This is a genomic window from Magnetococcales bacterium (assembly GCA_015232395.1).
Classification (GTDB): domain Bacteria; phylum Pseudomonadota; class Magnetococcia; order Magnetococcales; family JADFZT01; genus JADFZT01.
Genome location: JADFZT010000011.1, coordinates 1 through 57,671 on the forward strand (window position 1 = coordinate 1; position 57,671 = coordinate 57,671).

The 57,671-nt window shown below is 57.0% G+C and carries 46 protein-coding genes (1 of these 46 running past the window's edge); 21 read left to right on the plus strand and 25 right to left on the minus strand.

From position 1 onward, the window contains the following. Positions 1 to 454: 454 nt before the first annotated feature. On the minus strand, positions 455 to 1,834 hold the full coding sequence (locus HQL52_05040) for a cbb3-type cytochrome c oxidase subunit I (protein MBF0368807.1): 1,380 nt from the start codon (positions 1,832 to 1,834) through the stop codon (positions 455 to 457). A gap of 220 nt (positions 1,835 to 2,054) precedes the next feature. Between HQL52_05040 and HQL52_05045 the strand changes: the two genes are divergently transcribed. The 7 genes from HQL52_05045 (at position 2,055) to HQL52_05075 (ending at position 12,746) form a co-directional block, all read left to right on the plus strand. Next, positions 2,055 to 3,095 carry a COX15/CtaA family protein gene (locus tag HQL52_05045; GenBank protein MBF0368808.1) on the plus strand — a complete coding sequence of 347 codons (1,041 nt, stop codon included), beginning with the start codon at positions 2,055 to 2,057 and terminating at the stop codon, positions 3,093 to 3,095. Positions 3,096 to 3,591: 496 nt separating this feature from the next. Then, a complete protein-coding gene (locus tag HQL52_05050) occupies positions 3,592 to 5,730 on the plus strand; it encodes a thioredoxin domain-containing protein (protein MBF0368809.1) in 2,139 nt (712 codons plus the stop codon). A 129-nt stretch (positions 5,731 to 5,859) separates the two neighbouring features. Further along, positions 5,860 to 6,378, plus strand: coding sequence for a PH domain-containing protein (locus tag HQL52_05055; GenBank protein ID MBF0368810.1), 519 nt, complete (start codon positions 5,860 to 5,862; stop codon positions 6,376 to 6,378). Between the two features lie 186 nt (positions 6,379 to 6,564). Then, positions 6,565 to 8,454 carry a VWA domain-containing protein gene (locus HQL52_05060; protein MBF0368811.1) on the plus strand — a complete coding sequence of 630 codons (1,890 nt, stop codon included), beginning with the start codon at positions 6,565 to 6,567 and terminating at the stop codon, positions 8,452 to 8,454. Then, a complete protein-coding gene (locus HQL52_05065) occupies positions 8,448 to 10,346 on the plus strand; it encodes a protein BatD (GenBank protein MBF0368812.1) in 1,899 nt (632 codons plus the stop codon). The genes HQL52_05060 and HQL52_05065 overlap by 7 nt, the downstream gene beginning before the upstream one ends. Next, the gene (gene mutY, locus HQL52_05070) at positions 10,343 to 11,479 is read left to right on the plus strand and encodes an A/G-specific adenine glycosylase (protein MBF0368813.1); all 1,137 of its coding nucleotides are present in this window, start codon (positions 10,343 to 10,345) and stop codon (positions 11,477 to 11,479) included. The genes HQL52_05065 and mutY overlap by 4 nt, the downstream gene beginning before the upstream one ends. Before the next feature lie 346 nt (positions 11,480 to 11,825). Then, a complete protein-coding gene (locus tag HQL52_05075; protein ID MBF0368814.1) occupies positions 11,826 to 12,746 on the plus strand; it encodes a patatin-like phospholipase family protein in 921 nt (306 codons plus the stop codon). 220 nt (positions 12,747 to 12,966) lie between these two features. On the opposite strand, the gene thpR is transcribed toward HQL52_05075, so the two are convergent. After that, positions 12,967 to 13,593, minus strand: a complete 627-nt coding sequence (thpR, locus tag HQL52_05080) for an RNA 2',3'-cyclic phosphodiesterase (protein MBF0368815.1) — start codon at positions 13,591 to 13,593, stop codon at positions 12,967 to 12,969. A 191-nt stretch (positions 13,594 to 13,784) separates the two neighbouring features. On the opposite strand from thpR, the gene HQL52_05085 reads away from it, so the two are divergent. The 6 genes from HQL52_05085 (at position 13,785) to HQL52_05110 (ending at position 19,529) form a co-directional block, all read left to right on the plus strand. Next, positions 13,785 to 14,315, plus strand: a complete 531-nt coding sequence (locus HQL52_05085; GenBank protein MBF0368816.1) for a hypothetical protein — start codon at positions 13,785 to 13,787, stop codon at positions 14,313 to 14,315. Between the two features lie 80 nt (positions 14,316 to 14,395). Then, positions 14,396 to 15,319: a peptidylprolyl isomerase gene (locus HQL52_05090; GenBank protein MBF0368817.1), complete on the plus strand. Its 924-nt coding sequence runs from the start codon at positions 14,396 to 14,398 to the stop codon at positions 15,317 to 15,319. A gap of 82 nt (positions 15,320 to 15,401) precedes the next feature. Next, positions 15,402 to 16,145: a SapC family protein gene (locus HQL52_05095; protein ID MBF0368818.1), complete on the plus strand. Its 744-nt coding sequence runs from the start codon at positions 15,402 to 15,404 to the stop codon at positions 16,143 to 16,145. A 91-nt stretch (positions 16,146 to 16,236) separates the two neighbouring features. Beyond that, positions 16,237 to 16,956: a UDP-N-acetylglucosamine 2-epimerase gene (locus HQL52_05100; GenBank protein ID MBF0368819.1), complete on the plus strand. Its 720-nt coding sequence runs from the start codon at positions 16,237 to 16,239 to the stop codon at positions 16,954 to 16,956. Positions 16,957 to 17,068: 112 nt separating this feature from the next. Continuing rightward, positions 17,069 to 18,193, plus strand: coding sequence for an N-acetylneuraminate synthase (gene neuB, locus HQL52_05105; GenBank protein ID MBF0368820.1), 1,125 nt, complete (start codon positions 17,069 to 17,071; stop codon positions 18,191 to 18,193). Positions 18,194 to 18,338: 145 nt separating this feature from the next. After that, positions 18,339 to 19,529 (plus strand): N-acetyl sugar amidotransferase, encoded by a 1,191-nt coding sequence (locus HQL52_05110; GenBank protein MBF0368821.1) that lies wholly within the window; start codon positions 18,339 to 18,341, stop codon positions 19,527 to 19,529. 141 nt (positions 19,530 to 19,670) lie between these two features. Here the strand turns inward: HQL52_05110 and HQL52_05115 are convergent, their stop codons facing one another. The 18 genes from HQL52_05115 to HQL52_05200 form a co-directional block, all read right to left on the minus strand. Next, positions 19,671 to 19,946, minus strand: a complete 276-nt coding sequence (locus HQL52_05115) for a hypothetical protein (GenBank protein MBF0368822.1) — start codon at positions 19,944 to 19,946, stop codon at positions 19,671 to 19,673. Continuing rightward, a complete protein-coding gene (locus tag HQL52_05120; GenBank protein ID MBF0368823.1) occupies positions 19,943 to 21,406 on the minus strand; it encodes a hypothetical protein in 1,464 nt (487 codons plus the stop codon). Before HQL52_05120 ends, HQL52_05115 begins: the two co-directional genes overlap by 4 nt. Before the next feature lie 131 nt (positions 21,407 to 21,537). Then, a complete protein-coding gene (locus HQL52_05125) occupies positions 21,538 to 22,116 on the minus strand; it encodes a hypothetical protein (GenBank protein MBF0368824.1) in 579 nt (192 codons plus the stop codon). A gap of 89 nt (positions 22,117 to 22,205) precedes the next feature. Next, positions 22,206 to 22,868: a class I SAM-dependent methyltransferase gene (locus HQL52_05130; protein ID MBF0368825.1), complete on the minus strand. Its 663-nt coding sequence runs from the start codon at positions 22,866 to 22,868 to the stop codon at positions 22,206 to 22,208. A 465-nt stretch (positions 22,869 to 23,333) separates the two neighbouring features. Then, on the minus strand, positions 23,334 to 24,233 hold the full coding sequence (locus HQL52_05135; protein MBF0368826.1) for a sugar nucleotide-binding protein: 900 nt from the start codon (positions 24,231 to 24,233) through the stop codon (positions 23,334 to 23,336). A 272-nt stretch (positions 24,234 to 24,505) separates the two neighbouring features. Then, positions 24,506 to 25,267, minus strand: a complete 762-nt coding sequence (locus HQL52_05140; GenBank protein MBF0368827.1) for a class I SAM-dependent methyltransferase — start codon at positions 25,265 to 25,267, stop codon at positions 24,506 to 24,508. A gap of 4 nt (positions 25,268 to 25,271) precedes the next feature. Next, the gene (locus HQL52_05145) at positions 25,272 to 26,279 is read right to left on the minus strand and encodes a radical SAM protein (GenBank protein MBF0368828.1); all 1,008 of its coding nucleotides are present in this window, start codon (positions 26,277 to 26,279) and stop codon (positions 25,272 to 25,274) included. 55 nt (positions 26,280 to 26,334) lie between these two features. Further along, entirely contained in the window at positions 26,335 to 27,453 is a 1,119-nt protein-coding gene (locus HQL52_05150; protein MBF0368829.1) for a class I SAM-dependent methyltransferase, read from the minus strand. Then, a complete protein-coding gene (locus tag HQL52_05155) occupies positions 27,450 to 28,724 on the minus strand; it encodes a class I SAM-dependent methyltransferase (protein ID MBF0368830.1) in 1,275 nt (424 codons plus the stop codon). Before HQL52_05155 ends, HQL52_05150 begins: the two co-directional genes overlap by 4 nt. Further along, complete coding sequence (locus HQL52_05160) at positions 28,721 to 30,634, minus strand: cobalamin-dependent protein (GenBank protein MBF0368831.1); 1,914 nt, start codon at positions 30,632 to 30,634, stop codon at positions 28,721 to 28,723. Before HQL52_05160 ends, HQL52_05155 begins: the two co-directional genes overlap by 4 nt. 9 nt (positions 30,635 to 30,643) lie before the next feature. Further along, positions 30,644 to 32,620 (minus strand): tetratricopeptide repeat protein, encoded by a 1,977-nt coding sequence (locus tag HQL52_05165; protein MBF0368832.1) that lies wholly within the window; start codon positions 32,618 to 32,620, stop codon positions 30,644 to 30,646. Positions 32,621 to 32,689: 69 nt separating this feature from the next. Continuing rightward, a complete protein-coding gene (locus HQL52_05170; protein ID MBF0368833.1) occupies positions 32,690 to 33,571 on the minus strand; it encodes a hypothetical protein in 882 nt (293 codons plus the stop codon). Positions 33,572 to 33,891: 320 nt separating this feature from the next. Continuing rightward, a complete protein-coding gene (locus tag HQL52_05175; protein ID MBF0368834.1) occupies positions 33,892 to 34,956 on the minus strand; it encodes a radical SAM protein in 1,065 nt (354 codons plus the stop codon). Between the two features lie 5 nt (positions 34,957 to 34,961). Beyond that, positions 34,962 to 35,888, minus strand: a complete 927-nt coding sequence (locus HQL52_05180; protein ID MBF0368835.1) for a transketolase — start codon at positions 35,886 to 35,888, stop codon at positions 34,962 to 34,964. A 3-nt stretch (positions 35,889 to 35,891) separates the two neighbouring features. After that, a complete protein-coding gene (locus tag HQL52_05185; GenBank protein ID MBF0368836.1) occupies positions 35,892 to 36,737 on the minus strand; it encodes a transketolase in 846 nt (281 codons plus the stop codon). Beyond that, positions 36,730 to 37,752, minus strand: coding sequence for an aminoglycoside phosphotransferase family protein (locus tag HQL52_05190; protein MBF0368837.1), 1,023 nt, complete (start codon positions 37,750 to 37,752; stop codon positions 36,730 to 36,732). The genes HQL52_05185 and HQL52_05190 overlap by 8 nt, the downstream gene beginning before the upstream one ends. Positions 37,753 to 37,757: 5 nt before the next feature. After that, positions 37,758 to 38,156, minus strand: coding sequence for a type II toxin-antitoxin system HicB family antitoxin (locus HQL52_05195; GenBank protein ID MBF0368838.1), 399 nt, complete (start codon positions 38,154 to 38,156; stop codon positions 37,758 to 37,760). A gap of 9 nt (positions 38,157 to 38,165) precedes the next feature. Beyond that, complete coding sequence (locus HQL52_05200; protein MBF0368839.1) at positions 38,166 to 38,360, minus strand: type II toxin-antitoxin system HicA family toxin; 195 nt, start codon at positions 38,358 to 38,360, stop codon at positions 38,166 to 38,168. Between the two features lie 59 nt (positions 38,361 to 38,419). On the opposite strand from HQL52_05200, the gene HQL52_05205 reads away from it, so the two are divergent. Further along, positions 38,420 to 38,614, plus strand: a complete 195-nt coding sequence (locus HQL52_05205; protein MBF0368840.1) for a hypothetical protein — start codon at positions 38,420 to 38,422, stop codon at positions 38,612 to 38,614. A gap of 3 nt (positions 38,615 to 38,617) precedes the next feature. Here the strand turns inward: HQL52_05205 and HQL52_05210 are convergent, their stop codons facing one another. Next, the gene (locus tag HQL52_05210) at positions 38,618 to 41,077 is read right to left on the minus strand and encodes an EAL domain-containing protein (protein ID MBF0368841.1); all 2,460 of its coding nucleotides are present in this window, start codon (positions 41,075 to 41,077) and stop codon (positions 38,618 to 38,620) included. 271 nt (positions 41,078 to 41,348) lie between these two features. After that, positions 41,349 to 42,089 (minus strand): hypothetical protein, encoded by a 741-nt coding sequence (locus tag HQL52_05215; GenBank protein MBF0368842.1) that lies wholly within the window; start codon positions 42,087 to 42,089, stop codon positions 41,349 to 41,351. Positions 42,090 to 42,241: 152 nt separating this feature from the next. On the opposite strand from HQL52_05215, the gene HQL52_05220 reads away from it, so the two are divergent. Beyond that, a complete protein-coding gene (locus HQL52_05220; protein MBF0368843.1) occupies positions 42,242 to 42,568 on the plus strand; it encodes a PilZ domain-containing protein in 327 nt (108 codons plus the stop codon). 405 nt (positions 42,569 to 42,973) lie between these two features. On the opposite strand, the gene HQL52_05225 is transcribed toward HQL52_05220, so the two are convergent. Both HQL52_05225 and HQL52_05230 read right to left on the minus strand, forming a co-directional pair. Further along, positions 42,974 to 43,702, minus strand: a complete 729-nt coding sequence (locus HQL52_05225) for an FHA domain-containing protein (protein MBF0368844.1) — start codon at positions 43,700 to 43,702, stop codon at positions 42,974 to 42,976. A gap of 400 nt (positions 43,703 to 44,102) precedes the next feature. Next, the gene (locus tag HQL52_05230) at positions 44,103 to 45,242 is read right to left on the minus strand and encodes a Fic family protein (GenBank protein MBF0368845.1); all 1,140 of its coding nucleotides are present in this window, start codon (positions 45,240 to 45,242) and stop codon (positions 44,103 to 44,105) included. A gap of 893 nt (positions 45,243 to 46,135) precedes the next feature. On the opposite strand from HQL52_05230, the gene HQL52_05235 reads away from it, so the two are divergent. The 5 genes from HQL52_05235 to HQL52_05255 are packed head-to-tail and all read left to right on the plus strand — an operon-like array spanning position 46,136 to position 54,915. Next, on the plus strand, positions 46,136 to 47,191 hold the full coding sequence (locus HQL52_05235) for a hypothetical protein (protein ID MBF0368846.1): 1,056 nt from the start codon (positions 46,136 to 46,138) through the stop codon (positions 47,189 to 47,191). Then, positions 47,188 to 49,626 carry an acyl-CoA dehydrogenase gene (locus tag HQL52_05240; protein ID MBF0368847.1) on the plus strand — a complete coding sequence of 813 codons (2,439 nt, stop codon included), beginning with the start codon at positions 47,188 to 47,190 and terminating at the stop codon, positions 49,624 to 49,626. Before HQL52_05235 ends, HQL52_05240 begins: the two co-directional genes overlap by 4 nt. Then, positions 49,623 to 50,933 carry an acetyl-CoA C-acetyltransferase gene (locus HQL52_05245; GenBank protein MBF0368848.1) on the plus strand — a complete coding sequence of 437 codons (1,311 nt, stop codon included), beginning with the start codon at positions 49,623 to 49,625 and terminating at the stop codon, positions 50,931 to 50,933. Before HQL52_05240 ends, HQL52_05245 begins: the two co-directional genes overlap by 4 nt. 12 nt (positions 50,934 to 50,945) lie before the next feature. After that, positions 50,946 to 53,114 carry an enoyl-CoA hydratase/isomerase family protein gene (locus tag HQL52_05250; GenBank protein ID MBF0368849.1) on the plus strand — a complete coding sequence of 723 codons (2,169 nt, stop codon included), beginning with the start codon at positions 50,946 to 50,948 and terminating at the stop codon, positions 53,112 to 53,114. Next, positions 53,038 to 54,915 carry a long-chain fatty acid--CoA ligase gene (locus HQL52_05255; protein ID MBF0368850.1) on the plus strand — a complete coding sequence of 626 codons (1,878 nt, stop codon included), beginning with the start codon at positions 53,038 to 53,040 and terminating at the stop codon, positions 54,913 to 54,915. Before HQL52_05250 ends, HQL52_05255 begins: the two co-directional genes overlap by 77 nt. A gap of 15 nt (positions 54,916 to 54,930) precedes the next feature. On the opposite strand, the gene HQL52_05260 is transcribed toward HQL52_05255, so the two are convergent. Continuing rightward, complete coding sequence (locus HQL52_05260; protein MBF0368851.1) at positions 54,931 to 55,542, minus strand: PepSY domain-containing protein; 612 nt, start codon at positions 55,540 to 55,542, stop codon at positions 54,931 to 54,933. Between the two features lie 1,005 nt (positions 55,543 to 56,547). On the opposite strand from HQL52_05260, the gene HQL52_05265 reads away from it, so the two are divergent. Then, positions 56,548 to 57,671 carry the 5' portion of a hypothetical protein gene (locus HQL52_05265; GenBank protein MBF0368852.1) on the plus strand. It continues 469 nt past the right edge of the window, so 1,124 of the gene's 1,593 nt are visible here — the first part of the coding sequence; its start codon is at positions 56,548 to 56,550; the stop codon falls past the right edge of the window.

Below are 57,671 nucleotides of genomic sequence, written 5' to 3' on the forward strand. Positions count from 1 at the left end.
CTTCCGAAGCCCTGCAATTGCTGTTTGAAGGTCAGCGGCCCTCCTTCATGCAGTCTAACGAAGCTGAATAGTTACGCCAAACTTACAGTATGAAATTGATTTTGATCAGGTGAAGGTGGTTGATAGCGCACACTCAATCATCGGGATGTTACTTCTCCTGAGAGAACATAACGGTAGAAAAGAAGGGTCAATCAAGGCGATCAAATGTTCTGCGCAAGTTGCAAGAATCTTCCATATTCCAGAATTCCGTCACCTGTTTCCTTGTACTGAAAAGGGGTCGTCTTAAATTTTGGAGAGCGTTTAGCTGCATCAAGGCCAAAAGCGACCTATTGCACAGGCTCTTCGGATCCTGGAAGTTGGGGTCGCTTCGTCACTCCTGATGATATCCCACGATTTGCGTTATAGCCGGATCCAGCCCGAAAGAGGGGCCACAGGCCCCAACAATCGACGGGTATCAGCCAGCTTTGGCCACCTCCAACCGCCTGTTTAGCGCCCGAAACGCCAGGAACAAAAACAGCAATCCCCCCACCACTGCCAAAATGCCTCCCAAACCCATGATCCACATGGGGATTTTTTCCTGAAGGGTGACGAGGCCTTGGGCCGCTCCTGCGGTTTTCCTCTGCACCCCATGCCCGCCGGACCAGGCCAGGCCGAAGATGTGCAGAGAGGAACCCACCCCATAGAGGATGAGCTGGCGGGTGGCCCATTTTTCCCCGGGACGTTCAAATCCCAGGCGGGGGAGCAGGTGATAGGTCAAGCCCATGAACGCCAGGGTGATGGAGACGATGGAGCCGTGATAGTGGGCCGGAATGGTGACGTCGACCCCGGAGATCAAAAAGCCGATAAGCCCCCCCACCCCAAACAGAAAGATGGAGAGGAGCAGGGCTGCGCGTTCCGGTTTTTTCTGCTCCTCAGCTGATCCGGTTGTAAACGATGACCACAGGAGCGCCAGCCCCAAGGGGAGGGCGGCCATGCCACCGCCAAACTGCATCTGCCAGGTGAAGGCCTCCCGATGGTCTGGGGAGTCCACATCAAAAGAAGCATGGATGACCGGCCCCAGAAGGGCGGGGAGAGCACCGATAACCAGCAGTATCATGGCCACCCGTGGGGTCAGCCCACGCATCACCGCCCCCGAGGTCCACGCCAGCCACAGCCACGCCACCAGCATCAACTGGCCATGGGTAAACTGCAAAATGTGACCACTGCCCCAAAAGAGCAGCTCAAACCAATATTCATCCCGCTCCAAGCCCGTGGGCATGTTGGCGTGGGTCCACCAGAAGGAGCCCGCCGCCATGAGGGCGATGAGCAGCGCCGTCACCACCCCAAAGCGCAACGCCCCCTCGCCGCTACCGGAGCCGGGATAGGGGCGGCTGTTGACCAGGCCGTGCACCGCCATCACCAGAAAACCGCCACAAAAGAGCCCCAGCCCCAAAAAAAACGCGCCGTTATCCAACACCGGCACATAGTTGTTCATATAAGGGAGATCTTCTCCCAGAAAGGGGGACAAGGTGATGATGATCGCCCCGGCCCAGGCGATCTGAAGGGAGGTTTTACCCACCCTGGCCATCTTTTCCGAAAGCCCCAAAGCGGCAAAAACACCGGCAAAGGAGAGGAACCATACCAGCACCGACAGGTCCACATGGATCACCAGTGCCGTGCGGAAGGAGCCCACCCAGGGAATAAAATCGTGAATCACCGGGGTGCGCGCCAGCACGATTAAAATCACCACCAACCCCGCTCCCACCAGGGAAGCCAGCGCCAGCATCAGCCAGCCCGCCACCAGAGAGCGGCCGGAATCAGTAGGAAGAGTCAGAGAAAAATCGTTTTGGTTCATGGTATTCGCTTAAAAGGGGTGGGGCTTCCAGAATATGCTGTTTGGGCAACTGTCCGATCAGCAAAACAGCTCAAGGGGAAGAATAAACACGGTTTTTGGGGTAAAATGAAGGAAAAATCGGTGGGTGGATTGCGGGCTCGGGGTCATTCTCTTAAACTTCATAGCCATATCCGCAAGAACCCAACCATCTTTTTCAGGCAACCATCGAAACAGGGGAAATATGTTGAACCAGGAGAATCATAGACACATCGCCATCTGGCTTTTCATCAGCTGTGGGCTGGTCTTTGCCATGGTGGTTTTGGGGGGAGTCACCCGCTTGACCGGTTCCGGGCTCTCCATGGTCAACTGGGCGCCCATCATGGGTTGGCTCCCTCCCATGACTCATGAAGCGTGGATGGAAACCTTCGCCGCCTATCAGCTGAGCCCCGAATATCAAAAAATCAACACCGGGATGGATCTGGAAGGGTTCAAGGGAATCTTCTGGTTGGAGTTTCTCCATCGCCTGTTGGGCCGCACCATCGGCTTGGTCTTTTTGCTGCCGTTTCTTTTTTTCTGGCTCACCAAGCGCATCCCGGCAGGCTTGACCCCTCAACTCCTCATCATGTTCGTCCTGGGGGGGCTCCAGGGGGTGCTGGGTTGGTACATGGTCAAAAGCGGCTTGGTCCACGACCCCCACGTCAGCCAATATCGCCTCACAGCCCACCTGGGAGCCGCATTGGTGATCCATGCCTACATGTTTTGGGTCGCTTTGGGGCTCTGGTTTCAGGGGGATGCCGCCAGCGAAGGAGAAGACAACGCCGGTGGTGGAATGCGGGTGGTGGCGATCTTCATGGCCCTGCTCATCTTCATCACAGCTCTATCCGGAGGCTTTGTCGCAGGGCTGGATGCGGGATTGGTCTACAATACCTTTCCTTTGATGGATGGCGACTGGATGCCCGCCGACTATCACGCCCTGGAACCGATGATGCTCAATTTTTTTGAAAATCCCGCAGCCGTACAGTGGGATCATCGCGTGTTGGCCATGTTGACCGCACTGGGGGTGCTGGGGCTTTGGCTTATAGGATGGCTGTTGGAATTTGAGGGGCGGCTGCGTTTGGGGCTCAACCTCATGCTGGCAGTGGTGGGAATTCAGGTCATCCTGGGAATTACGACTCTGATCTTCTATGTCCCCATTCCCCTGGCTTCCGCCCACCAGGCCGGAGCCGTGGTGCTCTTTACCCTGGCCCTCTTCAATGCCCACCAGTGGCCAAAAGGGTTCTAAGCCCCCTGGAACGCCAGCTTGATTCTGTCAGGTGAAATCTAAGGTCAAGATCTAAAGGTCAAGATCAAAGGAAAGAGCAAGAGCAAAATCAAGAGCAAAATCAAAAGAAAGACCGTGGGGGCTCGCCCCCACACCCCCGGGGGGATGTAAATCAAAAGCAAAAAAGAAAATTCAAGATCAAAAGAAAGACCGTGGGGGCTCGCCCCCACACCCCCGGGGGGATGTAAATCAAAAGCAAAAAAGAAAATTCAAGATCAAAAGCAAAAAAGAAAATTCAAGATCAAAAGCAAAAAAGAAAATTCAAGATCAAAAGAAAGACCTTGGGGGGAAGGAATCCCCCCCAATCCCCCCCCGCTTTTTTTTAATAGTTAAAATCAAAACCACCAAAAATTATTGGAACTTAGCCCATCCAGAAAGATCTGAATTTTCAATGATCAAACACTTTTTAAAAATATTCCTCCTGGTCGGAATCCTCGGGATTCCAGGAAACCCCACTATGGCCAATCCCCCGAAAAACCCAACCAACCGCCTCATCCACGAAACCTCCCCATACCTCCTCCAACACGCCCACAACCCAGTAAACTGGTACCCCTGGGGAGAAGAAGCCCTCAAAAAAGCCAAAGAAGAAGGAAAACCAATCCTCGTCTCCATCGGCTACGCCGCCTGCCACTGGTGCCACGTCATGGAACGGGAAAGCTTTGAAGACACCCCCACCGCCAAACTCCTGAACCAACACTACATCGCCATCAAAGTGGACCGGGAAGAACGACCCGACCTGGACGGCCACTTCATGGATATCCTCACCACCATGACCGGCTCCGGAGGTTGGCCCCTCAACCTCATCCTGACGCCAGACCTCAAACCCATCTATGGCGGTACCTACTTCCCCCCGGAATCCCGCCACGGACTGCCCGCTTTCAAAGAAATGCTGGGAGCCATCCATAACGCCTGGATCAACGATCGAGACGACCTGGAAAAACGCATCAGCGGACTTAGCCAATATCTGGAAGAACGCATCGCCAAAACCATCGTGAGAGGAGCGTCAAAATCAGAAGTGGATTTCAGCCAAAAAGCAGCGGAATTCTGGACCGGGCGCTTTGATCCCGAATATGGCGGCTTCGGCGAAGCCACCAAATTTCCCCAACCCTCTATCCTCTCCTTCCTGCTGCGCCAAACCGCTGTCACAGGTGATGCCACTTTTGCTGAAATGTCCCTCATGACCCTGGACCGCATGGCTGCCAGCGGTATGCGGGATCAATTGGCAGGAAGCTTCCACCGCTACGCCGTGGACCGCCGCTGGATGGTGCCCCACTTTGAAATCATGCTCTATGACAACGCCCTGCTGGCCCGGCTCTATCTGGAAGCCTATCGACTCACCGGAGAAACCCGCTATGGCCAGGTGGCGCGGGATATCTTTGACGATTTTTTCCAGCGCTTTCGCTTCGACGACAACACCTTCGCCTCCTCTCTGGATGCCGACAGCGAAGGGGAGGAAGGACTCTATTACACCTGGACCGAAGCAGAAGTGAAAAAGCTTCTCAACAAAAAAGGGAGAGAGGTCGAAGCCGCAGCCAGAGCGGACGATTTTCTGGAACGCTTCGTGGATCCCTTTGAGGGGCTGGTGGATGATCGCAGTGTTTTGCGCTATCGCGGAGAGGATCCCGTTGGATTTCAGAACGCACGGGATCAGGTGGCAGATGATATCCAAATTTTACTCAAAGCCCGGGAAAGCCGCATTCCCCCAGCTCGGGACGATAAAATTCTCACCTCCTGGAACGCCTTGATGGTGAGTGCCCTGGCCCAGGGGGGAGCGGTTTTGGGTGAACCAAAATATCTGGAAGCCGCCCAAAAAGCCCTCGACAGCTTGATGTCCAGCTCCGTCAAAAACGGCCAGCTGCGCCACACGCGCCTGGGGAAAAAAGTCGGGGAGGGGGTTTTTCTGGATGACTATGCCTTCGTGATTCAGGCCCATCTGGATCTCTACGAAGCGGCCTTTGATCTGCAACACCTGGAGACCGCCCGCAAGCTGGCCCACGAAATGCTGGATCGTTTTCAACCCGCCACCGGCACTGCATTGCATCTCACCCCCCTGGACGTCCCTCGGGATATTCCGGTGCGGGTGGAGCTGGAGGATGGAGCCGTGCCCTCCGGCAATGCCGTGGCGCTGATCTCCCTCAAACGTCTGGCCCTGCTCACCCTGGATCCCCGTTTGGAAAAAGAAGGCCACACCATCGCCGAAGGCCTGGGACAATATCTGGAACGCAGTGCCCTGAGCGCCACCGAGCTGCTGGGGGCGTGGCATTTTGGTGAGGATCAAGCCCGGGAGGTGATCGTGACCGGTCCCCCGGCTGATCCTGCCACCCAAGCCCTGCTCCATGAAATTCGCAGCCGCTTTTTGCCAGGCGTGGTCGTGGCCCTGAATGATCCCGGGGTAGCGGTGGATCATGACAAGTGGCCCCTTTTCCCAGGGCGCGCCATGCTGGAGGATAAACCCACCGCTTATGTCTGCCGCAACCGGGTCTGCCGACTGCCGGTGACCGATCCCAAGGATCTGGCAGCGCTTCTCACGGGTGGGGGGGATGGGGCTGATCAACTATCGGATTTGTTGGCCCCCCCAGATTTGTTGGCCCCCTGATCCCCCTCCCGGCCCTTGCCCGAATCCCTGGGGAAATGCCATTCTGTCAGCCGGTTATTATCAAGCCCGCCGGTTTTAGTGTGATATGGGTGGGTGTGGTGGCAAAAGTCTGGCTTTGAGGAGTGCGCCATGGCAGACCCGATCATCGGTTTTTCGGTCAATGAGCCCCAGATCAACAGCTTCCTTCCCAAAATTTTGGCGGAGGGGGAAGAGGTGCTGGGAATTTTTCTCTGCCGCCTGCGGGAGCGGAGTGAGGCGTGGTTTGCCGATTATCTGGTGTTGAGCGAAACACGCTTTATGATCGTCCACTCCCAGGAAAAAGGTTTCTCCTTCAAAAGCCTCCCCTACGACCAGATCACCGGCGTGGAGCCCTTCGAAATCCGCGAGGCCCTCAATACCGGCGCTCTGGAGCTGACCCTCAACAAGAAAAAAACCTTCACGTTAACCCGGATCAAACGCTCCAACCTTGATTTTATCCTGAAAATCATCCAGGGCCGCGTAGCGGGTACCGAATATCTGCTACAGCAGGAAATCATCGAAAAATCGGGAGAGTCCGAGGGTGAGACGGATCGGCATCGGCAAAAATATCGGGTGAAGGATAAAAAGGGTGGCGGTTTTTTGGATCGTTTCAAAAAAAAGAGCCAGTAATCCCACTACCTGATCTTGATTCGATGGTTGGCTATGCTTATGTAATCCCCTGAACACGTCGAGCCTGTTGCAATAGGTCGCTTTCAGGCCTGTTGTGGTGATTGATTGGGACGGTGTTGGCTTGGTTGTGGCCTGCTGGTCCATGCTGCTTGAAATCTGTCTGTCCAACCTTCAAATCCGGTTTGAATGATCGAAACCTTCCATTTTATCCGGCCTGGGTGGCTGTGGGCTCTGATTCCCCTGACGCTGGTGGTTGTCTGGCTGTTTCGGCGTACCCGGGGGGGAGCTGAATGGCAGGCCTTTTGTGATGCCCATCTCCTGCCCCACCTGCTCCACGGTGAAGCGGGGGGGCGCTCCCAAGGGCCGTTGTGGCTGCTGGCCATGGGCTGGCTGGTGGGTGTTTTGGCCTTGGCCGGTCCCGCCTGGGAAAAAGTCCCCGAACCCATCTTTCGTCCCCAAAATCCCCTGATCATTCTTCTGGATCTTTCCACCTCCATGTTGGCTGGTGACATAAAGCCCTCCCGACTGGTGCGAGCCAAACAAAAAGTGCGGGATATTTTGGCTCGGGACCGGGGGGGGCAGACGGGGCTGGTGGTCTTTGCCGGGAATGCCTTTGTGGTCTCCCCACCCACCGATGATGCTGGGGCGATGATCGCGCTTTTGGATCCGCTCCATCCGGGGATTATGCCTGCCCAGGGGAGCCTGCCCCATACCGGTATGAGCAAAGCCCTGGAAATTCTCAAACGCTCCCAACTGGGGCGGGGCAGGGTGCTGGTCATTACCGACGGGGACGCCGCACCCTCCCAATCCCTGGAGGCGGTGGGACAGCTCACCGAAGGGGGACATCGGCTCTCGGTGCTGGGGGTGGGGAGCGCCGAGGGTGGGCCGATTCCGTTGGGGGATGGGCGGGGGTTTCTCAAGGATGGTCGCGGGCAGATGGTGATTGCTCCCCTGGAGGCCGAATCTTTGGCGGCATTGGCTCGATTGGGGGGTGGGGCATACAGCGCCCTGACACCGGATGAGGGAGATCTGGATCGCCTGCTCTCCGGGGGGGAGGTGGTCATGGGCTCCGATGTGGTGGGGATGGATCGCGCCCGGGAGCGGTGGCGGGATGAGGGAATTTGGTTGCTGCTTCTGCTTTTGCCCATGGGGGTGTTGGCGTTTCGTAGAGGTTGGGTCTTTATCGTGGTGGGTGGCGTTGGCCTCGCCCTGACACCTCCGGCGGGGGCCTTCACCTGGGCGGATCTCTGGCAGCGGCCCGATCAACAGGGGGCCGCAGCCCTTGAGGCGGGGGATCCTCAATCGGCAGCCAAGCTCTTTCGTTCTCCCCAGTGGCAGGGGGTGGCCCAATATCGGGGAGAAAATTATGGCCAGGCTGCGGAAACTTTTAGTCAGCTGGCAAGCCCCGACGGCTATTTCAACCAGGGTAACGCCCTGACCCGGGAGGGCCGGGTACCCGAGGCGATGGCCGCCTACGAATCCGCCTTGAAGGAAAATCCCGATCATGAGGATGCCCGCTTCAATCTGGAGCTGCTGAAAAAATATCTCGAAGAGCAGCAGCAACCATCCCAGCAGGGCGGTGAGGGGGAAAAGTCCGACAGCCAGGAGGAGGGTCAAAAGGGGGAGCAGGGGGAGCAGGGAGAGCAAGGGGAGCAGGGGGACTCTTCTGATCAGGAGGGCTCTGAGGGGGATTCCCAGTCAGGTGAGCCGTCGGGGGATGAGCAGGAGGCCAACTCTTCCGGTGGTTCAGAGGAGAAGGATCCCCGGGAGGATGATCCGCGACTGGATCAGGAGCAGGGAAAAACGCCGGAAGCTGAGGAAGAAAGCCCGGAGGAAAAGTCCAGCGCTGCTCAATCCCAAGGTGATCCCGGGGAAGAGGAGCAAGAGGCAAAACCCCAGCAGGCCCAAGCCGAAAAAATGGATCCGGAGGCCGCCGCCCGGGAGCAGGAGATGGAGCAGGCGATGGAGCAGCTGTTACAACGGGTGCCGGATGATCCGGGGGGGTTGTGGCGGAGAAAATTTCGCCGTCGCCATCTGCGCCAGGGGGGATCGGAATATGGAGGAGCACCATGGTAGGTGAGGGCAGGTTGGATCGGCGGGTGGGATCGGGATCAGCAGCAGGATCAGCAGCGGGGGTGTGGATGGGGATGATCAAGCCGTTGGGCTGGATCGGGCTGGTGGCGCTCCTGATCTGGATGCCTGCTCTCTCTTGGGCGGGGGAGATCACCAGCCGGGTGGATCGCACTCTCATTCAAGAGGGGGATCGCTTTACCTTGACCCTGCAAAGTGATGATTCGGATCAGTTGGCCGACCTCGATCAATCCCCCTTACAGCGGGATTTTGAGGTGTTGGGCAGCTCTACCGGCAGCTCCATCCAGATCATCAACGGCTCCATGACCTCCACCGCCTCCCTGACCATCACCCTCCAACCCAAGCGCACCGGCAAGTTCCTCATACCGGCGCTCATTGCCGGAAGTGAAATCACCGATCCCATCGCCATCGAGGTGACTCCCCTGGGAGCCAGTGTGGGGCGTGCCAAAGAGCTTTTCATGGAGATGGTGGTGGATGAGGCAGACCCTTATGTTCAGGGTCAGGTGATTTTGACGGTGCGCCTCTATGCCAGTGTGCAGATTTTGGATGGTTCGATCATTTTGCCCGAGGTGGAAAACTTGCTCGCGGAGTCCCTGGGGGATGATCGTCAGGTCAAGACCCAGGTGGATGGCCGCAGCTATCGATTGCTGGAACGCCGCTATGCCCTTTTCCCCCAGATGAGTGGGCCGCTGACTCTGGACGGGGCGATGTTTGAAGGGGCGGTGGCGGCCAAGGGGCGCTCTCGTTCGCGCTTTTCGGGGCTCTTTGGCGGTGATCCTTTTCAGAGCTTGACCCAGAGAAAACAGGCGGTGCGTCTGAAGAGCAATTCTCTGACGCTCAATGTGCGCCCCCGCCCCCCGGAAGCCCGGGGTCGATGGTGGCTGCCCGCCCGGCAGGTGACCCTTTCTGAAAGTTGGGAGCCGGAGTTGGGGGAGGTGCGGGTAGGGGAGCCTGTCACCCGGGGGATTGTTCTCAATGCCACCGGCCTTGTAGCGACCCAGCTTCCGGAACTGGACGCCCCCAAGCTTGACAACATCAAGATCTATCCCGACCGCTCGGCGGATCGCACTTGGCCGGTGGGGGATTGGATGGTGGGGGAGCGGATCTCCAAATGGGCGGTGGTGCCGGAAACGCCTGGCGAGGTGACCCTGCCAGAAGTGCGGGTGGCTTGGTGGAATACCGAGTTGGATCGACAGGAAGAGGCTGTCCTGCCCTCCCGCACCCTGACTGTTTTGCCGAGTCTGAATGGCGCTGGATCCAAGGCCCAATCCACCCCCTTGCCGAGAACCCATCTACCCCAGCCCTCTCCTGCCGGGGAGGGATTGGATTCGGCTGGGGCGCTGGGGGATGGCACTTCGGAAAATGGGCTGGATGGTTCCGGGTCTGTGGCTTCCCCAGAGGGGCCATCGGGCTGGATCGAGGGGATCTCCCGGGCGGGGTATTGGCCGTGGTTGGCGGGATTTTTTGGTTTCGCCTGGATGGTCACCCTCTATTTGTGGCGTCGGGATCAATCGGGTCAGGCTGGGGCTCAGGCAGACAAACAGTCGGGCCGGCGCATGGCTTTGCAGCGGGCCCGTTCAGCCATCAAGGCGGCGGCTCTCAAGGGGGATGCCCGGCAGGTTCGGGATGATCTGCTTCATTGGGGGCGGGTCGCCTGGCCGGATGATCCCCCCTTGAGCCTGGGGGAGCTGGCCCGGCGTCTTGGCGGGGAGGGGGGGGCGCTTTTCCAGAGCCTGGATCGCACCCTCTATGGCCGGGGAGAGGGGTGGGAGGGGCCGCATTTTTGGGCTGAAACGGCCCCCTTGCTAAAGAAAATCTCTGCCAAGCGTGACAAGGTTCAACCGGGACTGGCACCGCTCCATCCGGAGCATTCGTGACCAGTAGACCCCTTTCTCCAAAGCGTTTGGCCAAGGCTCTTTTAGCCTTCTACGACCGGGAGGGGCGCTCCCTTCCCTGGCGGGAGATGGGGGTGGGAAATCTCTATCCCATCTGGCTTTCCGAGGTGATGTTGCAGCAGACCGGGGTGGAGACGGTCATTCCCTATTTCCACCGTTTTTTGGACCGCTTTCCCGATCTGCAATCCCTGGCCCGAGCCGATACCGAGACGGTGCTCAGCCTCTGGCAGGGGTTGGGCTATTACCAGCGGGGGCGCAATCTTCACCGAGCCGCCCGCCTGGTGGTCGAGGAGATGGGGGGGCGGATTCCCCACACCCGGGAGGGGCTGCTCAAGCTGCCGGGGATCGGCCCCAACACTGCGGCTGCCATCCTGGCCATCGGCCTCAATCAACCGGAGGCCATACTCGACGGCAACGTCAAGCGGGTGGTGGCCCGCATGATTGCCTTGGATCAACCGGTCTCTTCCAAGGAGGGGCTGGCCAGGCTGTGGCAGGCGGCCAGAGCCTGGACCCCGGCCAACCGCCCGGGTGATTATGCCCAGGGGATCATGGATCTGGGGGCGACCCTCTGCACCCCCCGGGATCCCCACTGCCCCCGCTGCCCCTGGCAAGCCGACTGCCTGGGTTATCGCCAGGGAAACCCCCAGGCCTATCCTGTGGCCAACCCCAAGAAAAAAGCCCAACCGAAAAAAATCCAGGTCACTCTGTTGGTTCGGCGGGGGGATGGCTGTTTGCTGTTGGTGGAGCGTCCGGCCAAGGGGCTGCTGGGGGGGATGTGGGAGCCTCCGGGGGGGGAGATGGGAGAGCCGTTGTCGGGCCGGTCATCGGACCCGCGATCTGGCCAGTCATCGGTCTGGTTGCAGCAACAGGCCGAGGTTTTGGTTCAGGGGTTGGGCCTTCAAGTCGATAGGCTGGGGGCGTTGCCTTCGGTACGCCATGTTTTTACCCATTTTCAGCTCACGGTCTATCCTTTCCAGAGCCTCTATCTTGGCGGCACACCCCGTTTCCAGGGGGAGCGCAACCACTGCTGGGCCGACTCCGAAACCCTCACCTGCCTGCCCATCTCTACCCTGCATCGCAAGGTGTTGGCCCATTGGTCGGATGGATCCCCCTAAGTGTGATCTGATTTTTCCTCTCGACCCTGGCTATCGTTGTTGGGTCATCTTTTGTGATTCTCCGCTTGTTGGTGCTGGAGTGGAGGGATGGTAATTGATTCCGGGTTGCAAATTTGTCTCCTGTACTTTATTTATATTACAGAGATTATATATCATAAAGTTTAGTGTGGAATCACCCTGGGGCAGGCGTTGTCCCGTTGTCGATTTTGCCGGAAAAAGGTCACTTGTTCGGGCTCCTGTCAGACTATTGATTGGTTAACCGGCCAGGAGGGTTTGGGAAGAGGGATTGACCGGGATTGTTTTGCCAGGGGGCCTGCGTTTTTTTCAAAAAAAAGGGGAGAGGGATATGCGTATTTTGTCGTTGGATGGTGGGGGTATCCGGGGTGTTTTGGAAGCGCGCTTTTTGGAGCGGCTGGAAGCTGACCTGGGGGGGAAGAGCCTTTACGACTGCTTTGATCTGGTCGCGGGAACCAGTACCGGGGGGTTGATTGCCTTGCATCTTGCCGGCAACAAGGCTTCGGGAGCGAGCTGTGCCCAACTCTACAGCCCGGAAAATGCCCAGACCATCATGGATAAATCGCTGGCTGATCGCCTGCTGCCGTTCGAGACGGAACCCAAATATGATGGCGAGGGCAAAACCGAGGTGCTGGACCGGATTTTTGGAGAAAAGCGCCTTAACGATGTGGAAAAAAAGGTTTTGGTGACGGCTTACGATATTGTTGAGCGTAAGGCGGTTATCTTTAAAAGCTTCGGTGGATCCGATGCCGCCTACAATCCTGAACTGGCGGAGGTGGGGGATGCCACCAGTGCGGCTCCCACCTATTTTCCCACCATCAGAACGGAAAACAACCGTTGGTTGGTGGATGGCGGGGTGGCTGCCAACGATCCGGGAATGTGTGCCTTGGTGGCGGCGATGAATGAAGGGGTTGCTCTGACCGATATTAAAATGCTCTCCATCGGCACCGGCAATCCGACTCGGAAAAAGGAAGATCCCAATAAGCTGGGGAAGGAATCCCAGGGGTGGGGTGGTATCGGTTGGCTCAAAAATGGCCTGATTGATCATCTCTTTGCAGGGAACTCCTCCACCGCCAGCTATCAATGCAGACAGCTTTTGGGTGATGATCGTTATCTCCGTGTGAATGGTGATCTGATCGATGTGAGTGACGATCTGGACGAGGTGTCCAGAAAGAATATCAAGGCTCTTCGCAGGCTGGCTGACAAGTGGTATGAACAGTTTGGTGCGGCTGCCCGGGCACTTTGTGCTTAAGGTTTGATCTTGTTTATCTCCCCGCCCTCAGCTCTTGGGGGCGGGGATTTTTTTCCTTTCCCGACTATCTCCCCTCTCTCCAGCTGATTCTCACCCCACCCCCTTCCGGTTCCGGGTAAGACTCCCCGCGGTATTTCGTTTATATTCCATTCCAGATGGTTTCGGATGTGATGGATCCATCATTTGTCCGCCTCTGGTTCGGTGGATTTGGCGGGGTGGCTCATGGGGTTGGGGTGCCATTGAGTGGGGTAGCGTGGCGAATTTGATAGACGGCCCCTTGGGGGGTGAGGGTGGATTGGTAGAGTTCAATGCGGGTGATTGGCCAGGGGGATTGGGGGAGGGGGAGTGCCTGCCAGCTTTCTTTGGGAATTGGCGCCGGTTTGCGGATTTTCCCCAGGGTGAGGTGGGGGCGATAGCTTTTATGGCTGGCCATTTTTTCAGCAGGAAGTTTCAAGAGTCCATGATGGAGCCTTTCCAGGGCTTGCAGGTCATTCCCTCCCCACCCCAGCCAAAACACCCTGGGATGCCGGAAATCGGGGAAAACCCCCCAACCGGTGGGGCGCAAGGTGATGGGAGGGGTTTGATCGGCCACCTGGTTCATGCCTTCGATCACCTCTTGCAGATATGTTTTATCCAGATGACCCAAAAAATGCAGCGTCAGATGCCACCCCTTGGGATCCAGCCAGCGGCACATGGGCAGCTGTTTTTGCCATGTTTTACCCATGGCCTGAAGCTCCTGGCTTAAAGGCGTGGGGGGGGTGACCCCAATGAAGAGACGCAGCCGGTTGCTTGGATCATCACAGCGTGTTGGGGGGGAGGTGGGGGGATGACTGCTTTTGTTGGCCATGGATTCCCAAACAATTCGGTTGGAAGATGGGGTGTTGTGGTCACTCTATGGTAGAGTAGCGCCATGGTTGATGGGAGGGCAGGTTTGATCCCCCCCGGGGCTTGAGTGAGCTGGTGGTGGATGTTGACGTTCCCGGGAGTGGGCTTGACGATCCTTGGGAATGGGATTTTTGCGATGGGACGGACCCTTAAATGACACAATCGATTCGACAGATGCAGATCGCCTACGCCCCGGATGAAGACCGGCTGTTGCTGAAGGTGAACACTTCTGACCAAAGTGAATTTCGTTTTTGGCTGACCCGGCGTTTTTTGCGGGGCTTGTGGCCCGGTCTACAGCAGGCTCTCATCGCTGAAGAGGCGATCCGCAGCCATAACGACCCGGAAGCCAAGCGGGCGATTCTTGATTTTTTACACCGGGGAGCCATCGACAAGGGGGATTTTCAAACCCCCTACAAGGAAGAAGCCTTGCAGACCCCCCTGGGGGAAAAGCCGATCCTCGTCACCCGAACCCGCATTTCCGAAGGCAAGGATGGCACCAGGGTGGTGGCCTTTTTGCCCAAATCCGGCCCCGGGATTGATATCGGCATGGGTCGGGAACTGCTCCACTCCTTCTACAACCTGTTGATCAAGGTATTGCCGAAAACCGGTTGGGATCTGAAGCTCTCTCCTCCCCGGGAACTCCTGGAGGAGAGGCCTGCCAAATCGGAGCGGCGACTGCATTGATTCAACGACGCTGAACCCTTGGACTTTTATTGGATTTGGAGAGTGTGTTGATGGAAGCCTGGATGGGAAGGAGTGGCGCGATGATGATCCCCAGGATGCGAGCCTTGGCAGGCATTTTCCTGCTGGGGTGGTTGGTGACGATGCCGGCGGGCAAGGCTTGGGCTGGCTGGGATTTTTTGGGGGATAACGATCAGGTGGTGGTGGCCACCATGGGTCGGGTGGAACTCACCCTGGCTGAGCTGCAACGGGTTTTGGACCATGCCCCTGCCCAGGTTAAGGCGCAAGTCGTCGGTGATCCCGAACAGCTGCGGCAGGTGATTGAGGAGGAGTTGCTCAAAAAAGTGCTGTTGAGCCAAGCCAAAGAGGCGGATTGGCAGCGGCGGGACGAGGTGAAATATCTCATGGAGCGGGCGCAAAACCAGGTGCTCATGGATCACTATGTGGCCTCCCAAACCGAGCCAGCCCCGGGTTTTCCCGATGAGGCGCGGATCAAAAACAGCTACAAAAAAAATCTGGAGCGGTTTCGAGTCCCGGCCAAAGTGCACATTGCCCAAATTTATCTGGCGGTCAAACCGGGAGCGGATAAAAAAAACCGGCAAAAGGTCATCCAGGCGGCCCAAAAACTCCTCCGCCAAGCCCAGGCCCAGGGGGCTGACTTTGCCTCTCTGGCCAAAAGCCATTCCCAACACCAGCCGAGCGCCGGGGAGGGGGGGGATATGGGCTGGGTGGCATTTCCCAATCTCCTGCCTGAGATCAAACGTTCCCTGGATGGTATGAAACCGGGAGAGATCAAGGGGCCGGTGGCCAGCTCCCAGGGGGTGCATATTATCAAGCTGTTGGGGGTCCAAAAAGCCACCTATCACCCCTATAAAGAGGTGCGAAGTACCCTGGTCAAGCTGCTCAAACGCCAAAAGACCCGGGAAAACAAACGAAATTATTTAAAGAAAATGAAAAAAAACGATCCGGTAAGCGTTTTTCATGACCGCTTGGATGCTCTAAAATAAGCCCGATATCATCAACACTTTGCCCGAAGTGACTTCGGGTCCGGTGACTCAAACCATCTCCCGATAGAAAGGGTGCTTATAAATGAAGCAGCTGCTTTTTTACAAAAAACCCGTGGCCATCAACAAAAAAACCCACGCCAACACCCTCGTCAAGCCGCCGGGGAGCGATTTTTCCTTTGCGCAAAAAACCAGCTTTGTCGCCCTCGCAGGCCACGAGTTTGCCCACGCTGCCAAGGAGTATGCCATCGTTTTTGCCAAGGCCGGCGGGGGGCAGGGGCAGATCGCACCGGTGGTGCTTTTGGGGCTGCGCTCCAAGGAAAACCTGCTGGTGGATGAGGATGGCAGATGGCGGGGACGCTATATTCCCGGCTTTGTTCGACAATACCCCTTCCTCTTGGGCAGGGGGATCGACTCCACCACCAAAATGGCGGTGTGTGTCGATTCCGACTATAAGGGGTTTGATGCCCAGGAGGGGGAGCGGCTTTTCAACGATGATGGGGAGTATGCCGCCTATCTCAAGCAGTCGGTGGATCAGCTACAGACCGCCCAGGGCCAGTTTACCCGCACCGGCACCTTTGCCGAGAAGCTTAAATCACTGGATCTATTGGTGGAGATAACCGCCCGTTCGGGTTTTACCGGGGATAAGCCCTTTACCATGAAGGGGCTTTATATGGTGGATGAAAAACGCCTGGTGGCTCTCAAGGACAAACAGGCTTTGGAGCTTTTCCGCACAGGTGAAATGGGCTGGATCTACAGCCATCTGATCTCCATTTCCAACATGCGTCGTCTGGTGGATCTCCTGGCGGTGCGGGTGGCTTCTGCTTGATGGTTGCCGAAACGGGGGTTGATTTGGCTGCTCTGGGGGGAGCAACCCAGGGCTGGAAGCATCAGCGGTCAAGCTGAGATCGGGGAGGGAGATGGCAGCCAAAAAAGTGGCCACTGTGACGGCTACCCTGGAGGGTTTCCAGCGGGCCAAGGCGCTTTTTGCGGCTATTGAGGCCGCTTCGGAGCTGGAGCTGTTTTTGATCGCAGCCGGGGAGGTGGTGGCCTCAACCCCTCTGGTCGAAGGTTCCGGTTTACCCATCACCGCTACGGTTATCAACCGCCTGCCGGGGGAGGATGGGGTCAGCCGATCCAAATCCCTGGGGCTTGGGGTGATGGCTTTTGCCGATCTTTGGGCCTCCCTCACCCCGGATCTTCTGCTCCTGACCGGTCATGAACCCGAAATGGTGGCCGCAGCCCAGGCCGCCCTGCCTGCCCGGATTCCCATCGTTCATCTCCACCCGTCGGCACCTCCCCGGGGGCCGATCCGGTGGGCGGCCATGGATAGCCTCAGCAAAATGTCCCACTTGCACCTGATCCAAGGGGAGGGGGCTTGCCAACGCCTGACCCGGATGGGTGAAGCCCCGGAGCGGCTTTTTGATCTGGGCCAGTGGGGTGAGGGTTGGCCCCAAGGGGTGGTCCGCACCCTGATTGAGGCGGATGTTGCAGGCTTGATCCAAAAAACCTTCCACGATCTGAACACTTCTGCCGATTTTCTGAATGCTGAAACCCTCCAAGCGTTGCGTCAAGCCCGCAAAGGTGAAAATCTCACGACCTGGGATTCGGTCGATGGGTTGATCAAGAGCGCTGAATGAAAAGCAGCCGGGTTCATTCCATTTCTGAAGTTTTTTGCTGATTGTGCCGATAGGGAGGCATGGGGATGTGGATGCCCCGCTCCGTACTCCTTTTTGATCGGAATGTCAGCCCATGTCGGAACCGTCTCCCCCGGGGAAGGGGGTCTATCTCATCGCCGAAGCCGGGGTCAACCACAACGGCTGCCTCGATACCGCTCTGGCTCTGGTGGATGCCGCCCAACAAGCCGGGGCGGATGCTGTCAAATTTCAGACATTCAAAGCCGAAAATCTGGTCACCACCACCGCCCCCAAAGCCCGTTATCAAACAGAAACCACCGATCCCGGTGAATCCCAACTGGCGATGCTGAAGGCCCTGGAGCTGGACCATGGGGCGCACCTGAAGCTGGCTACTCACTGTTGGGAGTTGGGGATTGCATTTCTCTCCACCCCTTTTGATGTTTCAAGCCTGGGATTTTTGGTGGATGATCTGAAACTGGAGAGCCTGAAACTCTCCTCCGGGGCCATCACCCATGGGCCATTGTTGCTGGCAGCCGGGCAAAGCGGCAAAAAAATCATCCTCTCCACCGGTATGTCTACTCTGGAAGAGGTGGAAAAAGCCTTGGATCTGCTCGGGGTTGGGATGATTGACCAGGAAATGGCAGGAAAATTGCAAAAAGGTGCTCTTGACGACAGGTGGGGGGAATATTTGTCCGCTATCCGCCACTCCCCGGAAGCGGCAGCGGTGTTGCAGAGGCAGGTGACTCTCCTCCATTGCACCACCGCCTACCCCACCCCACCGGTCGAGGTAAACCTGAGAGCCATGGATACCCTGAGGACCCGTTTTGGGCTTGAAGTGGGCTTTTCCGATCACTCCCAGGGCATCGCCATTCCCATGGCCGCTGTGGCTCGGGGGGCGGTGATGGTGGAAAAACATTTTACCCTGGATTGCAGCCAGCCGGGTCCGGACCACCGGGCCTCTTTGGAGCCAGCGGCTTTCAAGGCCATGGCCCAGGGGATTCGGGAAATTGAGGCGGCTTTGGGAGATGGCGAAAAAATCCCCACCGCCACGGAGATGCAAAACCGTTCGGTGGTGCGTGCCAGTCTGGTGGCGCTTGAGGATATCGCCCAGGGGGAGACCCTGACCCGTCAAAATTTGGGGGTCAAACGCCCTGGAACCGGCCTCTCTCCCATGGAGTATTGGCACCATTTGGGCAAGGCCGCCAAGCAGGATTATCGCAAAAACCAGCCCTTGGCCTGAGTCGGGGATGGTTGTTGGAAATCCCCCCTGGACATTGAGACCCGGGGGGGATGCATGGAAAAAGCCTTTGGAATGATCTGGCGGAAGCCGGATCGGGATTGCCTAATAGATAGAGTCGAGGGGTCTTATGAGCGAGCGTATCAAGGTGGAAAAGCGGGATATCATCTCCCAATACAATCTCCCCCGGGAGGTTCGGTTTTGCAAAAAGTGCACGATCTCCAATCAGCGGCCCCGGATTACCTTCGATGAACACGGGGTGTGCAGCGCCTGTAATTTTGCGGCGTTTAAGCAGAGCCTGGATTGGAAAAAACGGGAGGAGGAGCTGGCCCGGTTGTGTGACCGTCATCGCCGAAGCGATGGCTCCCACGATGTGATTGTGCCGGTCTCCGGGGGCAAGGATGGCGGGTTTGTCGCCCATCAGCTGAAGTTTAAATATGGCATGAACCCCCTCACCGTGACCTGGGCTCCCCACCTGACCACTGAAATCGGTCGTCTCAACCTGGAAGCCTTTATCGATTCCGGGTTCGATAACATCTATGGCCGCCCCAATGGGGAGGTGCATCGCCTGATGACCAAGCTTTCGTTCCAATATTTGGGCGATCCCTTCCAGCCCTTCATCTATGGCCAGGCCAACCTGCCTTTGCAGGAGTCGATCACCCGGGGCATTCCCCTGATCATGTATGGTGAAAACGGCGAGGTGGAGTATGGCGGCGACATGAAAAATGCCTTCCGCCCCACCCGGGAGATCAGCGATCACGACAAGCACTATTTTTCCGGCATTCCCCCGGAAGCGTGGCAAAAGCACGGCATCAGCGCCAAGGATCTCCACTACTATCTGGCTCCCCCGATAGAGAAGATCAAGGCCAATCAGACCGAGATTCACTTTCTCGGCTACTATAAAAACTGGGATCCCCAGGAAAACTTTTACTACTGCACCGAAAACACCAACTTTACCCCCAATCCGGAACGTACCGAGGGGACCTATTCCAAATATGCCAGCCTGGACGACAAGCTGGATGGTTTCCACTACTATCTCGCCTTCATCAAGTTCGGCATTGGTCGTGCTGTCTCTGACACCGCTCACGAAATCCGTGACGGCAAGATCACCCGGGAAGAGGGGGTGGCCCTGGTGCGTAAATATGACGGAGAGTTCCCGGCCCGCTATTTTGAGACCTTCCTGGATTACTGCAACATCAGTGAGGAGGAGTTCCGGGCGGTGATCGATAGCTGGCGTTCGGACCATCTCTGGCAAAAACGGGGAGATAACTGGCGCCTACGCCATGCGGTGTGGCACGCCTCCGAGACCAGTCAGCGGTTTCAGGGGGTGGCGGCTTGATGGTTTGTGGTTGAGGCTGCTTGTTACACAGAAAGAATTCCAAAGAGCCCGTAGCGTTTTCAGCGTTGCGGGCTCTTTGTGTTTTACGGTGAGTGGGTCTGTTATTCAGGGAATGAATCGATTGGCGTCATGGATGAGTGGCTAGGAGTTGGATTTGGTGTGGCTTTTTCCCCATTGGGCGAGGAGTTCACCCAAAGCGGCCTGGCGATCCTGACCTTCCTTCAGGCTGTGCTGGAATTGATCCAACTTTGATTTCATTTCGTCCAGGGCCTGCTGATTTTTTCCTTGCAGGGTTTGGAGCTGCTCGGTATTGCGCTGATCCAAAAATCGCAGCTGACCCATGAGATCCCCCTGGATGCGTTTGGTTTCCCGGGTGATGCGCTTGATGATTTTTTTCTTGAGCTTCTTTTTTTTCATGGGGTCTCGATCCCTTTGGAAACCTGGGGATCCCGGCTTGGTTTGAGGGGTCTATGGGGGGGTGGACGCAGTAGAAAGGTGGGTGGTCCTCTGGTTTTCATGAGGTAGTCGATATTGATATGGCGCACCCCTGGCAGTAACTCTTTTTTTTCCACGGCGCGTTCCACCCAGGTAAGGGGGGCGTGGCCAGTGAGAATGAGATTATTTTCATCCAGCTGCATCCGAACGGTATCGGGGGGGCTCAAGAGTCCTGTGATGCGTTTGAGTTGAATGGCTTCATCCAGAGAGAGATATTCCCGCCACTGCCAATGGATCCTTTCGGGGGGTTGGGTGAGGCCTGCCAGAACCATCCGGGGAGGGCGGGCGAGGGGATCCCGCAATCCACTGACTTGGTAGCCGGTGGGGCTTTTGTGCCAATCGAGAATGGCATAGCCGGGCTCGGTGGAGATGCGATCCAGATTGGTCTGCCACAGGGCTTGGGCGCGCTTTTGTGTGAGATGCTGTTGATAGGAAAACCATCCGCCAATGGCTCCGACGATCAATATCAACAGGATAGCGAGCCAAGGCATTTTTCGCTTTTGGTTTTCCCTGCGATCCTTGCGTTTCAGACACCCTGCCAAGATCGACTGCACCGGGGTCAGGTGGGTGATGTTGCCGTCAAAGGTTTGCAGCGCCTGCCCATAGAGTATGTGAATCGACTTCATGGCGTCGGCCATGAGGGTGGTGAGGTCTTTGGGATAGCGCCCCCTTACTGCGAGGGCGAGGACGGCATGGGGGCCGCTTTGGATCAAGAGTGTCAGATCCCCCATTTTCATCGTTTTGAGCTGATCTCCCTCGGCCAGCTGAAAGGAGTCCCGGACAATCCCCTGAATGGTTGAGAGCATGCCGGAGAGCCCGTCCGGACCCTGGGTGACGGCGCTTTCTGATGCCACATGTCCCACCAGGAGGCTGGTTTCCTTGTGGATCAGGAAAACCTGCTCGACCTGATAGATCAGATTTTGGCGCAATATATATTGGGCGTAGGGTTGTCCGGCGCGCCAGGCTTTGAAGCGCTGGGTGATAAAGCGAAAGGAGAGGCTCTGCTCCAATAGATCGTTGAGGGTGTGGAGCATCTCCGTCATGGCTTGGACGATGGATTTGTGCAGCGCTTGACCGATGATGGGGGAGAAGATGTCGGCGATGAGTGTTGGTTTTTCCCGGACGGTGTGTTGGATGGAATCAGTGATGGTTTCTCCCAGGGCCTTGGGAATCGACTGATCCTTGCCACTGCGCAGGATGATCGCCTCGGAGATGATTTCCGCCACCTTGTGGGCGTGCTGACCGGGATCGTTCCAGCTGTCGGAGAGGTTTTTGATCTGCTTCCGATCCACTCCCATCAACAGCTCGCGCAGCCGATCCAGCTCTGCCGAGGGAGGCGTGCTGTCAGCTTGGGGTTGCTTGTTTGGGGGCGTGGTGCTCATGAAAGGTAGAGGCAATCCTTGGGCTGCTGGGTCGATTGGTCAAAGGCTGTTTGATATCGGGTGAGGCCAACTGTTTCAGGCCTTATGAGGCATCATGGGGAATCACAGGGGATCATCGGCTGCTGGTCCCCCTATTTTTCCCCCCCTTTCAGAATATCCGCACCTCGAACCATCATTTCCGCCATGGCTTCTCGTTCTGCCTGCTGGCGGGTTTGGGCGGTGGTGAGTTCTTTTAGCAGCGCCATCGCTGTTTGGTGTTGTTCGTCGCTGCGGTTGGCCTGGGTGTCGATGGCTTCTCGAATGCTTTTGGAGAGGGCTTTGAAGTTGGACTTCATATCCTGTTCCAGGGCGTCGAGTTTGGCTGTCATATCCTGGTGCAGGGTATCGACGACGGCCCCTATCTCTTGTTGCAGGGCGTTTTGATTGGATTTTAGTGCCTTTTGCAGGGTGTCGTTGTTGCTTTTTATCTCCTGCTGAAGGGTGTTGATTTGGTTGCGGGTTCGTTTTTGGATTTTGACGGCGCTTTGTTCGATCTGTTTGGTGAGATTGTTGTATTGGCGGTTGGTGGTTTCCTTTTGGGGGCCCACCAGAATATCCCGGATTTGATCCAGGCTGGGATCGGTTGGGGCTGGGGTTGGGTCTGGATCAGGGGTGGGGGTGGCGTCAGCGGGTTTGGCGGGGGTGATGTCGGTTTCCTGGGGGTTGCTCATGGGGAGTGGCTCCTGATGGTGTAAGGTTCGGCCTGATGATAGCAGATTCTTGTTTTTAGAAAAGAATCAACAGAAGGGGGAGCCGCTCTCTATTCAAAAAAGATGTAGTCGTAGTCGCCGGTGTAGCCACATTTTTCATACCACCAGAGCCACTCTTCGGGGGTGAGGAAGGCTTCACAGGTGAGTTGCCAGTAGAGCAGGTTGGCTTTTTCCGTTTCGTTGCGATAGGACTCGACGACGATGAGTTTTTTATCTCGTCCCACGCGTTCTATTTCCCGGATGGCTCGGTCGAGGTCGAAGCAGTGGAGGTTGTGGAGGGTGGTGATGGAAAAGACGAAGTCGAAGCTGTTGTCTTCAAAGGGGAGTTGGATGGCGTTGCCTTGATGCAGGAAGGGTTGCACTTCTTTTTTGGCGTGTTGGATGGCGTAGGGGGAGATATCGAGTCCGGATACTTCGATGCCGGGGATGGCTTGGGTGAATTCGTGGAGGAGGAAGGCTTTGCCGCAGCCTACGTCGAGGATTCGGTCTCCGGCTTTGAGTTTGTAGTGTTTGGCCATTTCCTGTGCGACTGGCAGCCATCGTCCGTCGTAGTGGTAGCCGCCGTAGCCGTAGTGGCGTTCGCCATCCCAGTATTCTTTGTCCCATTTTTTAGCGATGGTGGCGCAGTGGGCTTTGTCGTGATCCAGCACCCGTTGGCGGTAGTTTCGTTTGGTTCGGGTATGGAGTTTACCGATAAAGTCTACGCGTTCCATGTTGTTCTTCCTTTGACTTTAACTATTAAAAAAAAAGCGGGGGGGGATTGGGGGGGATTCTTCCTCCCCAAGGTCTTTCCTTTGATCTTGATTTTGTTTCTCATCCTTTGATCTTGATTTTGTTTCTTATCCTTTGATTTACAACCCCCCGGGGGTGTGGGGGCGAGCCCCCACGGTCTTTCTTTTGATTTTGATCTTGATTTTGTTTGTCATTTTTTGATCTTGTTATAGCAGTTCCATTTGGAAATGATGCATCGTGGTCTCTTCGATAAAAAACCTAAAAACAAAATCAAGACCTTGGGGCTGCGCCCCAAACCCGCTGGATATGGAAAATCAAAAGATTAAGTCAAAAGATTAAGTCAAAAGACAAACCGTGGGCTCTGCCCACACCCGGAAGGGAGATAATCCCCCTTCACCCCTAATAGTAAAATCAAAAGCAAAATCGACAGAGGATCTTTACACTCTTTATTCATCCCCCAGAAGCGAAACAAACCGTTTGCAGGCACTCTCCACATCCAGAGGCATCAATCTGGTTGCACGGATCCATTTGACCGGGTTCATGGAAATATTCAACGGACGCTCTTCCAAAAAATCAAAATCATTGATTCGACAGTAGGTCACCTTCGGTTCCGGAAAGACGATCCCCCCCTCTCGCAGATGTGCCAGCAGCCGCCGGAACATGCCTGCCCGACTGATAGCCATGGGTCCGCAAAGGTGAAAGAGGCCGGAAAGATCATCCGCCACCAAACGCATCAACCCCGTCGTCACATCTTCCATCAGGACAGGTGAAAACAGTTCATCTTCCGCCAGCCGCTGATGTTCTTCCCGGCGGAGAGCATCGAACCAGTTGGCCAGCAGCATGCCATCATGGGGCTCAGTACCATAAACTTTGGAAAGCCGGATGATGGCGTGATCCTCCCCTGTTTCCTGAAGAAACTTTTCCACCGCCACCTTTTGTCGGCCATAGGTGCTTAAAGGATTGGGAACGTCGGATTCGTTATAGTTGCTGCCACAACCATCAAACACCTGATCGGTGGAGGTGAAAAGGGGTTTGATACCGAGGCTGAGCAACCCTTCAATCAGCTTTTGAATGCCAACGACGTTGATCTCATGGGAGCGGATTTTATCCCGGGCGCAGGCATCCAGGCGGGTGAGGCCGTGGAGGATCAGAGCGTGGCTGAAGGGGCCGTGCTCCTGGATAAAAGGGGTGAGGGGAGTGGTGGCCGGGTCAAAGTGAACCATCCCGGGCTGCTCACGGGAATGCCAGGTAGCCACCGCCCGCTCAGGGCCAGCCTGGGCAAAAAGATGCCGACCGATGATGCCGGAGCCACCGATGATCAAAAAGCGGGAGGGTTGGTTCGACATGTTGCCAAATCCTTGAAGAGGTTTATAGCCGTTCCATTTAAAAATTGGAGATGCTTTTCTGACTCGTCATCCCCGCGAAGGCGGGGATCCAGAAAGTCCAGCGCGCATGTTTCCAAATTTGGCGATACTTTTAGCCCACACCAAGGATCTTGAAAGGTTAAAGTTTTCTTTGAGTGCGAACCTTGCCTCCCCTGGATTCCCGCTTTCGCGGGAATGACACCTCAAGGGAGGGGTGTCTCATTTTCAGTTGGAATTGCTGTACTCATTGCCCATCAGGGTTTGACCAGATATCCCGCCGGGGTGTTGGTCCAGGGGAGTGTTTTGATGATGACCTCGGGCTTGTCGGCAAAAAATTCATCCACCGCCCGGGTCTCTCCGGGCCAATCCTTGATGGCATATTCATCAAACAACAAAATGCCCCCCCGGGAGAGCCGGGGCCAGAACCCTTCCAGAGCGACCCGGGTGGGCTGATAGAGATCGCAGTCGAAGTGGATGAGGGAAAAGCGCACCCCAGGGTTTTCGTCGAGAAATTTGGGCACACTCTGCTCGATCTGGCCATCCACCAGTTTGACCCGTGGCTTCCAGGGGATAAAACGGTCGTCGTCGAAAATATCGATGGCTTCCCGCAGCTCCTGAAGATATTGAGCCGGAGAAAATCCGCCCACCACCTTGTTGGCATCCTTTTCGGTATCGCCATCCTCCGGGGAAAAATGGGTAAAGCCCTGCCAGTTGTCAAAGCCGTAGACTGTTTTGGTGCGATCACCAATGGCATAGGCCTCCAGCAGGTTGGCCCAGGTCATGAGCCCCAACCCCCGAAAAACCCCCAGCTCCGCAATATCCCCCGGCACCTCCAGGGTTTCCTTGAAGAGATCGGTATGGGCCAGAAATCGCTTCAACCATTGGCGGCGGCCCAGTACCGGAAAATGCTGGGCCGCTTCCATGGGCGTGATCTGGTGCTTGGCGCAATGATCCCGCAGTCGTGCTTCGATTTCAGCGTCGATACCGGTTTTTTTAAAACCATCAAACCTGGCCATGGCGTTAGGATTCCGTCGAAATAAGGTTGAACGTTTGATAGGCGTTGAGAGGCTTGGGCTTGCCTACGTGGGGGCTGACAAAGCGGTCGAAAAATTCGGGATCCTCGCCGATGATACAGCGGGGGTGGTCGCCACTGAACCAGGCGTTGGTCAACAGATCGGCCCGCATTTTTTGGAGACTTTTGTCCCGAACATTGCCCAGGGAATATTGCAAAAAATTGCAGGGGAGCACTTCGCCATCCGCCGTAATGCCGATAAAGCGGGTGCCTGCCGGGCAGTTGTCCTCCCCCCCGGTATAGAGATCCCGTTTGACCATCTCCTGGCCGTTGGGAAGCCTGGGGCTTTTTTCCCGGAGTTTTTGGATATATTGGGCATCCTCCGGGGTGATGAGGAGATCCTTGCGGCCATCCCAGTTGCCCACGGGTTCGGCGATCTGCACATCCAGACGAATGCGCTTATTCAGGGCAAAGTCGTAGACCCGCTGGAACCCCTCCTGGTAGAGCGATTGATGGGTAACGACGATGGAGACGCCGGTGAGGAGCCCTTCGGCCAAAACATGATCGATGGCTTTAAGCACCCGCTGGTAGGAGCCCGGTGCCCGGTCGGCGTCGTGTTCGGCTTCGATGCCGGAATCGAGGCTGAAGGTGATTTTGTCCACCTGCCGGGCTTTCAACCAGGCGATGGTTTCCTGATCCATGCGCCAGCCGTTGCTGATGACGTTGATGTAGGTCGCTTCCGGATGGCAATTTTCCAGAAAAAAGGCCAATCGCTCCTTGTCCTCAATGGGCTCCCCGCCTTGAAAGACATAGTGCATGCAGCCCATCTCGTAGGCTTCATCAAGCACTCGGGCAACGATGGGCAGCTCCAGAGGGGTTACCTTGGCAAAGGTTTCGGCATAGCACTTGGTGCAGCGCATGGTGCAGCGGGGGGTGGTGTCAAAGGCGATGGTGCGCAGATCCTCTGGGCGTGCGCTTTTTTCCCGAGCATGGAGCAGTGGTTTTTCGCTGTACATGGTTAAAAAAATCCCCAAACGGGTTTGGTTCTGACGGGGCTGTTCATGGGCGCTATCACCTCCGGATAAAACTGAGATATTGCTGTCCCCGGCCAAAAAAAGGGGCAAACCGCGTTAAGGTTGGAAAACGCTCTTCTCCGAGGGCCGCCTGGAACTCCCTGAGGGCGGCGGCGGTTTCGGTGGCAAAGGGATCAACCAACCCGGCAACCTCCCCCACCAGCCCCGCTATCCCCTCTCGATTTCCGGTATTCAACTCCCCATAGAGAGCCTCCCCCAGGGGAATAAGGGGTTGGTTGAGTTCAGGGCTTCTGGGAGGATGGAGAAAGCGATGATCCAGGAGATTGTGGAGGTTTTCGAGATAGCTCTGTCTGACGATCTCATTAAATCCCGGATCCGGATTGTGGATCGACTTATACCAGCGCCAGTCGGTAAAAAACCGGGGGGAGGCTCCCTGGACATCAAACTGGAGATCATCCCCATCCCGGCTTAAGGCGTCGATGGCGTCCGGTATGGGCAGGAGCTGGCCGGTGAGGGGTTGCAGAACGTTATCCAGAATCCAATCCCGGATGGGGCGGCTCATGGCGGGCAGAGTGGCCAGATGGGGCTCGAAAAAGGGGATCAGCTGCGCGACCTTTTGATCGATGGGGGCCTCTTTCGGCAGCCATAAATCAGCGGCAATGCGCCGCAAAATTTCGCTCAGAAAGGAGACGTTATCCATGCAGGTGATGACCAGGATACCGCCGGGTTTGACATGCCCCGCCACCCGGCGCAAAAACGCCTCGGGGTGGGTCTGCCCGGAGATCACCCCTTCGCAAAAGACCCCATCATAAAGCCCATCGCTTTGGTAGGATTCAATCAATCCCAGCTCGGTCTGCCAGTTGTCGGCTTTTGGAAAATAGTCCGAGAGGCGCTTGCGGGTCTCTTGCAGCCCGGTGGGATTACCATCCACCAGTCGATAGTGGCCCGGCGCCAGGCTCAGGGTAAAAAGGGCGTTGTGGCCGCTGCCCGGACCAAACTCCAGCAGCCGTTTGCCCTGGAGGAGCCCCGGGGGCAGCCCCAGGAGCCGATAGAGGGCGGCCCGGCGGCGGAAGTGGTTGTTTAAATCGGAAATCTCCTGGGCGACGGGAGAGATCCGGTTTTCCCGATAATAATCGAGAAAGGGTTGGGGGCTCATGGAGCCGGGTCCAGGGGGATAGGCAGATGGAAGGTAACCCCCGGACGTTGCAGGCGCTGGACGATGGGCTGGGCCAGGTGGGGAGAGAAGGCCATGAATACCGCGCTGCCCTCGGGAATCCGGTCCGGGGGAAGGATGGGGCGGCCCAGGTGGGTACGGCCCCATTGATGGGGATCCTCATCCACAAAAAAGGGCGCTTGGCTGCCCCCTTCCTGAAAGAGCCAGGTGGCGGCGATGGAGGTGCCGAAAATGGCGGGTGCCTGGTCGGCGGTTCCCAGTTTTTTCAGGGCACGGGCACTCTCCTGAAGCCAGGTGAGTCGTGCTTGGAGATCCTGCTTTATCCCGGCTAACTCGATGCTGGATGGGGTCGGGGGAGGGGGGGCGTTGTTGTCGCAGCCGGAATCGCCGACACGCGGGCTGTTACGGAGGCCATTACGGTGGCCGATGCCGGGCTTTTTGCCGCCACGCTTGGCCGTCCAGTTGGGCGTGCGCACCTCCGCCCGTTTTCGAGGGCGCGCCACCACCGAAAGCTCCTTGGAGACCCAATCCCGGGTGACATGAAAACATTGAAACCCGGCGCGGCGTAAAATCCACACCAGGGTGGCCGGGGTAAAATGGCTGCAATGATCCGCCACCAACAGATCAAAGGGGCTCTCCTGCCAGTAGGGCACCTGAATGAGCACCAGGCCATCAGCGGTGAGCTTGGTGGTGATGCGCTTTAAAAAGGTGACCGGGTCGGGCAGATGCTCGAAAAGGTGGACCAGGGTGATGAGGTCGAAGCGTCCCGGGAGCTGATAGGGCTCCGGGGTGACGAAGAGCTTGGCACCCGGTATCGCCTCAACGCTTTTTTGATGGCGTCCGCTCCATTCGGTGCCGTGGAGTTCCCAGTCCGGTTTGCGGCTGGAGAGGGTTTTGAGCAGGGCACCGTTGCCACAGCCGATATCGAGGAGTCGTCCCTTTTCCGGCAGACCGAACATGCCGCACAGCCCTTCCATGATGCGCTCCGAGCGGCTTTGGGAGCTGCCGGAGTCCTGAAAAATGGCCTGTTCGTGGCTGTCACTCTGGGCATAGATTTCATAGCCCTGGTAAATTTGGCGCACCTCTTTGTGCCACTTTTCATCGGGCCTTTTTTGCACGGTACCGCAGTTGGAGCAGAGATAGAGCCTTCCTCCCCGGCTCCAGGGGCGGCAGTCGGAGGTGACCTGATGAAAAGCGTGGGGATAGGCTGTGAGGGATTGTCCCTGGCACACATGGCAGATGGGAGGGCTCATGTCCGTTTGGCTCCGCTGTTGACCATATTGGAATAAAAATGCTTGAAGAGCAGCCCGCTGAGGCCAAAGCCGGTGGCTTCGGCTTTTTCGATAAATTCATCGTGGAGAACGTGATAACGGGGTAAAAAATCCCCATAGGCTCCGACAAAAAAATGCTGGGCCCGGCGGTGCAACTCCTCATCGGAACAGTCGGCTGAAATGCGATCAACAATCTCCCGAAAATAGCCGTCGTTGGCGCTGCCCAGCTCTTCCTTCAGAGTGGCATATTGCTCTTTCAGCTGGGCAAAATCATCTTTCAGGGCATGGAGGATATCGCTGTTCATGGGGTTGGTCATGCGGGCGATGAGGTTTTCCAGCTGAATCTGATAGGAATTTAATTTCAGCGTCATGGGAAAACGTCCGAAGAGGCCGTCCCAATGGCGGGCTACCCGCTCGGCGGTGGGATCCTTGAAGGTATATTTGGGCAGCTGCCAATAGTGCTCCGGCTCCCGCACCCGCCCCTCTTCCCGGAGCACATGATACATTTTTGAATCCCGAATCAGCATCAGCACGTTGGAAAGATTGTTGGGATTGTCGGTGAGCCCCAGGGAGCGGACAAAATCGATGTTTTGGCGGATGGTCTCCAGGGTGGAGTTGGGGCCAAACATGATGAAGCCGATCATGACGAAAAAGCCGTCGATCCCCTGAAGCCGTTTGACCGTGCGCAGATTTTGTTCCAGGTTGGCCCGCTTTTCAAAGAACGCCAGCTCCTGATCCGATCCCGACTCGGCACCGACGATGATGATGTCGATGCCCGCCTGCTTCCAGAGTTTCAATAACGCTTCATCCTCTTCTTCGAGCAGGGTGTCGCAGCGCATATAGATTTTGGCGGAGAGGGGGATCTGGCGCTGGATGATATCGGTGCAGATTTTTCGGGTGCGCTCCTTGCCCTTTTTGCCCGGATCCTCGAAGGAGGAGTCGGCAAAGTTGAAGATGCGGGCGTGATGGTTTTTGGAAAGATGTTCCAGCTCATCCACCACCTTGGTCGCAGAGCGGCCCCGCCAGAGTTTGCCCTTTTGCAGGCGGGTGTAAAAATTGACCGAGCAAAAGCTGCACCGGGCGATGCAGCCCCGGGAAGTGGAGATGCGCACACTCTCCATCAGCCCGCCATCCTTGGGATCCCGCTGGGCCTGACCCAAAAAATCCCGGGCGGGAAAAGGCAGGATATCGAGATCCGGAATCAAGGGCCGGGGAGGGTTGTGGACAATGGTGCCGTCGGGTTTCCGCCAGACCAGTCCCGCGATGGCGGCAAAATCGATGGCTTGGGGGGAGCGCTCCGGCACTATCGGGATCGCTGTCGAAGCAGAATCGGCTGAGGGATTTTTTTGTTGGTGCAGGGCCTGCATCAACAGGCGCACCGTCTCTTCCCCTTCCCCCACCACGATGCAGTCGAAGAGGGGTTCGCTTGCCAGGATCGATTCGGATTGGGCCGCGAGAAAAGGCCCCCCCAGCACGATCAACGCCTGGGGCCGCCGGGCTTTGATTCCCTCAGCCACCGCCCGCACACTGAGATAGTTGACCATGTTGAGCTGAAAGCCGTAGAGATCCGCTTCCACTTCGATGGCCGCTTCCAGCTCCTCCGGCTTGCCGTCGGGCTGGCACTGGTGGATCGTGACGGGAAAATTTTGCTCCCGCAGATAGGCGGCAATAGCCCCCACCCCCATGGGAATTTCCTGATCGAACTGGCTGTCACCCTGCATCACCACGTTGATCATCGCCAGTGTCGGCAGTGCCCCTCCCGATTGGGTTTGGGGGCTTTGGGAGGCAGCCGTACCATCCCCCACCAGAGAGAGCCTGCTGCCCTTGGATGGGGGGGGGTGCCCGGTGTGGGCTGCCGGATGGATTTTGGTTTTGAGGATGGGAGTCGCCATGGACTGGTTTTACCCGTCGTTTATTTTCGAAACCATCGCCAAAATCCGTTCGGCGAAAAGATCGAATGAGTGGTGTGGAGGGATATCCAGGGGGTTGCCTTCGGGAATGCGGGTGAGGCACTTTTTCAGCTCTTTCCGGGTGTTGAAAAAGAGACATTCATCGTCCCAGTTGGGGGGCTCGGTATAGGCTCTGGCATCGTAGACCACCGGAATCGCGCCACACGCCGCCACCTCCACCAGCCGCTGTGAGTTGACCAGACGGGGGTTGGCACACAGGGCGTAGCGGGCTTCGTTGTAGACTTTGGCCACCTCGGGTCCGTGGCTCAACTCCCCCTTGTAAAAGGGCAGGATTTCCGGGGTTTTTTGCCAGCTCCAGCCATACACCTCCACCTCATAACCCAACTCTGATCCCACCTGACACCACCAGACCACGGTGGTGGTGCGCAACACCTTGGAAAAGTGCCATAAACGGACGGCTTCAAAGGAAAGGTCGAACCGTTCAGCTTCGCTCTTTAAAAATTCATCCGTGACCTCACCATTCTCTTCCAGCTTGTCATGGATCGCCCGTTCGATTCCTATATAGGTATGGGGGGCCTCATAGCCGGAGCCGACAAAGACAATTTTTTTGCGCCCTTCAAGGGGCTGGGTGAGGCGAAAATGATCGAGATCCACACAAAAGCTTTGTCGGTGAATTTCCGGTGCCTGACAATCTTTCAGCATGTCGTCAAACTGGGGATAGGAGGAAAAAACGATATCCCGCTCCCGCCAGGGGAGAGGCTCCCGATTATAGATTTCCGGCATGGGATCCTGCCACCAGATCACGTTGAAGACATCCTCGTGGAGCATCTGGTTGTTCAGGTGATTGATGCTGACCGTGATGTGGGGATTGAATTCAATCTGTGCCTTCAGAGCCTGGACGGCATCCAGAGCCTCCATATCGTTTTTTTCCAGGACCACATGGGTCTGGCACCCCAGCTTTTCGAACGCCTTGGCCAGATTTTTGGAGCTGAACTGCATGACGGTGGTCAGGCGGGAAGCGCGGAAATAGATTCGTAAGGGTTCATCCGGTTTAAACTCAGGACGGTTGCAGATGGATTCGTTGGCCAACACCTGGACTTTGCGTTTGCGGGTGACCTCGATGCCATCCAACTGCCAGGCGATACGGATGGCCTGGCTGATGGCAGAGGCGTTTTCCAGATCAAAGGCGACCTCTTTGGGGATGCGTAGCCGGGTGTTCAAAAGAACAGGATACATGTCGTCGAAAGGGATGCTGACCAGGTTGGCCGGGTCATCCGCCAAGGCTTCCCCGGGGTGGTAACAGACTTGCAGTCCATCGACAGCCGTGGTGAGTTCTATCCGGTTTTGTTTCAGCGCCTCCCTGCGGGCCACCTGGGAATCAACGAAAAAAGTGTCTGACAGCGGTCGGGGATTTTCCGGCTGGCTGTTGTTGTAGTGATGGTAGAGCTGTTGATGCACCCCGGCAGAGGCTGGACACTCCAACCCGGCAAAACTGTTGGTAAGCCCCAAGTGCAGCACATCCCAGTTGAAACGGATTTTCAGCGCCTGCTGATAGGTGACCGCCGCCTGGGAATACTCCTTCTTGATCAGGTAGGCCATTCCCAGATTGCTCATCGCCTCGATATGTTCGGGATTGATCTTCAACACATCCTTGTAGCGCGCCATGGCGGCATCCACCTGCTCCCGAGCCAGAAGGGTGTTGCCCAGGCTGTTGAGATAGGTGGTATTTTGGGGTTCCTGAAGGATGGCGCGGCTGATGAGGTTCAGGGCCTTGGCATAATCTTCCTGCTTGTGGGCCACCAATCCCAGGAGATAGAGGAGCAGGGAGTTGTTGGGCTGTTGCTCCAGGAGCTGTAGATAGATCTCCTTGGCCTGATCATACGCCTCGGCCTTGTGGCACTGGGTGGCCCGGATGAGTTCCTCCTGGTAGTGGCGCTGGGCTGCGGACATGGACTCGTCTTCCTTCATGGGGCGCTTCTTGTCTGGATATGGGGCATGGCGGTGGATTGTCAGCTCTCAACCATCAGCTTTCAGACGTCAGGCTGCCTGTTGCAACTCATTCAAAATGGGATAGTCGAACCGTTCAGCCACCTCTGCCATTTTGGGCATGATTTTCAGGCAGAAGAGGAACATCATCTGATGGTTGTCCGGCCAGGTGAGAAAGGTGGAGCGGGGATCCTTGGGGGCTTTTTTCCGGCGGTGGGCATTGATCTTTCCCTGGGAAAAGACCGATTCCAGATAACCATCGTCACAGGGCAGAGCCCCTTGGGTCATGGTGCTGAAAAGCTGCCCAAAAGTGCCGGGATCCCGGGTAAAATCCTCCATGCGGAAGATATGATCCTTTTCGAGGGTGAGCATGTGAATATCGTTGGCCATGGTTTCCAGAGCCACCCACAAGAAGGTCATGTCGTCGATAAAGGCCTTGATATCGCCAGTGCCGTTCAACGGGGCGATAAATTTGGCCTCCATGAAGCGATCGACAATGGATTTATAGCGTTTGGCATAGTGAAAAAAGAACTCCACCAGCGCCATGCATTCAGTGCCGGAGGCGGTGTGGGCCGCCTTGTCCAGGTGGTGGGTGGTGAGTGAGGTGACCCGCATGATGGGATCCCGGGCAATCATGCCGAAGCGACCCTGACGGGCGTTGGCGGCCTGTTGCATGGAGAGGCCGTGATAGCCGTGAACCGCCCCGGCAAAATGGTCATCCCCCCCCAAAGAGGCCAGATCTTCGGCAAATTGTGCAGGGGTTCTTTCAGTGGAGCCGGGATTGGATTGGGGCTCATGCTCCTGGGATGCGGGAATCTGGGGCCAGAAGCGGCCGCCATGAAAGCAGGTGACGTTGGGGTGGAGATCCAGTGAGCGGGCCAGCCAAGCGGTGGCAGAGCCTCCCCAGGAGGAGAGATAAAATATTTTCGACATGTCTACCTTCTTTCGTTGCACATCCCGTTGGGTGTGATCCCAAGTCCACTATAGGGTCAAATTGGGGCGTATCCGGATCCGGAGGATCCAGGGGATCCAGAAATAGGATGCAATTTTCCTGCCGTTGTTTGGGAGGGCTTGGCACTGGCCTGGGAGAGGAGCGGGAGTGAGGTTGGGGGTGGGGGAAAGGGGGCGTGGTATCGCTGTTTTTCCGGAACTGGCTGGGGATATATCCCCGTGTGGGAAAATAGCCGGATCCCAGGGTCAGGCCCTGGAGCGGGCGTAACCGGGGGGGGATTTTTTTGCCTCTGTCCCCCAGATCAGACGAAGACGCCGTGGTCGGGATCAATCGCCAGATAGTCGAGGATGGCGAGATTTTTGGTGTGGGAAACACAGTGGTGGGGGCAGCTTTGGGAGGGGTCGAAGGTGAGGAGACGCTGGCGGTTTTCTTCGGAAAACCAATAATCCTTGAAAGAGCGCTCCCGGATGGAACCTAACAGCCCGCTGGTGGTATAGGCCTTGTCCTGACAGGTGTAGACATTTTGATCCGCCCCGATCACGGTGAGAAATTGTAAAAAGGGGCAGCGGGTATAGTGCTTGTCGAACCGTTCCTCCAGCTCGTGGACATGGTTGATGAGCTGGAAGCGATCATCGGTGAGGGCTTGGGCTCGCTGGATTTCAGCTTGAACAGCTGGAGCGATCTCCTGATGGTAGCGGTTGTTTTCGCCGCCACTGTTGGCCACCACCACGCCTGAGAGTTTGACATGGCTGGCCCCTGCTTCTTTGAATTGGGTACATGCTTCCAGCAGATGGGGATGATTTTCCCGGGTGACGATAAAGCTGACCCCCAACACGCAGTCGCTCTGCTGTTTGGCAAAGGCGGTCATGTTATCCAAGAGATCCGTGAAAGGTTTGCCCTGGATACCCCTCGCTTTGCGGTAGCTCTCATCATCCCAGCCATCCACTGAGATACGCACCCAGGTGGCGTGGCTTGCCAGGGCTTGGGCCACCCGGCCCTTGAGGTTGGAGCCGTTGGTGATGGCTGCGACCCCCACACCCCCCTCTGCCAGACGGGTGATGATTTCAGGCAGGGGTTTATAGAGCAGAGGCTCCCCGCCACCGGTAAAGGTGACCGCCTTGACCCCCATGGCCACCAGGTCGTCGGCAATCTCGTGCATTTTGTCCTCGGGGATGGCGTCCTCCTCCACCATCTTCTCACCCAGATTCAGGTGGCTCACCTTGTAGCAGCAATACCAGCAGTCGTGGTTGCAGCGGTTGGTGGGCTTGATGCGGATGTGCACGGGTGCGGCCACGGTACCTTTTTCGAGGGCCTGCAATCGATCCCCAAAGCGCAAAAATTTAAGAGAGCTGTAGAGCACGCTCATGGCATCTACTCCGGCATGGAGAGGCGGATCCGTTGGGCCATCGCTTCGGGGGTGAGATCCAGCGCCTGAAGTTGGGCATTTTGGGAGCCGTAGGTTTCGGTAAAGGCGTCGGGGAGGGCAAAGCGCAAAATCGGTGGATGGTTGGCGCGCATGCCGTGATTGATGGCATCGGTGACCGCCGAGCCCAATCCCCCGATGCGGGAGTGCTCCTCCAGGGTGACCACCATTTTGGCTTGGGCGGTGAGAAAGAGAACCGCCGTCTTATCCAGGGGCTTGACCGTGTGGAGATTCAACACCGAGCAGACAATCCCTTCCTCAGCCAAAATATCCGCCACCTGGAGCGCCCGATGCACCATCACTCCACACGCCATGAGAGCCACCTGGCCCCACTGACGCAGGAGGGTGCCCTGACCGATGACACATGGATCCTCGGGACGGGAGACGATGGGATCGTTGCCCTTAGCAAGCCGGATATAGATCGGTCCGGGCCAATCGAGGGTTTGTGTCATGAGCCGGGCCATCTCATGGGCATCTGCCGGGGCCAGCACCGTCATGTTGGGCAGTGCCCGCATCAGGGCCATATCCTCAATGGCGATGTGGGTCGGTCCCAGGGGGGCATAGACCAGGCCGCCGCCGTTACCGATCAGTCGCACCGGCAGGTTGTGCAGGCAGAGGTCGATGGCGACTTGCTCGTAGCAGCGGCGGGTGAGAAAGGTGGCGATGGTGTTGACGTAGGGAATAAACCCCTCCATGGCGAGTCCGGCAGCCATGCCGATGACATTCTGTTCGCTTACCCCCTCCATGAAAAACCGCTCCGGAAATTCGGCCTTGAAAGCATCCAGGGTACCCGCCCCCAGATCCGAGCCGATGAAGAGCACCCGGGGATCCTGCTTGGCCAGGGTGTGAACCGCATTGAGACAGGTTTTGCGCATGGATCAAGCTCCCTCCAGGCTATCGTAGAGGCTCTGGATGGCGGTAGCGTCGAGATAGGATTTATGGTGCCAGGTGGGGTTGTTTTCAGCGATGGCGAGCCCCTTGCCCTTGACCGTATGACAGATCAGCGCCGAGGGTTTGCCGGGGGTGAAGGGTAGCTCTGAAAGGGTTGATTTCAGCGCTTCCACATCGTGGCCATCCACCTCCCGGGTTTCAAAGCCGAAGGCCCGCCATTTGTCGGCCAGAGGCTCCAGATCCATCACCTCCCGGGTGGGGCCGTAGGATTGCAGTTTGTTATAGTCGATGAGGGCGGTGAGGTTTTCAAGCCGATGCTTGGCGGCACTCATCGCCCCCTCCCACACCGCCCCTTCGTTGATCTCCCCATCCCCCAACACCACCACCACCCGGTTGGATTTTTGTTTCAGACGCTGGGCGAGGGCGAGGCCGATACCGATGGCGAGGCCATGACCCAGCGCCCCGGTGGAGGCCTCCACCCCGGGAATTTTTCCCCGCTCCGGATGGCCCCCCAGGAAAGAGTCGATCTTGCAGAAGCGCTCCAGCTCCTGGATATCAAAATAACCGTGATCCGCCAGCAGGGCGTAGAGACCCAGGCAGCCGTGGCCTTTGCTGAGCACCAAAAAATCCCGCCCACTCCAGTCGGGTTCATCGGGCTTGTGGTGGAGGATATCGTCGTAGAGCACCCGGAGAATTTCGATCAAGGAGAGCGCTGAGCCGGGATGACCTCTGCCTCCCTTGTCCAAAGCGCTCACCACCAGCCGCCGCAGCTCTCGGGAGCGCGTGTCCAGTGGGGGTGTGGCGGTGGCGTTTACCGGCTGAGGATCAGTCATGGCTTGACTCCGTGAGCTGCTGGAAACGTTTTTTGACCCGGTGCAACTGTTGTTTGCTCGCCTGCTGTTGATGCTTCACCCCTTGGGCTTTGGCCCGTCTGGCCCAAACATCCGGGAGAAATTCATTGAGCATGATCAACATCCAGCAGAGTTCCAAGAGAGGGTGGAGGGCTTGCAGGCGGATGGCAAAATGATCGTCCGTTGCAAACATTTCCTGCATCTGGCGACGATAATGGTTCTGCAAGGCCGGGGCCAGTTCCATGCCGGGGTGGCTGGAAAAATCACAGGTCAATTTAACCGGATCGTCCCAGCCGAAATATTCAAAATCAAGAAAAACAATGCGGCCGTCCCTCTGGCGCAGGGCGTTGTGAAAGCCAAAGTCGGAAGGGCTCAGGAGGCGTTGGGAAGGAGTGATTTCCGAGCTGATGTCGAGCCCGGCCTGCTGATAGATCTGGCGTGCCCTCTGGGAAAATTGGTTGAGGGCGGGGGAAAAATCATTCTCCAGAAAATCGGTCAGTGAGGGGGGTGGATCAGGGAGGTCGGCCAGTCGATCATAACGCCGATGGAGCTGATCCAATAGATCCTGCCCGGACAAAACCGCATCAGATGCTGGGGGGAGGGGGGATGAATCAGGGGCAAGGGTGAGATCCCGCAGCGCCTGGATGAACACCAATGCCTGATCGATATCCCCAGCTGTCGGGTGGGGGATGGTTTGGCCGTCGATCCAGCTGAACAGGGCGCAGTGGTTGTGCCGATCCACCCCGATCAGCTTGGGGGTGGCGGTGAGGCCGGATCGATTCAAAAGAGCCAGCGCAGCGGTTTCCCTTCCCAACCGGTCTCGGGGATCAGAGGCTTGGGGGGGGTAAAATTTGAGCGCAAAGGTTTTTTCAGCCGTCTCGACCCGATAGAGGGGATTGTTGCCTCCTGCCTGCATTGGGGAGAGGGTCTGTATGGGGGCTTGGGCCAGCTCCTGGGCGATGGCGGTGAGGGGGAGCAGGGGAGCGGAGGGGGACAAGTGGTTCAGCCCGTTTCCTTGATCATGCGTCGGGCCGCTTCAGCCAAAAAGCCGGAGCGGCTCATCCCCAACCCCTTGGCCAAGCCATCCACCCTGGAGAGGAGCGCCTCTTCCAGGGTGATGTTGAGTCGTACCGAGCGTTTGGGCAGATCGGCCCGCACTAGAATTCGGGCAGCCTCCCTGACTTCTGGATCCGTGGGAATCTGGTCAAGGGGTGTGGGCTCTGGAATGGCCTCCCGGTCCCGCACCATGAGGGAAAGATGTCCGGACAAGGCCTCCTCGGCGTTGGCGGCAGCCTCCTGAATGCTCGCCCCAAAGCTGACACAACCGGGAAAGTCCGGGAAAATAATCCCAAAACCGGAAGATCCCTGTTCAATGATGGCTGGAAAATGTCGAGTGGACATCATCTCCTCCTATCGCAGTTTAAGGCCAGACTGCCGTTCAATGCTTTTCAGGGTGCCGATAGGCATCTCTTTGACAGGATGGGGAACGGTGACTTTCCCGGATTTTTCCGGATGAACAAAATGGTGATGGCTCCCTGTCACCCCTGCAAGTTGCCAGGATCCCTTCTTCAAAATTTGGATGATTTCCCGACTGCTCTTGCTCACCTGTTTCTCCCTGGTTGAGATTTCAGAATACCTGAGTCGGGGGAATTGGCAATGAAAATGTGTATTGGGTATGTATTAGTCCCGATGATTGTTGTCCCAGCGCCCCCTACCTGCTTCAGGAAAATGAAAATAAGCGCGCCCGCTTTGACGCCATGCTGGATGGGGTCAGGGAAGAGGGGGAAAGAGAAGGTGTTTATGGTATCGATCAGGTTTTATCCGAAATGGATGAGATCATCGGGGGGGCGTTGGGCTGAGATTTATTCCCCCTGCTCTTTTTTCAGCAGCTCGGAAAAAATATCGGATTTGACCGGGGGGCTGAAGATGTAGCCCTGGAAGGAGTCGCACCCCTGGGATTCCAGATAGGTCAGCTGCTCCGGCTCTTCCACCCCTTCGGCAACGACCTTGAGTTCCAGACTGCGGGCCAGGGAGATCACCGCCGAAACGATGGCTTTGTCGTCGGTATCCTGGACGATATCCCGGACAAAGGAGCGGTCGATCTTCAAGGCGTGGATGGGGAAGCGCTTGAGATAGCTCAGGGAGGAATAACCGGTGCCAAAGTCATCCACCGAAATCATTATCCCCATCTCCCGCACCCGGCTCATGGTATCGATGGCCTTTTCCACATCCTTCATCACCATGGATTCGGTGATTTCCAGCTCCAGGTTTTCCGGGGGCAGGCCCGTCTCCTGAAGGATGCGCTCCATGGTGGGGAGGAGCTTTTTATCCAAAAATTGAATGGCCGACAGGTTGACCGCCATGGTGAAGGGGTTGCCGGTTTGATCCATCAACGTCTTGGCATCCCGACAGGCGGTCTCCAAAATCCACTCCCCCAGGGGAATGATCAGACCGCTCTCTTCGGCGATGGGGATAAAATCCAGAGGGGAGACGATGCCGTGTTCGGGACGGATCCAGCGAATCAACGCCTCCGCTCCGATAATCTGCCCGCCACTGACCGCCACCTTGGGCTGATAGTTGAGCTGAAACTCCCCCTCTTCCAGCGCCGTGCGCATGCAGGATTCCAGGGTCAGACGGTGGAGATTGGCGGCATTCATCGCGGCTTCGAAAAAGCGATAGGCCTTGCGACCATCCGCCTTGGCTTGATACATGGCGGTATCAGCGTGTTTGGTCAGGGTGTCGTGATCCTGGCCGTCGGAAGGGGCCATGGCGATACCGATGGAGACGGTGATGCTGATGATGTGGCCGTCGATGGTGAAGGGGTGCTCAAACACTTCCAGCACCTTGCGCACCACATGGGCCACAGCCTGCTCATCTTTGACATCCATCAACACCAGGGTAAATTCATCCCCCCCCATGCGGGCAACGGTATCCACCTCCCGCACCGCGCCCCGCAGCCTGCGTGCACACTCCTGCAATAGTTTATCACCCGTCGCATGGCCCAGAGAGTCGTTGACTTTTTTAAAATGGTCGAGATCCAAAAACATCAGAGCGGTTTTGCGTCCCACCCGCCGGGAGGCTTTGAGTTCCCGCTCCAGGCGATCCTTGAACAGCAAGCGGTTGGGCAGGCCCGTCAGATAGTCCCGATAGGCCATACGGGTCAGGCGCGCTTCCATGCGTTTTTTTTCAGTGGTGTCGCTGAAAATACCGATACAGTGGAGAATGTTGCCGTCGGCGGTGCGGGCGGTGTTGATGGTGAGCCAGCTGGGGAAAAGTTCACCATCCTTGCGGCGATTCCACACTTCCCCCTGCCACTGGCCGGTCTTGAGGAGGGTATGCCAGATCTGGGCGTAAAAGTTGATGTCGTGGCGGCCTGATTTAAGATAGCCGGGATCCTTGCCCAGCACCTCTTCCCGGGAATATTGGGTGGTCTGACAATAGGCCTGGTTGACGTCGATGATCTTGTTGGCAGAATTGGTGATGAGGATCCCTTCGGTGGTGTTGTCAAACACCTTGGCGGTGAGCCGCAGGCGATCTTCGGTCCGCTTTTGATCGGTGAGATCTTCGTGGATACAGACGATCTCGCCGCTGTCCAGGCGATAGACGTCGTTTTCAAACCAGGTGGTCAGCACTTCCTCTTCATAGATGGAGACCGGAAAATGCTCCCGCTCACCACTAAAATGGACCCGTTTGAAGGCTTCTGCCAAGCCTGAGGTTTTCGCACTGGGGAAGAGTTCCGTGAGGGGCTTGCCGATGACCTTTTGCCGTCGGATATCGTTGATGCGCTCCGCTGCCCGGTTGAGATCGGTGAGGATGAACACTTCGCCGTTGTTGACCGGCTCAAAAACCGCAACCCCGGTGGGCATGGTGTTAAAGAGCGTTTTGAACCGCTCCTCACTTTTGACCAGCTCCGCCTCGGAGTGCTTACGGGCCCGGATGTGATCCCACTGCCGCAAGGCCCGCTCCGCCACCCGGTGCATCTCCATCAAGGCGTCACCGGACTTGACGACATATTCCAGCACCCCTGATTTGAGCAGATCCACTGCGGTCTGTTCATCCCCGTGGCTGGTCATGACGATGACGGGATAGGGGAGGGTGCTGGTATCCTCAGGCAGAAGCTCCGAGCCCTGGCCATCAGGCAGCGCCAGGTCGGTGATCAACAGGTTGGGCTCAATCAGTGACAGCTTTTCCCGGGCTTCGGCCAGGGTGGCAGCGACGGTCAACAGGCAGCCGTTTCCCCAGGCGTCAAAGGCATAGCGGATCAGGTCCACATGGGCCTTTTCGTCTTCTACCAGGAGTATTTGGACTGATTCAGGGTTCACGGCAACTCACATTACGGCCAAGTATGGTTTTTCGAAGGCGGTATCCCTTCGAGTCTTCAGGAATTTGTTGAATTGTTTTTAAATGGATAGAGGAAAGGTTTGGAAAAACACCCATAAGAATTGTTAATGATAATCAATTGTACGTCAGCAATCCAGGTGTCATGCCCATTTTCTCACCTAAACACGCCATTAAAAGGCTTGGGGCAGCAAAATTCAAGCCGGGAAATGAAGAAAATGAAAGGTAGAGAGTGAAAAATACCGGGTGCGGGGATTATTTGATCAGCCGTTGTTGAATGCGCTCGATAAAGGCGAAATGAATGTTGTCCATGCCGGTGCCGAAAGGGGCTTCGATCATATCCTGAATGGTGAGTAGAGCCAGTATCATGCCGGTGGCCAGCACGGAGGCGAGAACCCCCAGCCAGCCCATACCGGCAAACTCCGGGGAGAGAAAAAAAATGGCGGTGATCAGAGCGGTCTGGATGTAATAGCGTAAAATAACCGGGGTGTAGTGTTCTTTGATGGAGAGGAGTCTTTCAAAGGAGTATTGCATTCCCTGATACCAGTGGAGCAGCCGGGCGATCTCTGGTGGGGAGAGGCCATCCTGGCGGATCTTGAATATTTCCCCCAACAAAAAGGCAAAAAAATCGTCTATCTGGCGTAAATCTTCCCCATCCACCTTGCGTTCTTCGCGGATCAATACCGAACGGGCAATGGGAAAAAAGGTGCGGAAGGCATCCATCACCAAGGGCAGGCGCTCCTTGGGGTGCTGATGGGCGAAAACGCCGGAGAGACTGAGAATGTGGGATTTCAGGGCGGCGATTTCATCCAGGGCCTCAAAGCGGCGGCGGTTGGCGGTGCCGATGGTGATGGCAAAGGTAAAAAAAATCCCCGCAAAGGCCACTTGCGCCAAAACCCGCATCTGTAGGACATAGTCGATGTGGTGGCAATACCAGGTCAAAAGGCCTGAGCAGAGGGGGATGAGCAGGAGCTTCGGTTGTATCAGAGTCTGCATGGGGTTTCCCTGTTGCGATGGCCATGGGATGGGAATCAGCCTGTATGCTACGGCCACGCTGGATTCCGGGCAACCCGCGCCGTATGATGATCCGAGCTGTCAATGCTGGCATGAAAGTGGAACCGCTGAATCAGGAACCAAGGGGAAAAAGCATGGCGAATGTATCCGGATCTGCCAAAAAAGGGATCGAAAATCGGCTTTCACAGCGTCTGTCGGCTCTGGAGCCGGTGAAGGTTTTCCAGGGCGGCCAGGAGTTTGAGGCGCGGATTCAAAATGTCGGCCTCCAGGGGTTTGGCATCCTCTCTCCCAAATCGATGGCCCCGGGGGATAAGCTCCAGCTGGAGGTTTCCGGTGATGGTGGGGTCCAGCTCTATGAGTGCCAGGTGGTCTCCCGGAAGGAGCAGCAGGGGGAATTTTTGTTGGGGCTGCATATTCAGGATCAGGCGGAAGAGGAGCTGCTGCAATATTTGCGGTCTTAGGTGGGGGGCAATCCCGGTAGGATAATCGTGAGCCGTGGGAGCCGTATCAATCAAGATACGCATCGTATCATCCAAGTCACTTCCCCCCCCATCAACCACCATTGGGTTCATGCAACCAATCCGAAGGAGAGGGGCTTTGGTTTAACTCTATAGTGTGGAAGCCATCGAACGATGGGGTTTGCGTGGCTCGCTACATCCTGCGCATCTTTAACTGTAAAGCCATCGACCGATGCGGTTCGCGCAGCTCACCACATCCTACGCAATTCTCTGTAAAATCACATCGACCGATGCAGTTCGCGCAGCTCGCTACATTCTACGCAATCCTATACAGCTAGGTTCAAGATGACTCCCATGACCCGTCAATCCGGTCGTGGGCTTTGCACCATCCTGCCCAACCCGTAAATATCACTTCAAATTGAACTTGAAGCGGAAATTGCGGATTTCCAATAGATCTCCGTGGGAGAGCATTTCGATGCGGGTTAGTTTGGCGCCGTTTAAGCGGGGTTTGAACCAGCCCCCCATGGGTCTCACCCGAAAGCCATCCGCCTTTTGAGTGATGACGGCTGCGATACCCGGGGTAAAAAAGCCGCTCAGGCGAACATCAGCCCCACTGCTTTTGCCCAGGGTCATCGTTTCGCTCAGGTCAAAGCGGGTACGCCCCCCTGGCACGGAATCACCACTGGAGAGCAGAGAGAGGAAGGCTGCGGCCCCGGGAGTGCCGACATTGGCGGGCATGGGGGGCGGTTCCTTGCCGGCGGAGATGAACACGGTGCCGTCAAAATCAGCGGAACTGTCGGCGCTTTGTGCGGCGGCAGGGGATTGCTTTTGAGGGGCAGCCTGGCGACCACCAGCTACAAATTGGAGATGGTGTTTGCCGATGCCGATCACATCCCCATCCTTCAGGGGGGTGATGGCGTTGATACGATTGCCGTTGAGCCAGGTACCGTTGTTGCTGCCCAGATCCTCCACCAAAAAATGGTTTCCCTGCTGCACAATACGGCAATGCTTGCGGGAAACCCCCAGATTATCGATGTGGATGTCGTTGTCAGCACTGCGACCAACGGTGCTGGAAGGGTTTGGCAGACCAAACTCTCCACGGACTTTTTCTTTAAACAAAAGAATGACTTTGGCCATTGGCATTTTCCAGGAAAAAGGGGCAGATCAACCATTGTCACGGATTATGCCATGCTCGGGGAAAAATGGGAAGAAGTGGGAAAAGAGCTGTTGGGAGCAGTAGGGATGTGGGGTGGGGGTGGGCTGAAAAGAGAATAAGGGATCTCTTATTGTGATTTCATGGGGCCAAATCATCATATGGATATTTGTATTCAGGTTTTTCCCTGAAAATATTTAGATGACAGTGGCAAAAAATCATTCGGTTGGGGCGAGCATCGATGATTTCTCCCTTCCAGAGGAGGTTTCTGGTTGGTTGGATTTTTCAGATCGGGTTGTGGTGTTATCAAATGGAGCTGAAATGATCACATGGAATTCCTTATTGTGATTTTGGCCGCAAAAATCACAATAAGGAATTCCATGTTCAAGTTTCCCCGCTAAAAATTTTCAGATAACGGTGGAAGACGAAAATTCGGTTACGTTGATAGCCGGTAATTTCTGCCAATACCCCTTTTTCCACCAGGGTGTTCACCAGTTGGTTTGCCGACTGATAGGTTGTTTGTAGCTGGTTTGCGACCGTCCCGACATTAACCGCAGGTTGCTCGTAAAGATAATGGAGGAGTTTGTGGCCATTTTCAGCGCGACGCCCCAGGGTGGCAATGACGCTGTCCAGTTCCTGCCGCAGAGCGAGAATATTTTGGAAAGTCTGCTTGCCATTTTCTGCTGTTTCCAAAACCGCTTGGAGGAAAAATCGGCACCAATGGCCAATATCGTTGGATTCCCTAACACGGGTCAACGCATCAAAATAGGCCCCTCGATTTTTTTCCAGATGAGTTGAAAGGTAGAGGGAGGGGTTGGTCAAAAGACCGTTGCTGACCAGATAGAGGGTGATGAGTAGTCGCCCGATACGTCCGTTGCCACCCAGAAAAGGGTGAATGGTTTCAAACTGATAATGGCTGATGGCGCAACGGATGAGGTGGGGAACCTGAATTTCGTCATTGTGCCAAAAGGCCTCCAGATCTCCCAGCAGTTCCGGTAGATCGTTGTGATGGGGGGGAATGAAAGCCGCGTCAGCCAGAGAAGCCCCACCGATCCAATTTTGACTACGCCGAAATTCTCCCGGGGTTTTGCGTTCCCCTCGGACACCTGACAAAAGCGTGGCGTGGGTATCTTTGAGGAGGCGCAGGGAGAGGGGAAGGGCTGGCAAAGTGGCAACAGCTTCATTCATGGCCCGAATATAATTTTGAACTTCCCGCCAATCATTCCGGCGTTCAGGAGGGATTTCATTCTCTTCCAGAACAGCTTCATCCATCTGGGTTCGGGTGCCTTCGATTTGGCAGGAGAGGCGGGCCTCCTTGATGACATGCATGCGGATAAACATTTCCACATTGGGAACAATCGAGGTAAAGGCGTTGAGTTCTCCCAGCGCCCGGCTGGCTTTTTCCAGGAGTTGGTTGATGCGGGGGTCTTCCCAGCGCCATTCCAGGTTGACCAGAGCTGGCTGAAAGCTTTTGTACTGGTATTGTTGGCGATTCGTTCCGGAAATGAAGGATTCGAATTTCATAGGTAACCGTACTGTTTGGTGCAACGGAAATTTGGCTGAATACAGGGGGGCTGCTTATCCTGGGAAACGTCCTGAAAAAATATATTCCCATTCTGTCAGCCTGCTATTGCCGATGATTTTTGTCAATGGATTCGGGAGAATCGGATTACGCTGATTATCTTTGCGTAAGGTTCAAACTACCGGTTTTAGCTGGCCAGCTTCCAGCACCTGTTTTCGAACCAACCGGCTTTAGTCGGTAGTTGTTCAGTTTGATCCATTTCTGGCAAAACATCAAAAATGTGGATCACCTATTGTAAATTAGGCATGGTATATGACCATTTTCGGCAGTTTGTATCGATAAATGGACCATTTTTGCCTGAATTCTACATATGTATATGTGTATAAGTGGCTGTTATGCGCTGTTGTTTTATGGAGGTATTCTGTTGAAAAACAGGGCTTAGCATCGAATATTAGCTGGAGATTATTCAGTAATGGCACCAAGTATGCAGGTAGATTGGCAGGAATCTGTTTGAAAATGGGTGAAATGTAAAAATAATTTTACTCTGTTTGGGGTGGGGAAAGCCGCTGTTGGCTGAATATGGCGGCGACTGTTTCCTGGTGAGTGGCCAGGTAACTCTTTTGATTCATTCAACAATTTTTTGTTTGTTTCCGAAATTGCTCCATTTTTGGAGATTGTTACATTGTTTTACTTGACATCCAGTTCGACAAGATCGGGCTACGGTCCTGAAACTTAAAGGGAGATTGGACTATCCAAGTAGTACAAGCAGTGGACCGTTCGCGCTTTACGCATGACTCCTGAAACAAGGGAGGCATGGGCCCAAAGGGTTGTATCCAAGGGGGTCGGATCCGATGGCTGAAAGTGGCTCGGCTCCTAAGCTTACGTGGAGGGTTCCATGGGTGAACACATCACGACTTGGATGGGAGATCGTATCGTTGGCTGGTTGACCTCGGAAGCACAACCCAGCGGCATGCCCCTTTGCAACTTCCAGCGCCTCACAGCCGAAGTGCGGCCTTGTGATGTGATCCTGGTGGAAGGGCGCAGCCGGGTGAGCGAGGTGATCAAGACCATCACCCAGTCCCCCTGGTCCCACTCGGTGCTCTATATCGGTCGTTTGAGCCAGATTGATGACCTGAACCTCCGACGCCTGTTGGATCAGCACTATCAGGGGGATTCCGAAGAGCCTTTGGTGGTGGAGGCGATGATGGGTGAGGGGACGGTGGTCACGCCCCTCTCCAACTACCGGACCCACCATTTGCGCATCTGCCGCCCCAAGGCGATCTCCCAGTGGGACGCCCTGAAGGTGATCGAATATGCCATTCACCGTATCGGCACCCGCTACGACGTTCGCCAGATCATTGATCTTGCCCGCTTTTTGCTACCTTACAGCATCCTGCCCCGGCGCTTTCGCTCCAGCCTCTTTTCCCACCAGGCCGGGGATACCACCCGCACGGTTTGTTCTTCCATGTTGGCCCAGGCCTTCATGTCGGTGCACTTTCCGATTTTGCCGGTGGTGCAGCGCAATGATGCGGGGGAGCTGAAGCTCTACCGGCGCAATTTCCGGCTCTTCACCCCCCGGGATTTTGATCACTCTCCCTATTTCGAAATCATCAAATATCCCCTGGTGGGCCATGAAGATCTGGCCAACTACCGCAACCTGCCCTGGGATTGCGAAGGGTTGGTCTGCAACGCCGAGGGGGATTGTTATCTGCCTGGCCCTGGCAAGAGCACCAAAAACGCCTGGGTGGTGTCGCCCAAGGGGGCGCTCCATACCTTCCTCAAAAAAACCAGGCGACTTATCTCCTGGCCGTTTTCCCTCCCCTCCTGGGGTTTGGGTGGGCCGTTCCATTTTGCTTCCCGCCTGAATGTGCCGGGGTTACCGGCTGATGACCATGAGGGGAAGAGCCGGGAGAAGCGACAACAGGCAACTGTGGAAAGGGGATCGTCATGAATACCTATTATTGGCTGGTTCCGGGATTGTTGGCTCTCTTTTGGATGTTGGCCTTTTACGGCGCTTCCCGGGGAGCTTGGAGTGGATGGGTGGGGTTGGTGGTCTTGGCGGCCGGTTGGCCCTGGACACCTCTCACCGGGTTCCACTGGCTTGGGGCCGGGAGCTTTTTGGCCCTGGCTGCGGTGGTCAATATCTCTTCCCTGCGGCTCAAGCTTTTGACCTCTCCTCTGATGGGGCTCTTCCGCAAGGCCTTGCCCCCGCTCTCCCGCACCGAAAAGGAAGCCCTGGAAGCGGGGACGGTGTGGTGGGATCGGGAAATATTCAGTGGCGATCCCAACTGGGAAAAGCTCCTGAATGAGCCCCCCTCGGTGTTGAGCCGGGAGGAGCAGGCTTTTTTGGATGGGCCGGTGGCCGAGCTGTGTCGGATGATCGACGATTGGCAGATCACCGCTACCACCCAGGATTTGACCCCGCAAGTGTGGCGCTTCATGAAGGAAAAGCGCTTTTTCGGCCTGGTGATTCCCAAAGAGTATGGCGGGCTGGGTTTTTCTCCCAGCGGCCACTCGGCTGTGGTGACCAAAGTCGCCAGCCGCTCCATCACCGCAGCGGTGACGGTGATGGTGCCCAACTCCCTGGGGCCTGCGGAGCTGCTGCGCCATTACGGCACCGAGGCGCAAAAGGACCACTATCTCCCCCGATTGGCCGATGGCCGGGAGATTCCCTGCTTTGCCCTGACCTCGCCCGAAGCGGGCAGTGATGCGGGATCGATGCCCGATACCGGGGTGGTGTGCCGGGGGGATTGGCAGGGACGGAAAAATGTCCTGGGCATCCGGGTCAACTGGGACAAACGCTACATCACCCTGGCCCCGGTGGCGACGGTGTTGGGGCTGGCTTTTCGCCTCCACGATCCCGACGGGCTTTTGGGGATGGAAAAAAATGTCGGGATCACCCTGGCGTTGATTCCGGTGCCCCTGCCGGGGATGGAGATCGGCAGCCGCCACAATCCATTGGATATTCCCTTCCAAAACGGCCCCACCCGGGGGCGGGATGTGTTCATTCCCATGGAGATGGTCATCGGTGGTGCCCCCCGGGCTGGGCAGGGGTGGCGGATGTTGATGGATTGTCTGGCTGAGGGACGCTCCATTTCCCTGCCGGCACTCAGTGTCGGTGCAGGCAAGACCGCCTGTCGGGTGGTGGGGGATTATGCCCGGGTGCGGCGGCAATTCAAGTTGCCCATCGGTCGCTTCGAAGGGGTACAGGAGGCGATGGGGCGCATGGCCGGGGAGACCTGGCTGATGGAAGCGGCCCGACGCTTTACCGTCTCTGCCGTGGATCAGGGCCACAAACCTTCGGTGATTTCAGCTCTCACCAAATATCAGCTCACCGAGCGGATGCGCCGGGTGGTGAATGATGCCATGGATGTGGTGGGAGGCGCTGGCATCTGTGTGGGGCCTCGCAACCTTATCGCCGGGATGTATCGGGCGATTCCCGTGGGTATCACGGTGGAGGGGGCCAATATTCTCACCCGCACCCTGATTGTCTTCGGCCAGGGGGCGATCCGGGCCCATCCCCATATTCTCCATGAACTACAGGCGTTGGAAGAGCCCGATCCGGCCAAGAGTGCCCGGGCTTTTGATCAGGCTTTTTTCAATCATGTCTCCTTCACCCTGCAAAATGGTGCCCGGGCAGTGTGGTATGGCCTGAGTGGCGCGCGCACGGTGAAAACCCCGGTCCATGGGGCGGAAAAACGCTACTACCAGCAGCTCACCCGGCTGGCGGCGGTTTTCGCCCTGGTGACCGATGTGGCCCTGCTCACCCTGGGGGGCTCCCTCAAGCGGCGGGAATCCCTCTCCGGGCGGATGGCGGACATGCTTTCCCATCTCTATCTGGGAGCGGCGGCCCTGAAGCAGTTCCATGAGCGGGGTCGTCCCGAAAGCGATCTGCCCCTGCTCCAGTGGGCCATGCACCATAATCTTCATGGGGCCGAGCAATCCCTGGCGGGATTTTTGGAAAACTTTCCCTTCCGCCCCCTGGCCTGGCTGCTCTCTCTGGTGGCAGCCCCCCTGGGACGCTCTCACACCCCTCCCAGCGACCGTTTGACCCACCAGTGCGCCGCCCTGCTCCAGGAGCCGGCCCCGGTACGGGATCGCCTGACTGCCGGGATCTTTATTCCTGCCGGAGATCGGGAACCTTTCGCCCGGCTGGAAGCGGCCTTCACCAGCACCATCGCCGCCGAGCCGGTGGAGCGGAAGCTGAAAGTGTTTGGCAAATTGCATATCGGTAGCAACGACACCTTGCTGGAAGCGGCTGTGGGGCAGGGGGTGATCAACTCTCTGGAAGCCCAAACCCTTCGCAACGCCGATCGACTGCGCCGGGAAGTGATCCAGGTGGATGAATTTCCAGCCCCCTCCAAACAATGGGAGAATGCGGCATGAACGTAAGCCCAGTGGTGGGAAAAGCTCTGGAGCCGGTCTATGTGGTGGATGGCACCCGGACGCCGTTTTTAAAAGCCCTGGGGCGACCCAATTCCATGTCGGCTGCGGACTTGGCGGTGGCGGCCGGGCGCCATTTGCTCCTGCGGCAACCCTTTGAGCCCCAGAGCATCGACGAGGTGATTTTGGGGTGTGTGTTGCCCGCCCCGGATGAAGCCAATATCGCCCGGGTGGTCTCCCTGCGTTTGGGGTGTGGCCATGAAACCCCGGCCTGGACCGTTCAGCGCAACTGCGCTTCCGGCATGCAGGCGATTGATACAGCCATTCGCAACATTCAAAACGGCTCCTCCCGGATGGTGCTGGCGGGGGGGGTGGAGGCGATGAGTCGGGCCCCTCTCCAGTGGCGCCCGGAGCTGGTCTCCTGGTTTGCCAACTGGCGCAAGGCCCGGGGCGTGCCTGCCAAGATGAAGCTTTTGGGGGCGCTCAGCCTGAAACAATTGCGCCCGGTGGTGGCTCTGCTCAAGGGGCTCACCGATCCGGTGGTGGGGCTCTCCATGGGCCAGACCGGGGAAATTTTGGCCCATCGTTTCGGGATCACCCGGGAGGAGATGGACGCTTTCGCCCTGGAAAGCCATCAACGTCTGAACCAAGCCCAGGAGGAGGGGCTTTTCAAAAAGGAGGTCACCCCTCTGTTTGAGGTGGGGGGAGGTATCGAAGGGGCGGATCAGGGGCTCAGGAAGGATTCGACCCTGGAAGCCCTGGGCCGCTTGAAACCGGTCTTCGACCGCCACCACGGCCAGCTGACGGCGGGTAACTCCGCCCAGGTGAGCGATGGGGCGGCGCTGCTGCTTTTGGCTGACGAACAGTCGGTGATGAAACACAACCTGCGGGTGCTGGGTCGGGTGACACCAGCGGCCTGGGCAGGTTTGGATCCGGCCCAGATGGGTTTGGGGCCGGTCCACGCCATCGCCCAGCTTTTAAAGCGCGAAAAACAGTCCATGTCGGGGATCGACTATTGGGAGATCAACGAAGCCTTCGCAGCCCAGGTGCTGGCGTGTGATCGGGCGGCCCGGGATGCCGATTATGGCCGGAAGGCGTTGGGGCTTGATGGCGCTCTTGGAGGGTTTCCCCGGGAGCGGCTGAATGTCGATGGCGGGGCGATCTCCATCGGTCACCCGGTGGGGGCCAGTGGTGCGCGCATTGTGTTGCATCTGTTGAACCTGTTGCAGTCCAAAAACGCCCGCCGGGGGATAGCCGCCCTCTGTATCGGTGGTGGCCAGGGTGGGGCGATGTTGGCGGAAGCGGTTTAGGGAGGTGTGATCATGGACAATAATAAGACCGATCGTAAAATCGGAACCGGTCATCACTGGCAGCTTGAGCAGGATGAGACCGGAATAGCCTGGCTGACCCTGGATGTGGTGGGCAGCGGGGCCAATGTGCTTTCCACCGAGGTGCTTTTGGAGCTGGATCGGGTGTTGGATCCCCTGGTGGGGGCGCCTCCCCGGGGGTTGGTGATCCTCTCCGCCAAGAAGAGCGGCTTTATCGCCGGGGCGGATGTGACGGAGTTTACCGATTTTCAGGGGGAAGCCCAGGCCCGTGAGCATATCCGCAAGGCAGGCCCCATTTTCAACAAGCTGGAAAACCTCTCCTGCCCGACGGTGGCGATGATCCATGGCTTTTGCCTGGGGGGTGGCTTGGAGCTGGCTTTGAGTTGCCGCTATCGACTGGCGGAGGAAGCCCCCTGCACCCGCTTGGGATTGCCGGAAGTGAAGCTGGGGATCCATCCCGGTTTTGGCGGCACGGTGCGTCTTAACCGATTGATTGGTCATTTGCAGGGGCTCGGCATGATGTTGACGGGCCGCACCCTGAACGCCAAAGCCGCCCGGAAGCTGGGGTTGGTGGACCGCACCGCCCCCCGCCGCCATCTGAAACGGGCGGCGGTGAGCTTGATTGAACATCCTCCTCTCCTGCAGCGGGCCGGTTTTTGGCAGCGGGTGGCAGGCTTTCCCGGAGTGCGCGCCCTGGTGGCTTCCTACCTCCATCGTCAGGTGGCGGTGCGCGCCCCGGTGGATCACTATCCAGCCCCCCACGCCCTGATCGACCTGTGGCAGCGCTGGGCGGGTGATCCCCAAGAGATGTTCAGCCAGGAGGCCAACTCCGTCGCCCGACTCTTCAATGGGGAGAGCGCCCGAAGCCTGATTCGCCTTTTCACCCTGCGGGAGCAGATGAAGGGGGTGGGCAAGGGGAGCGATTTTCGTCCCAAGCGGCTCCATGTGATCGGGGCCGGGGTGATGGGGGGGGATATCGCCGCCTGGGCAGCACTCAACGGCATGGTGGTGACGCTTCACGATCAGAGCCAGGAAAACATTTCCCGGGCCCTGGTGCGGGCCAACAAGCTCTACCGGAAAAAATTGAAGGATCCCTATCTGGTGCGGGATGCCCTGGATCGCTTGATCCCCGATACCCAAGGGGTGGGGGTGGGGAAGGCGGATGTGGTGATCGAGGCGATTTTTGAAAACCTGATCGCCAAGCAGTCCCTCTTTCGGGAGGTGGAAAAGCGCCTGAAACCGGGGGCGCTCCTCGCCACCAACACCTCTTCCATTCCTCTGGAGGAGATCGCCTCGGTGCTGGAACATCCCCGGCGCCTGGTGGGGCTGCACTTTTTCAACCCGGTGGCCAAAATGCCTCTCCTGGAGGTGGTGACCTGCCGGAAAGAGCAGACCGACCCGGCAGCGGTGGCGGCGGCGTGCGGTTTTGCCGTTACCGTGGATCGCTTGCCCTTGGTGGTGAAAAGCGGTCCGGGATTTTTGATCAACCGGATCCTGCTCCCCTATCTCCTGGAGGCGGTTACCCTGGTGGCGGAGGGGGTGGATCCCAGGGCAGTGGACCGAGCGGCACTGCGCTTTGGCATGCCCATGGGGCCGATTGCCCTGGCAGACCAGGTGGGGCTCGATATTTCCCTCTCCGTGGCTGAAATTCTCGCCACCCACCTGGGCCGTCCCGTGCCCACCCTGCTTCGGGAACGGGTGGAGCTGGGGTGCCGGGGCAAGAAGAGCGATTGCGGTTTTTATCGCTACAAAAAAGGCAAAGCCATTGCCACCGAATTCAAGGGCAAACGCCCACCGCCGGAAGATCTGATGGATCGCTTGATTCTACCGATGATCAACGAGGCGGTAGCCTGCCTGCGGGAAGGGGTGGTGGCGGATCCGGACGGATTGGATGGTGGCATTGTTTTCGGCACCGGTTTCGCCCCCTTCCGGGGAGGCCCCATGGCCTGGGTCGCTACCAGAGGGGTGGATAATCTGCTCAAACGTCTCAAGGTGTTGGAGATGCGCCACGGCCATCGCTTTAAAGCGGATGCCGGATGGAACGATCCCAAGCTGCTGGCGTGGATCGGTCAGAGGGAGAAAAATCATGAAAAAACGCACACCTCAACTGACCCCACCCTGGAAGGTGGATACCCTGTCCGACTTGTTTCGGGTGCGGGTTGAAGAGTCCCCGGAGGATGAGGCGTATCGTTTTTATGATGGGGAGGCTGAGAGCTGGCACTCCATCACCTGGCAGGGTATGGCCGAAGTGGTGGGGCGCTGGCAGAAGGCCCTGCTTCGGGAAGCCCTGCCCCCCGGCTCCCGGGTGGGGATCCTGCTGGAAAACCGCCTGGAGTGGGTCGCCCTGGATCAGGCCGCTTTGGGCTTGGGGCTGGTGGTGGTGCCCCTCTATCCCGGGGATCGACCGGAAAATATCGCCTACATCCTGAACGATTGCGGGGTGCGTCTGCTGCTGGTGGGAGAGGGGCGTGAATGGATGCCCATTGCCGAACATCTGGCTGCGACGAGTGTTCTGGGGCGGGTGATCTCCCTCAGGGGTGGGTTTGGAGATGGGGTTGGAGATGGGGTTGCTGACGGCGTTGGAGCCGGAGCCGGAATGGGTGCGGCCAACGACCACGATCCGCTGTTGATTCCGGCGGAGCAATGGCTGGCTGAAGAGGGAATGCCCCTGCACCGGGGGGAGGGCTCTGGCTGGGATCTGGCCACGATCATCTACACCTCCGGCACCACCGGGCGGCCCAAGGGGGTGATGCTCTCCCATCGCAATATTTTGTCCGACGTCTATAACGCCCTGACGGTGGTGCCGACTTATCGGGAGGATCTGTTTCTCTCCTTTTTGCCCCTCTCCCACGCCTTGGAGCGCACGGCTGGTTTGTATCTGCCCATGATGGCGGGGGCGCGGGTGGCTTTTGCCCGCTCCATTCCCCTGCTTTCGGAGGATCTGCAACAGCTGCGTCCCACGGCGATGATTTCAGTGCCTCGGATCTATGAGCGGCTCTATCTTAAAATCCAGGCGGGTTTGGAGCAGGGGTCGTGGCTGAAACAGGGACTTTTTCGCCTGGCGGTGCATGTGGGCTGGCAGCGATTTTTAACCTCCCAAAAGCGCAGGGGGTGGGGAATCGATCTGCTCCTGTGGCCACTCCTGCAACGGCTGGTGGCGCAAAAACTCCTCAGCCGCCTGGGGGGGCGTCTGCGGGTGGCGGTGTGTGGGGGGGCGCCTTTGGGCCAACAGGTGGCGCGCTTTCTTTTGGGGTTGGGGGTGCCGGTGATTCAGGGGTATGGCTTGACCGAAGCCTCCCCGGTGATCAGCGTCAATCCGCTGGAGGATAACGATCCCCAAAGCGTGGGTGTGCCCTTGCCGGGTACGTTGGTGCGGATTGACGAGGCCGGGGAGTTGCTGGTCAAGGGGCCTACGGTGATGATGGGCTATTGGAACAATCCGGAGGCGAGCCGGGAGGTGTTGGATAAGTGGGGTTGGCTCCACACCGGGGATCTGGCCAAGCTCGAAAACGGCCACATTCGCATTACCGGTCGACGTAAGGAGATGATCGTGCTGGCCAATGGTCGCAAGGTGCCGCCGTCGGATCTGGAAAGCGCCATCACCCTGGATCCCCTCTTTACCCAGGTGATGGTGGTGGGGGAGGGGGCTCCCTATCTGTCAGCATTGGTGGTGCTGGATCGCCAGCGTTTTCGGCAGATGGCGGTTTCCCTGGGGTTGGACCCCGATGATTGTCATCTATTGCAGACCGAGGTTTTGCGGGAGCAGCTTTTGCAGCGGATAGCCCATCATCTGGGGGCTTTTCCGGGACATGCCAAGATCCGGGTGGTGACCCCTCTGATCGACCCGTGGACGGTGGAAAACGGTCTGATCACGCCGACTCTCAAGTTGCGCCGCAATCAGATTCAGAACCGCTTTTCCCACCAGGTGGCCGAGATGTATGCAGGACATCTGGTGACGTCATAATCTGTGGCTGGGGGATCAGTTTTGGCGCTGGGGGGTGGTTTTTCGCCGTTGATAGCGCCCCCAGCGGGGCACGATCATGAGATAAATGCCAGAGAGGGAAAAGAGAACCAGGCAGATCGCGGTGATATCCGACAGCCACTCCCCCACCTCCCCGGCCACCTTTCCGGTGTGTAGATCTTCCATAAATTCATCCCAGTCAAAGCGGGATTCCAGCCACTCGCCGTTGGGGGCATAGGTGCGCTGCCAGTAGGATTCCTGCACAAAAAAATGGCCATAGGGGATGGTGACGATCAGGCGGTGATCTTGGGTTCGGATGTGATAGCTCTGAATGCCCTTGAATTTTTTGCGTTTGACCTGACGGATTTTTTCTTGGGGCCAGAGCTGTTTGGCCAGGGCCATGGCTTGGTTTTTGTGGACGGGTCGGCGGTTTTTTTCAAACGTATCCGTGATCTCCACTTCCGTCTCAAAAAGGGGCTTAAACCAGCTCTCATGGTTGAGATAGTAGCCGGTCACCCCAACGATCAGCAGCAAGGGAAAAACCACGAGCCCGGTCCAGGAGTGAATCGACCGAATGACGGCTTGGAGGGAGGTTCGGCCCTTGGTGGGGCGGTTTTCGCTTGGCTTCACGGCAGGTTATAACCCTATTGGGGGGGGCGGGTGATCGGTTGTGTTCCCGGGGGTGGATGCATCCGGGAGATCCGGACCACTCTTGGGTGCATGGGGCGTTATCTCCAACAACGCCCACATTCGACCGGCATTATCCCCCGTTGGTTCCCGGGAGGAAAGAGGGGGCGTGGTCCCGGGGGGAAACAGCCTCCCCGAAGGGCTCCCATTTTCCCGTAACCATGAAAATGGCCGGGAGCCATTCCTGAGACCGGCTTGGGACGATTAACAGCGATGGCGTGCGGAACGGACTGAAAACAACGGGATTTTTTTGGGTTTATCGGTGCATTTGCTGCTTCTATCACAAATAATCCGTGTTCTAAGCAAAATAAATGCTTGAAATTATTCTTATATTTGGCTTAGTGTATATATTGGAGTGTTTAGAAAGGCTTCTTTTTGGGTGGGGAAGCCTCTCCTTCCGACACTCCATGACGAGCCCCCTGCTCACTCATTTGGGTGTGAGAGGGGAGGGGGTAGGGGGCTCGTCCAGCTTTTTTTTCGGGATCTTCTCCCACACCATCTCCATCGCTTAAGTTGTTTTCGTCATTTTGTTGGATGTCATCTTGAGGGTGTGAACATTTTTCACAGACGCCACACCCTGCCGCGTTTTTTCCGCTTCGTGTTTTTATTCAAAAAAAGCCTCAATAAAACAGCCTTTTATCTATAAATTCCACGCCTCACCAAGGGGCCTCTGCGGGGGTTCTTCGTCTTGGGGGTGAAGGGGAATTTAATATTTTTCCACCTTCAGGTGGGGGAAACTTCCCCATAAGGATCGGTGATGTCCCTATGGAAGGGATGCGTTTTTGGCTGGAGGCTGTCCATGAACGGACAAGACATCAGATATCTTTCAAGAGTAACGGCTGGGGGGTGGGCTTTGGGGTCCAGTTCGGGATGGGGTGCCCCGGGTGAAACAGGCCATGACCTTATGGTCAGGATCTGTTTTGCTATCGCTACGCCAGGGGAGTTGCCGTGAATGTGACCACCTCCTGGCGGCGTGGGCCGCTATTGTGGACCATTTTGATTTTGTTGATCGGTTTTTCAGTGGTGGCCAGTGGTTTTTTGGTCTCCGGACAGCGCCGTCAGCTGAGTCGGCAGGATGACTTCCACCATCAGCTGGAAATGGCGTTGATCAGCTCCTTTTTGGCGGAAAGTCTGGCTCTGGGAGATTTTTCCCAAGTGGTTGATCATCTGCGGGGATTGTTTGAAAAACATCCAAATATCATTGTGTTGAAGGCGATCAGCAAAAATGGTTTTGTGCTGAGCGATCTTTCCCGGTCCCCATCGGAACACGGGGTGGTCCAACTGCAAAGAGAGCTGCCCTTTGGTAGGGACAATCATCTGACGGTGACTCTGGATATGGATCAATCGGCCATGGAGTCGGCCTTGACGGATCTTTATCACGGGCTGTTGGGGATTTTTGGGCTGTTTATTCTGCTGCTTTGGGGGGCGTTGTGGGTCACGATCAAAAAGCTGGCCCTGGATCCCATGGCTTTGGAGCGGGAGCGGGAAAATGCCCGGCAGGCCCATGAGCTGAACCGTACCCTGGAGGAGCAGGTGGCCAAGCGTACGGCAGACCTCAAGTGGGCCAACCACAAGCTGGGTCAGGCCAACCAGGAGCTGGAATCCTTCTCTTATACCGTCTCCCATGATCTCCGGGCTCCCTTGCGCAGTCTGAGCGGTTTTTCCGAGGCGCTTTTGGAGGATTATGGCGAGCGCCTGGACCATCAGGGTCGCTCCTTTCTGGGTTTCATCCAGGAGGGGAGTCGGGAGATGAACAGCATGATCGAAGGGCTGTTGCATCTTTCCCGGATGACCCGGGGCACTCTCACCATGGGACGGATCAACCTGTCGGAAATCATGGCGGAGACCGCCCGCAGCCAAGCCATTCTGGAGCCCAATCGGCGGGTGGAAGTGGAGGTGGCCCAGGGTCATTGGGTGTGGGGGGATCTGAGACTGTTGAAGGTGCTGTCGGTCAATCTCCTGGGCAATGCCTGGAAATTTACCGCTGAAGGGGATTCAGCCCTGATTCAGTTTGGTTCCACCACCCGGGAGGGCAGCCCCTGCTATTTCGTTCGGGATAACGGCGTCGGGTT

What these genes read in the sequence shown, in the direction of transcription:
- HQL52_05215 (MBF0368842.1), bottom strand. Translation starts at nt 42,089, where the DNA reads ATGCAGACTCTGATACAACCGAAGCTCCTGCTCATCCCCCTCTGCTCA.
- HQL52_05045 (MBF0368808.1), top strand. Translation starts at nt 2,055, where the DNA reads ATGTTGAACCAGGAGAATCATAGACACATCGCCATCTGGCTTTTCATC.
- HQL52_05065 (MBF0368812.1), top strand. Translation starts at nt 8,448, where the DNA reads ATGGTAGGTGAGGGCAGGTTGGATCGGCGGGTGGGATCGGGATCAGCA.
- HQL52_05085 (MBF0368816.1), top strand. Translation starts at nt 13,785, where the DNA reads ATGACACAATCGATTCGACAGATGCAGATCGCCTACGCCCCGGATGAA.
- HQL52_05130 (MBF0368825.1), bottom strand. Translation starts at nt 22,868, where the DNA reads ATGGAACGCGTAGACTTTATCGGTAAACTCCATACCCGAACCAAACGA.
- thpR (MBF0368815.1), bottom strand. Translation starts at nt 13,593, where the DNA reads ATGGCCAACAAAAGCAGTCATCCCCCCACCTCCCCCCCAACACGCTGT.
- HQL52_05050 (MBF0368809.1), top strand. Translation starts at nt 3,592, where the DNA reads ATGGCCAATCCCCCGAAAAACCCAACCAACCGCCTCATCCACGAAACC.
- HQL52_05175 (MBF0368834.1), bottom strand. Translation starts at nt 34,956, where the DNA reads ATGAGCGTGCTCTACAGCTCTCTTAAATTTTTGCGCTTTGGGGATCGA.
- HQL52_05125 (MBF0368824.1), bottom strand. Translation starts at nt 22,116, where the DNA reads ATGAGCAACCCCCAGGAAACCGACATCACCCCCGCCAAACCCGCTGAC.
- HQL52_05220 (MBF0368843.1), top strand. Translation starts at nt 42,242, where the DNA reads ATGGCGAATGTATCCGGATCTGCCAAAAAAGGGATCGAAAATCGGCTT.
- neuB (MBF0368820.1), top strand. Translation starts at nt 17,069, where the DNA reads ATGTCGGAACCGTCTCCCCCGGGGAAGGGGGTCTATCTCATCGCCGAA.
- HQL52_05195 (MBF0368838.1), bottom strand. Translation starts at nt 38,156, where the DNA reads ATGTCCACTCGACATTTTCCAGCCATCATTGAACAGGGATCTTCCGGT.
- HQL52_05185 (MBF0368836.1), bottom strand. Translation starts at nt 36,737, where the DNA reads ATGACTGATCCTCAGCCGGTAAACGCCACCGCCACACCCCCACTGGAC.
- HQL52_05060 (MBF0368811.1), top strand. Translation starts at nt 6,565, where the DNA reads ATGATCGAAACCTTCCATTTTATCCGGCCTGGGTGGCTGTGGGCTCTG.
- HQL52_05095 (MBF0368818.1), top strand. Translation starts at nt 15,402, where the DNA reads ATGAAGCAGCTGCTTTTTTACAAAAAACCCGTGGCCATCAACAAAAAA.
- HQL52_05100 (MBF0368819.1), top strand. Translation starts at nt 16,237, where the DNA reads ATGGCAGCCAAAAAAGTGGCCACTGTGACGGCTACCCTGGAGGGTTTC.
- HQL52_05120 (MBF0368823.1), bottom strand. Translation starts at nt 21,406, where the DNA reads ATGAGCACCACGCCCCCAAACAAGCAACCCCAAGCTGACAGCACGCCT.
- HQL52_05160 (MBF0368831.1), bottom strand. Translation starts at nt 30,634, where the DNA reads ATGGCGACTCCCATCCTCAAAACCAAAATCCATCCGGCAGCCCACACC.
- HQL52_05140 (MBF0368827.1), bottom strand. Translation starts at nt 25,267, where the DNA reads ATGGCCAGGTTTGATGGTTTTAAAAAAACCGGTATCGACGCTGAAATC.
- HQL52_05225 (MBF0368844.1), bottom strand. Translation starts at nt 43,702, where the DNA reads ATGGCCAAAGTCATTCTTTTGTTTAAAGAAAAAGTCCGTGGAGAGTTT.
- HQL52_05170 (MBF0368833.1), bottom strand. Translation starts at nt 33,571, where the DNA reads ATGTCGAAAATATTTTATCTCTCCTCCTGGGGAGGCTCTGCCACCGCT.
- HQL52_05240 (MBF0368847.1), top strand. Translation starts at nt 47,188, where the DNA reads ATGAATACCTATTATTGGCTGGTTCCGGGATTGTTGGCTCTCTTTTGG.
- HQL52_05255 (MBF0368850.1), top strand. Translation starts at nt 53,038, where the DNA reads ATGAAAAAACGCACACCTCAACTGACCCCACCCTGGAAGGTGGATACC.
- HQL52_05135 (MBF0368826.1), bottom strand. Translation starts at nt 24,233, where the DNA reads ATGTCGAACCAACCCTCCCGCTTTTTGATCATCGGTGGCTCCGGCATC.
- HQL52_05250 (MBF0368849.1), top strand. Translation starts at nt 50,946, where the DNA reads ATGGACAATAATAAGACCGATCGTAAAATCGGAACCGGTCATCACTGG.
- HQL52_05115 (MBF0368822.1), bottom strand. Translation starts at nt 19,946, where the DNA reads ATGAAAAAAAAGAAGCTCAAGAAAAAAATCATCAAGCGCATCACCCGG.
- HQL52_05075 (MBF0368814.1), top strand. Translation starts at nt 11,826, where the DNA reads ATGCGTATTTTGTCGTTGGATGGTGGGGGTATCCGGGGTGTTTTGGAA.
- HQL52_05145 (MBF0368828.1), bottom strand. Translation starts at nt 26,279, where the DNA reads ATGTACAGCGAAAAACCACTGCTCCATGCTCGGGAAAAAAGCGCACGC.
- HQL52_05245 (MBF0368848.1), top strand. Translation starts at nt 49,623, where the DNA reads ATGAACGTAAGCCCAGTGGTGGGAAAAGCTCTGGAGCCGGTCTATGTG.
- HQL52_05040 (MBF0368807.1), bottom strand. Translation starts at nt 1,834, where the DNA reads ATGAACCAAAACGATTTTTCTCTGACTCTTCCTACTGATTCCGGCCGC.
- HQL52_05230 (MBF0368845.1), bottom strand. Translation starts at nt 45,242, where the DNA reads ATGAAATTCGAATCCTTCATTTCCGGAACGAATCGCCAACAATACCAG.
- HQL52_05150 (MBF0368829.1), bottom strand. Translation starts at nt 27,453, where the DNA reads ATGAGCCCCCAACCCTTTCTCGATTATTATCGGGAAAACCGGATCTCT.
- HQL52_05235 (MBF0368846.1), top strand. Translation starts at nt 46,136, where the DNA reads ATGGGTGAACACATCACGACTTGGATGGGAGATCGTATCGTTGGCTGG.
- HQL52_05090 (MBF0368817.1), top strand. Translation starts at nt 14,396, where the DNA reads ATGATGATCCCCAGGATGCGAGCCTTGGCAGGCATTTTCCTGCTGGGG.
- HQL52_05055 (MBF0368810.1), top strand. Translation starts at nt 5,860, where the DNA reads ATGGCAGACCCGATCATCGGTTTTTCGGTCAATGAGCCCCAGATCAAC.
- HQL52_05155 (MBF0368830.1), bottom strand. Translation starts at nt 28,724, where the DNA reads ATGAGCCCTCCCATCTGCCATGTGTGCCAGGGACAATCCCTCACAGCC.
- HQL52_05165 (MBF0368832.1), bottom strand. Translation starts at nt 32,620, where the DNA reads ATGAAGGAAGACGAGTCCATGTCCGCAGCCCAGCGCCACTACCAGGAG.
- HQL52_05180 (MBF0368835.1), bottom strand. Translation starts at nt 35,888, where the DNA reads ATGCGCAAAACCTGTCTCAATGCGGTTCACACCCTGGCCAAGCAGGAT.